Below are 57,671 nucleotides of genomic sequence, written 5' to 3'. Positions count from 1 at the left end.
AGTAATGGCAGGCGGAATGTTCAGCGGTACGGTCACATTTTCGGAGACTGTTAAACTGTGGGTGGTCTGTTTACTTGGAAACTGGGCCGGTTCCATTCTTCTTGCACTTATTTTCTGGGGTGCCGGGCTGGCAAAAGGGCCAGTAGGGGAATTTATGGCAAATGCCGCTGCTGCAAAAATGGCAATCCCCCTCATTCCTCTCTTTTTCAGAGCGGTTCTCTGCAACATCTTAGTTTGCCTTGCTATCTGGTGCAGCTTCCGCTGCAAATCAGAAAGCGGAAAATTAATCATGGTGTTCTGGTGTCTTTTTGCGTTTATAACAAGCGGCTATGAGCACAGCATTGCAAACATGACACTGCTTACGGTGGGAGTCTTAAGTCCTAACGGTGCGGCTGTTTCCCTTTCCGGATATTTTTACAATATTCTGGTTGTAACTCTTGGCAATATGGCAGGCGGAATTTTATTTACTGCTGTTCCCTATTATCTGATTTCCGGAAAAAAGGAGGCTTAGCATGGGATATATCCTTAATACAAAAGAGGTCAACCAAGTATTTCAAAACTGGAAAAAGGATTCCGTCATCTATGCTCCCGTGCTGAAGAAAAATGGTGGTGCTTTTTCCGATACAGACTCTGTTCACTACGGAGAAATCCAGTCCATTGACGAAATCGTATTTGACCAGAAGTCAGACTTTTCTTTTAAAGAAATACTTCTTCCCATCTCAGAGACCTTATTTTATTTTACGGAAGATTCGGTAAAGGAACCGGAAGCCCCTGTGAAGCAGGCAATTATTTTTCTGCGAAGCTGCGATCTTCACGGGGTGAAACGCTTAGATACCATGTATCTCCATAACGGGGCTGAAGACCCTTATTATAAACGTCTTCGGGACCGGGTGAAATTTGTACTTATGGGGTGCAAAGAATCCTTTGAGAGCTGCTTCTGTGTTGATATGGGTACCAATCGTACAGACGACTACCATGCTTCCATGGAACTGTGGGAAGACGGAGTGAGAATTGATAATAAAAATCCGGAATGGGATGAGTTATTTGCTGCCAACTGTTCAAAACAGGCAGATGTAACCCCTTTTTACGTAACCGGGACTGAAACACAGGTCAACATCCCTGATTCTCTTTCCTTAGATGTTATGAAGTCATCCATGTGGAAACAATATGACAGCCGCTGCATTAACTGCGGACGGTGTAATTTTGTATGCCCAACCTGTACCTGTTTTACCATGCAGGATATTTTCTATACCGATAATGGCAAAGCCGGAGAACGCCGCAGAGTATGGGCTTCCTGTATGACAGATGGTTTTCCTGATGTAGCAGGAGGCGGAAGCTATCGCCAGAATAACGGACAGCGCATGCGCTTTAAGGTTCTTCACAAAGTATTTGACTACAAGAAGCGCAATGGTATTCATATGTGCGTAGGCTGCGGCCGGTGCGACGACGTGTGCCCGGAGTACATCTCATTTTCCCACTGCATCAATCAGCTGGAGGATGCCATGAAGGAGGTAAATGGAAATGAATCATAACGAATATCTTCCTTTCCGTTCTGAAATCAAGGAGGTAATCCGCCATACGGACATTGAATACACATTCCGCATGGCTTATCATGGAGACGTAAAACCGGGTCAGTTTTTTGAGGTTTCCATTCCCAAGTTCGGAGAAGCGCCCATTTCTGTCAGCGGCATCCGGGAGGATTCCGTGGATTTAACAATTCGCCGGGTAGGTAAGGTGACAGGAGAAATCTTTGAACGTTATCAGGGAGACAGCCTGTTTTTAAGAGGGCCTTACGGTAATGGATTTGATATAGAGAATTTCCGGGGGAAAGAGCTTCTGGTCATAGCAGGCGGAACCGGACTTTCTCCTGTGAAGGGTGTGGTTGATTATTTTTCCAGTCATATGGAAGAAACAAAGGGCATGACACTCATCGCCGGATTTAAGACGCCCAAAGACATTCTCTTTCTGGAGAACTTCGGCAAATGGAAGCAGGCAATGGAAGTCATTCTGACCGTGGATTGTGCAGATGATGACACAGCCTGCCAGATCGGACTGGTCACCCAGTATATACCAAAATTAAAGCTGAAAAACAAAGAAGAAACCACTGCAATTGTGGTGGGGCCTCCAGCCATGATGCGCTTTACCACTCAGGGACTTCTTGATATTGGACTGTTGGAAGAAAATATCTGGATATCCCATGAACGGAAAATGTGCTGCGGAATCGGCAAATGCGGACACTGTAAAATTGATGACACCTATGTGTGCCTGGACGGACCTGTCTTTCCATTTACCAAAGGCCGCAAACTCTTGGATTAGAAAGGGGAACGTCTAATGGATATTAACACAAAGGAACTGAAAAAAAATGCTTTCCGGGTTACGAAACACAGAGGTCTTACAGCCTCCCGCGTCCGGGTTCCAGGCGGTTATCTGGAAGCCAGATTTTTATCTATGATTCAGAATATTGCTGATACTTACGGCAATGGCACTGTACACATTACCTCCAGACAGGGTTTCGAGATTCCTGGAATCCCATTTGCGGATATTCCAAAGGTCAATGCTCTCCTGCAGCCAATTATTGAAGGACTGGGTATTAACCAGGAAAAATCGGGAGAGGGCTACAGCGCTGCCGGAACAAGAAATATAACCGCATGCATCGGCAACAATGTCTGCCCTTATGCCTGCTATAATACGGCGGATTTTGCAAAGAAAATAGAGAAAGCCATTTTCCCAAACAATCTCCATTTTAAGGTCGCATTAACCGGCTGCCCCAACGACTGTGCCAAGGTGCGGATGCATGATTTCGGCATTATGGGAATGACACTCCCCCACTACGATGCAGACCGCTGTGTCAACTGCGGCGCCTGCGTAAAAGCGTGCAAACGGAAATCTACCGGAGCTCTGGAAACCGTAAACTGTAAGGTATCCCGTAATCATGAAACCTGCATCGGCTGTGGAGAATGTGTACTTGCCTGCCCCACCAGAGCCTGGACCAGAAGTCAGGAGAAATTTTACCGTCTCACTCTGCTTGGACGTACCGGAAAGAAAAATCCCCGTTTGGGCGAGGATTTCATCAAATGGGCCGATGAGGACAGCATTTTAAAAATTATTTTAAACACCTATGATTATGTGACAAAATACATTGATACCACCGCTCCCGGCGGAAAGGAACACATCGGATATATTGTGGACCGGACCGGATTTGAAGAATTCTACCGTTGGGCAATGAAGGATGTGACTTTGCCGGAAGAAGCAAATGTTTATAAGCCGCTTTACTGGAAGGGCGTCAAATATTAGAAAACGATAAAAGCATGACTTAAACCCGTACTGGAGGTTCAGGTCATGCTTTTATTCTGTTAATTAATCTTTATCCTGAAACAGATTATTTAAAATAGTAATTATAAAAGCGGCAATCAGCGAATTAAAAAAGCCGCCCATACTTATATTTTCAACAAGGGAATCGGCAATCATGATCGTCCACGCATTTACAATAAAGCTGAATAAGCCTAACGTCAGCAAATTAGCGGGTAATGTGATCAGCATAAGAAACGGTTTTATGATCAGGTTCACAAGCAAAAGTACCATGCCCATAATAAGCAGTGCGCCTATACTTCCAATATAAACCGAGTTGAATACAAACGACATCAGATATATGGCTAATACAATTGATATATACTTAATAAATAATTTCATCATTTTACCTCCAATAAATACTATTTTGCCTGCATCAGTTCCTGATACTCAATTATATATGATTCCTGACTATAAATGCAAGTTACTTTCTATCTTCCATGACTCCCACTGTATTTCTATAAAATATCTGTTATAATTATAACAGAATTTTAACAGCCAGTATAAGGGGGAAACTTATGTCAAGTGCTATGTTTTTCAGTCTTCTTTTAAATATCGGTCTTCTGGTTCTGATCGCTACCCTTCTTACCAAAATCCCCATTGTAAGGAGCATGCTCCTTTATGATATGCATTCCGCCGGCTGCGGAATCATGCTTGCCATCTTATTTGGTTTAATCAGCATTATATCAACTTACACAGGGGTTCGCACCCAGGGAGCAATTGTCAACACACGGGTAATCGGAGTGCTGGCTGCCGGCCTTTTGGGCGGCCCATATGTGGGAATGGGTGCTGCCTTAATTGGAGGGATCCACCGTTATCTGTTTGACGTTGGTGGATTTACCGCTGCAGCCTGTGCTGTCTCTACTCTGGTTGAGGGGCTTGCAGGCTCTTTGTTCTCCAGCCGGTTTAAGTCCGGAAAAATGGGCAGCTCCAGTGTTTTTATTCTTACAGTTTTTGTAGAATTTCTTCAGATGATGATCATTCTGCTTATTTCACGGCCCTTTTCTGCAGCTGTCCAGCTTGTAAAGCTGATCTCACTCCCCATGATGACCATGAACGCACTTGGAATGTTAGTATTTCTAGGCACTTTTAACATGGTGTTTTTGGAGGAAGACAGTCAGTTTGCTGAACGGATGCGGCTGGCTCTTGGAATCGTGGAGCAGAGTCTTCCCCATCTTCGCAAAGGTTTATACAGTATAAAGGATATGCAGGCTGCTGCTGAAATTATTTTTCAGTCCACCAGCTGCGCCGCCATACTTATAACAGATACCGAAAAAATAATAAGCAGGAAAGCCAATCTGGAACTGAAGGATATGAATGAGGATACGGTTCTTCTCCCAATACTTAAGTCTATACACGACAGGAAACCAACCATTTTTCATTATGCCAGAAAAGGGGAACCACTTTATTCCATTTTAAAAAACCATATTATTGTGGCTGCTCCCATTATAGAAATGAATCAGGTTATGGGAAGTCTGACCATGATAATAAAAAAGCACTGGCAACAGTCCCAGTCCGATTTAAATTTTGCCTCGGAACTTGCAAGGCTTTTTTCCACTCAGTTTGAGCTGTCTGAACTGGAATACCAGAAAAAATTAAGGCGTAAGGCAGAATTAAAAGCGCTGCAGTCTCAGGTCAATCCCCATTTCCTTTATAATTCTCTCAATACCATCTCCTACGTCTGCCGGGACAATCCGGACAGAGCAAGAGAACTGCTTCTTACTTTGTCTTCCTATTACAGGCAGACACTGGAGCACAATTCCTACATGCACACACTAAAAACGGAACTTCAGCATATTACCAGCTATCTGGAGCTGGAAAAAGCCAGATTTGAAGAAAAGCTCCATATAGAAATAATAACAGACGAAAAGACAAACTGCCTGATTCCGGCCTTCATACTTCAGCCCTTAGTGGAAAATGCAATCCGCTATGGTTTTGATAAAAGCGCCAATCGCTATGTATCCATCTGCGCCTGTATGGAGGGAGCATTTATAAAGATCTCCGTTTCCGATAAAGGACCCGGAATTCCAGAAACAGTCATTAAGCATCTGTATGAAGGAGAGCATTACGGGGGAGTGGGACTGGAAAATGTCCATAAACGGCTAAAAAGCATTTATGGACAGGAGCACGGACTTCATATTGAAAGTTCTGATTCCGGATCTCACATCTTTTTTACCATTCCGGTCTCTCCAGAATCAAAATATGAAGGGGGATTCAATTATGAAAATTGCTGTGATTGATGATGAACGTCCTGCGCGTAAAGAACTGATCCACCAGATTTTATCCTTCCTTCCTGACAGCGAGATTATGGAAGGAGACAGTGGTAATGCAGCCCTTGAATTATTTGGCCATCATTATTTTGATATTCTCTTTCTGGATATTAGTTTAAATGATATGGATGGAACCACACTGGCAGCTGCCGCAAGGAGAATGATGCCTCATGCCCAGATCATCTTTGCAACAGCATTTTCCCAATATGCAGTCCAGGCATTTGAGCTGGGTGTAAACAACTATATTTTAAAACCCTTTGATCCGGAACGGTTACGCTGCATTCTGGAAAAATGCAGACAGGATTTGGATCATTCTTTGAAAAACGATTTATGTCTCCCAGCACATAAGTTTCCAATTAATGTCAACAGAACCATTATACTGCTTGATATCAGGCAGATCGTGTACATAGAAACCTGCTGCCGAAGCTGCATTATCCATACCGTTTCCAGGGATTATACGGAGAACCAGCTGTTAGGTGAATATGAGAAACGCCTTTCTTCCTGTGGATTTTACCGGATTCACAAAAGTTATCTGATCAACTTAAATTACATATCCGAAATGTTTCCATGGGCAAATAACAGTATGGCTGTTAAAATGCAGGGGTTCGAAAAAGAGATTCTGCCCGTAGGAAGAGAAAAGATCAAACAGTTTAAGCAGATCATTGGTGTCTAGCTGCTGTTTATGCACAAATACCTCCTTTTCATACATTTTTCATTTATTATTGTGCATATTTCATTATAATTGGTGGTAATGAGATGTTTTAATAATAGGAGGTAGGCAAATGATAAGTTTCTTTTTATGTCTGTTGCTGCTGATTGCAGGTTTCTTCTTCTACAGCAAAATCACAGAAAAAGTTTTTGGACCTGATGACAGAGTAACACCAGCTCTTTCCATGACGGATGGAAATGACTACGTTCCCATGGGGACCCCACGCATCTTTTTAATACAGCTGTTAAATATAGCAGGCCTGGGTCCCATCTTCGGTGCACTTGCAGGAGCCTGCTGGGGACCCAGTGTATTTTTATGGATCACCTTCGGTACTCTTTTAGGGGGCGGTGTACACGATTATATGATAGGTATGATGTCCATGCGGCATAAGGGAGCCAGTGTATCAGAACTGACCGGTTCCTATCTTGGCACTGCCATGAAGCAGATTATGCGGGTATTTTCAGTAATTCTTCTTGTATTGGTGGGTGTAACCTTTTCTACCGGGCCGGCAAATCTCTTAGCGATGCTGACACCACATGTACTGGATTCCAGATTCTGGCTCATTGTTGTACTGGTCTATTATTTTATTGCCACCTTTGTCCCTATTGATAAGGTGATCGGAAAGATTTATCCGTTCTTTGGAATCTGCCTGATAGTAATGGCACTTGGTGTTGGCGGAGCCATTCTTTTTAAAGGATACCACATTCCGGAAATCACCCTGGCCAATCTTCACCCGGCCGGGACACCAATCTGGCCCACCATGTTTATCTCTGTTGCCTGCGGCGCCATATCGGGATTTCATGCCACACAGTCCCCTTTGATGGCCCGCTGTCTTACCAATGAGGCAGATGGACGAAAGGTATTTTATGGAGCCATGGTCGCAGAAGGTGTGATTGCGCTCATCTGGGCTGCAGCTGGAGTTGCTTTTTATGACGGAACCGGCGGTCTTTTAACGGCACTTGGAAATGGGCAGTCCAGCGTTGTTTATGAAATCTGCTTTCAGCTTCTTGGACCCGTAGGTGCTGTTATAGCCATGATTGGAGTTATCGCATGCCCCATCTCTTCTGCAGATACGGCTTACCGGAGTGCACGTCTGACTTTGGCGGACTGGTTTAAGCTTGACCAGAAACCGGCGAAAAACCGCCTGCTCCTTACCATACCGCTTCTGGCAGTTGGCTCTGTTCTGACTCAGTTTGATGTTCAGATCGTATGGAGATACTTCTCCTGGAGCAACCAGACACTGGCAATGATCGCATTATGGACTGCAAGCGTTTATCTCTTCCGTAAAAAACGCTTTTACTGGATTACAGTGCTTCCTGCAACTTTTATGTCCGCAGTCTCCTGTACTTACATACTGATGGCAAAGGAAGGACTTCAGATATCCACCGCCATTGCTTATCCCATTGGAATAATTTTTGCAGCTGCCTGTTTTGGGACCTTTTTCTATACGACTGTTCTTGGAAAGGGCAGGCATGCCACTGCTTCCTCCTGTGAGACAGAGTATGCTGCAGCAAAATCAGACTAAGCATTAAAAATACGGAACTGCCCGGGTGTCCAGCCCTGGCAGTTCCGTATTTCATTCCCTCATTGCTTTATTGCACAGGGAACAGTTTGCGCAGTCAGAAGGGCTGCAGTGCATTCCGGGCCGTACAAAAGGCTCTATGGTAAATCCGCATGATTCCAGATTATATCTGTCTTTTTCAATTAATACTTCCCCTGATTCTGCCAGAAACTCTACTTTTATTCCGGATACAGTAAGTACCTCATCGTAGAGCGGATGAGGCTTTATATGGGGAGAATATTTTCTCATCACTTCATCCTCTGTCTGTACATAGATGGAGTGATCGCAGGTTGTAAGAGCCTTAATTTCTCCATTTTCGGTAAATGACAGAGAATTGCTGTCTGCATTGATTCCGATCTGATCCGGATCGTAAGCGGTAATCCTCCCGATGGGAGTGGATAACAGCACAGGATCTGCCGGTTCTACTGATTTTAGATTCCCCGACTCATATAAGGACAGCCCCACTTTCGTTTCCACCATTCCCATTGGAGTCCGTATGGAAGCCTTTTCTCCCGGAAATAATGTGATGCTTTTAATGTCTCCACTCTTATAAAAACACAGACCATTGATCATTGCCTGAAATTCCGTGAATTCAAGATCAAAGGTCAGGGAAATGTTAAGCTTTCGCTCATCTTCCTCCGTCCAGAAGCCGCTTATCTGCCCATCCAGTATAAATACCCGGTGTATTTCTCCAGTCGGATAGAATTTAATCAGTTCCACTGGGAGCTCCCCAATGGGAGTAAGAACCTCCTGCTGTTCTTCCAGTGCCACACTGACCACCATTCCCTGCCTGTCAAACTCCACTGACGGCTTCTTTTTTCTTCTTCCATTTTCCGTATAAGCTGGAATCAGCTCTCCTGCCTGAGTGATGATCATATTCTTTTCCGACAGGCTCACTCCCAAAAGCTCTCCGTTTGGATGGCAGAGAAAGGAATCCACTCCACCCAGAATTCCGTAAGGAGTCTGAAGTGTCTTCGGGTCTAAAACCATATAATTTTGCATCGCTTTTCCCTCCTGCTAACACTGTTTTCTGGTTACCGTTATATGTAATCCGCCCTCTTCTTTCCGGATCTTTTTTTCATAGGAAGCATCTGTTTCCAGCCATGGTGGTATGTGTGCACAGACAAGCTGCAGCTCTAAAAACGGAGTGTTGGAAAAAAAAGGTAATAGTGCCTTTTTAGAGGAAATCTCCGGGCACTCCTTTTGAAGCTGTGCCAAATCAAGAAAATAGATTCCAGGCGTCTGGGTTTCCACAGGTCCTGCATTCTTAATCATCTCTTCTTTCCTTCTTCGTTTTTCATCGCTGTCTTCCATATCCTTTACCATTCCGTCTAATGTGTCCTGATCAGCCATCTCTGCACAAAAGATGCAATATCCCTTCTGGTTGAATACCGAAAAAGGAATTCCTGAAAGCTCTTTGCACAGAATGGCTTTTGCATCCTCTGTGAGAGTCAGGACTGCTTCCGTTTCTTTTCTCAGTTCCTCCACTGAATTCCCTTTTATGGGAGAAAAGGAAGCAGTCCGAACCGCCTGCCACTGTGTCCCCTCTTTTTCATATATTTCTACCAGGTTGCAATACAAAAAAGGAACCAGTTTTTGATCTTTGCTGATCACCGCTATTTTTTCCATCTGCCCGTTCCTCCTTTACCCATCAATTTCAACTACATTTCCATTGATCAGCTTTGCAAGAAATTCCTCCAGCTCAAGTCTTGCGTCTTCTTCATCGATATTTTTTTCCTCGGACAAAAGTGTGATCAGTTCATCCACTCCTGCCCCCCTTTCCAGGCTGTTCCACAAGAAGATGCAGATCTCATTTACCGACGGCAGGCCGTCTAAGGAACCATTCTGGCTGTCTCTTTCATCAAAAATACAAAATTCCCCTCCCAGTTCCATTAATGCAAATCCAGGCTTCAGCTTCACTTTCCTGATGTTCATATTAGCCCCTTAACCTTTCTATATCCACTCCGCCCTTAATCAGCTCTAAGTCTTCTCTGTCATATCCGGTACTCACCATAACTGCTCCGGTTGTCAGCCACATGACAATCAGTCCGCATATTTTTTGAATCATCAGGATCAGTAAATATGCGCTGATTTCCTCTTTTTTAAAGCTTTGCTTCATGGACTCTGTCAGGAACCGCTCAGCTTCTGATCCCACTGGAACGTTATTTAAAACCTCTTTTTTTAATATTCCATACTGTTTCATGGTCTGATAGTAGGCCACCGCAGATTCGATTCTCCGTTTCTCTTCCTTTGCCTCTGCTGTGGTGTACCCGCCTGCATAGATTACAGGTGCACAGCCTGTTAATCCGGCAATTCTTTCTCTTAGCTTCTGCTTGTCATAATAATTGGTTTTCGGATCCCGAATCCGTTCTTCTATTGCCTCAATTCGTTTGCAAATCCGGCTGTTATCCGTATTTCCTTTTATAATTGTGTAGGAACCAGCCGCTGTCACCGCCTTTGCCCGTCCCAGCATGGCCGGAGATACTTCTTCCATTGTGCATGGGTAAATGCCGTCAAAAACCACCGTATCCGTATATACCGCAGCGTCCTCCAAAAGATCCTCTTTTCTCCTGCCAATTCCCGGTGCCTTCATGGCTCTTACGTGAATGCGGTTCTGCTTTACATTTGTATTCAAAAGAGTCAGAGCCTCCCCCTCTATCCCGTCAGCCAGAATGAATAAATTCTGCTGTTGAGCCTTCTGAAGAAGAGGATAGATGCTTGAAAAGGAAGTGATTGGATTTTTTACAATCAGAACAAGCGGATCGGATACGGTTCCTTCTTCCCCCACTGTCAAACCGCCATCAAGACGCATTCCTCTGGTGATTTCAAGCTTTGTTTTCCCGAACATGGAATCTTTTACAACCACTTCTCCCACGTTGGTGCCATCCACCACCATTTGGGCAGTCTCCCGGTCTTTGGTGATGGCTTCCACCAGATCCCCGCCTGCATCAGACAGGGGAATGGCGTTTTCACGAACAAAGTCTTCCAGGGTTTTCGCTGCTGCTTTCAACTCCCTGGCCAGAAGTACCGGGCTGATTCCAGATGCCGATTTTCTTTCACAATATGCCAAAAGCTCCGCCGTCAGACGGGCTGACTCTCCGGTTCCGCAGCCTGCTGTCTGATTGATCTCACTAATGGCGGCTGCACAAAGGCGGATTCCCTGGTTGAAATATAGATCGCTACCCTCAAGTTTTCCTGCCACCTCCGCAGCAGAAAAGCTGAAAGTTCCATTTACCAGCACCTGTCCTTCCAGGGAAAGAACGCGGCAGAGACTTAAAATTCCTTCTGCCAGTTTTTTTCTGCCATCTTCAAATTTAATCTTCCGAATCATTTCTCTTTCCTCCATTCATTATGGATTTTAAAAGATTTTCCCCTTTTTTTATGTCCTGGCTGCTGACACTTAGATCAAATTTACGGGCTGCACTATGGACAAATTCATACAGGTTGCAATTTCCTGCCCGTTCTCCAATTCCAAGCAGCGTTCCATCTACCATATCTGCTCCTGAAAGTGCCATAACCATGGAATTGGCCACTGCCATTCCAAAGTCATTATGTTCATGAACCTCAATCATAATTCCTGTCTGCTTTATTTCCCGCACCAGCTCCCCTGCCCGCCTGGGAAACAACACACCAACTGTATCTGCAAGTCGAATGGTCTCCACTCCCTGCTGTTTCATCAGACGGATTAAAGAGACTAAAAATGCCACATCTGCTCTTGAGGCATCTTCCAGACCTACAGTAATTGGTATGTTATAATTCCTGGCAACCTCAATACATTCCTGCAGGGAATTTTCTATCCATTTTTTATTTTTTCCTAACTTATTGTAAATCTGCGCGTAGGACACCGGAGTGCCGATATGAATTAAATCCGGTTTCTGCCTGGCTGATTCTTCCACATTTCCAGGGTTTAATTTAGACCAGAGAGAGATGACGGCCTGCTTTTTCTTTTTCATGATTTCGCTGATATAATGAACGCCCTCTGTCCCCACGTCGTAGATCCCCGCTTCAATTTCAGAAACACCAATACGATCCAGAAACAAAGCCAGACGTACCTTGTCAGAAGGAGAGAATACGATACCTGGGCACTGTTCGCCATCCCGAAGAGTGGTATCAACTATTTTGATTCGCCTTTTCATACTTATCACACTCACTCATCATTGTTAAAAACTCTTCATCAGTTACTTCCCCGCCCTTTTTAATACTGAGCCGTTTTACCTTTTCCAGAAGATGCTCCACCGGATAACAATCTTCCATGTGATACTGTTTCAGCTTATACCTTATGGACGTACCACCGGAATGCTTTCCCAGAATCACCTTTCTGGATGCTCCCACAAGTTCCGGAGGAAAGGACTCGTAATTGGATGGTTTTTTCAAAACCCCATCCACATGCAGCCCGGATTCTATATAAAAGATCTTTCTACCGATAACAGGCGTATGACCCGGTATCTGAGTATTTGTTATGGTTTCAAAGAGACTGCGTAAGTCTGCCAGCTTCTCAAAGCTGTTGTTGGGTTTAAATCGCTCCACCACTCTCATGGCCAGAATAACCTGTTCCGTGGCAGCCTTGTTTCCAATCCCGGTAAAAGTGGTCATCACTGTTCCGTTATGATGATTTTGTAAATAATCCGCCGCAATGGCAGAAGCACAATAGCAGGAATTTTCCGGATACAGAATGGGGGAAGCCTGGATTAAAAGTTTCATTCCCCGTTCATAAATATCACGGCTTTCATAGATGAGTAAATCATCCAGCCCAGTAAGCCTTAAGCTGCTGTCTGTTCTGGCACCTTCCAGCCCTTTTAGCTCTGATACATCATTGACCTGTATATTGCGTATGTACTTTCCAGTACCATCGCAAAAAGAGGAGAGAAAATAATGAATTCCCGGATATTTCCCGCTTTCCGATGGACTGGGAAGTTCCATATACCAGGTGAGTCCCTGGGGTAAGTCGCCCTGCATCAGCTGGTAGACTCTTGGGGTCAGCACAGCTCCCCATATGCAAAGACTCTCTAACGTCTTTGCAAACTCGTAAACCAGTTCCTTCTTTAACGGATATTCCTCCAGCATTGTCAGTGTGGCATCAATGATTTTAATCAACAGCATACCCTCCTTTTTCCCGTGCTCCCTTCTGCGTCATTCCAGGTACTAAATCATTAAATCACGTACAGGTTTTCCCCCTTCAAAATGCTCATCAAAAATGCGTTCCACATCGTCTCCGGATACATTGCCGTACCAGACTCCTTCCGGATAAACAACTACAACAGGACCCTTGTCACAGATTCCAAAGCACCCGGTGTTGCTGATCACTACTTCTCCGGACATCTCTCTGTCTTCAATCTCCTGCATAAAGGTCTGGATTAAATCCACCGCTCCTTTTTGAAAACACATCCCTTTTTGTGTTCCGTTAATTCTGCAGCTTGTGCAGATAAATACATGATATTTTGGCTGTACCATCTTTCTCCTCCTCTTACATGGCTTCCGCCGCTTTTTTAACCGCATCTTCAATCATGTCATAGGTGTTTACCGGCTTTATCCCCAGTTTCGCCAGCTTTTTCGTTGGCTCCATGCCGATGCGCATGGCAATGACTCCGTTGCAGCCATTTAACGCAGCTATAATCCGTTCTATTTTATCCTCTTTATCTCCGCATTCCTCTTCCCCCTGACAATACTGCTCTACACTTCGTTTCCCCGCAAACCGGACTTCCCCATTCCGGTAATCATATAAATAAAACTCCTTTGCGTGACCAAAGTGGGTATCGACTACCACCCCGCTCTTGGAAGCGACTGCAAACCGGTAGCTTTGGGATACAGGTACAAAGGTCTGCTTTTCCTCTCCTAAGAATCCCTTTAGCTGTATGGATTTATCATCCGTTAAGGTTCCGACTGCATCAGCCCTGCAATGCTGGCAGTGATACATCTGGGGCATGATCTCTTCACATTGTTTCCGAATCTCATTTAACTGCTTATTTGAAACAGGTTCCACATACTCCAGCGCGCTTCCCTTTACCGGAATCATCTGCATAATATTGGTGATAAAGCATCCCAGGGATTTGACGGTCTTTACTACCTCCGGCACATGACTGTCATTGATTCCCTTCACTGTAACGATATTGACTTTTACCAGAATATCATTGGCAATTAAAAGTCTGATACCTGCAAGCTGGTTTGCTACCATGAGTGCTCCTGCTGCATCACCGGTGTATTCCCTGCCCATAAACCGGATATACTGATACATCTGTCCGCTGATATGGGGATCCACCGCATTCATGGTCACTGTTACATGGGAAACTCCCAGTTCCTTTAGTTCCTGGGCATACATGGGAAGCTTTAACCCATTGGTGGAAAGGCAGAAGGTCACTTCCGGATCCTGCTTCCTTATGAGCTCAAAGACCTTTCTGACATTCTCCCAGTTTTCCAGCGCTTCTCCCGGTCCGGCTATGCCAACTACGGTTAAATTGGGCATTTTTTCCTTTACTGATACATACCTCTCCAGCGCTTCCTCCGGTGATAAAATAGCAGAAGTGACTCCGGGACGGCTTTCGTTTGGACAGTCAAATTTTCTTACGCAGTAGCCGCACTGTACATTACAGGCAGGGGCTACCGGAAGATGAATCCTGGCAAACTGATGAGCCTGACAATTATAGCAGGGGTGCTCTTTTGTCTTGCGCTTCATGATCTCTTGTGGAGTTTCAGAAACCTTTTTATGATCAATGGCTGTGTCTTTATAGTAGGTGTCATATAAGGTCTCACGGAATGTGGTTTCAACGGTATCAATTAACTGATTTGCAATCTCATCCATATATTCCACGGAGCCCTCATATCCCAGCATTTTTAACCGCTGACCGCCTACATGGTCATGAATGGGAAACCCTCTTCGAACCAGGGGAAGATGTAAATCTTCTGCAATGCGTCTTCCATCTGAGCTTCCTGCAAGAATATTGGCTTTATAGGTGAGAATCATATCCTCAATGTCCTTAAAGTCTGCTTTATCTGCAATTTTATACTCATCCACCAGATACAGACCTGCGAGATTTTCAATCTCCGGTCTGATCAGTCCGTCAAGCTCCGGACTTGCCGATCCCGCCGCACAGACAACCGGCATAATTCCGCATTCACACATCATGCGCACGGTGGAATATACCAGATCCGGCTCCCCAAATACAGCGGCTCTCCCTGAAGAATGATATTTATGGGAATCAATCATGGCATCCAAATAGCGTCCTCTTTCTTTTTTCAGCTCTTCTGGAATTTCATTACCGGAAATACGGGAAAGTGCGTCTAAAAATGCATCCGTATCTCTTAAACCTGTTGGCAGGGACAGGCGCTCATAAGGAACTCCATATGTTTCTGACAGATATTCTCCCACGGAATTCTTATGGTGAAATGCAGTTAATTCCAGAGTAAACCTTGCTCCCCCCATCCTTTTTAACAGAGCCAGGTCCGTTCCCTCATGTGGAAGCCGGTTGTAATGCGGATCGTGTGCCCCGTCTAAATTATCGGATAAGTCAGGAAGAAGAATGGCGTCAATCCCAAAAAGGGTGAGCATCCTCTTTAAATATCTGGTATCTGCCGGGCTTATGGGCGCTGTAATTATATTTACCAGATTATTCTTTTCTCTCTCCATTTTAATAGAAGAAACAATGGCGTAAAGAGCTGCGAAATACCCCTCATACTGACTTCCGCCGTATCCGGGAGAGTGGCATGGAATCAGCGTAATATCTGCGTACCCCGGATTTTCTTCCAGAAAGGACTGAAGGATTCCCGGAACATCCTCTCCGATGGTCTCCGCAAGACAGGTGGTCATGACACCAATAATTTCCGGATGGTAAAGCTCTATTAAATTCTTTAATCCCTTTTTTAGATTTTCACTGCCGCCGTAAACCGTTCCCTGTTCCGTCAGGGAGGAGGAAGCGATATCCACCGGTTCGTTGTAGTGAGTTGCCATATGACGACGGATATAGGTCGCACACCCCTGAGAGCCATGAAGGATCGTCATACAGTTCTTCAGACCGTAAAAAGCAGTTGCGCTGCCCATTGGCATACACATTTTACAGGGATTGATATTTAGATTTACCAGAGGTTTTATTTCACTTTTCATCGTCACTCCGCCTTTCTGTCAGCTGATATAGCCCCATACCGGACTGTTTATGCTTTTATTGATTTCCATGGTGAAATTGACCACCCCTTCAAAACCAGCCAACGGGAACTTTCTTTCATGGTTGTGATCGCAAAATGCGATTCCCAGCTTATAGGCAAGAGGCCGTTCTTTCACACCTCCCACCAGAATATCCGCTCCCTTTTCTTTCATAAAAGTTTCCAGCTCCGCCGGATTGGCATCGTCAAGAATGATGGTATCCGATTTCACCAGACTTTCAATTACCTCATAATCTTCCTTTTTCCCCGTCTGGGTTCCAACCACCACAGTCTCCATCCCCATAGCCTGAAACTGCCGAATGAGAGAGATGGCCTTAAATCCCCCGCCTACGTAGATGGCCGCCTTTTTCCCCTCCAGATTTTTTCGGTACCGGCCTAAGAATTTTTCAAGCTCCTCCGCTTTCTTTTTGCAAAATTCCACCGCCTTTTTTCTTGCCAGTTCATTTCCAAGAGCCTCCGCCGTCCGGATTAAGGAAGTGGTGGTATCCTCGATTCCAAAGAAACTGACCTTTATAAATGGAATTCCAAATTCCTCTTCCATACGGTTTGCCAGATAGGTGCTGGAGCCTGCACACTGGACTATATTTAATGAAGCCTTCGGTGCTTCAATCATATCCTCATAGCAGGTATCACCAGTAAAACCGGAGATTACATCAATCCCTATTTCCCTGAAATAATTTTTAATAATCCACATCTCTCCTGCCAGATTAAAATCTCCTAACAGGTTAATGGCATTTCTTTTTTCTTCACTTTTGTGAGGCAGAAGTACGTTCATAATGGCATCACACGCCATCCGGTATCCGGTGGATTTATTGCCGGAGAAGCCTGGAGACTTTACAGGTATCACCGGAATATGATACTGCTCTGATTTCATCTTACATAAGGCCTCCACATCGTCTCCGATTACGCCTACAATGCAGGTGGCATAGATAAAAATCAGCTTTACGTTGTCTTCCTTTTCCATCAGCTCATCCACTGCTGCCTCAAGCTTTCGGATTCCGCCAAATATAATATCCGTTTCCTGTAAATCCGTAGAAAAGCTGTTTCTGTAAATATCCTCCCCGCTTGTTAAGGATCCTCTGATATCCCAGGTATAGCTGGAACATCCGATGGGACCGTGAACAATGTGATAAGCATCGGTAATTGGATTTAAAACAACCCTGGCTCCGCAGTATACACAGGCCCGCTGAGACACAGAACCGGATACACTGTTGCTGTCACATGAAATTTTGCCCCCCTGGCCATTGCACCCGTCTTTTATCACAATGGAACTTTTCCTGGCATCCAATACATTCCTGTTGCTGTTCTCCGTTTCCATGATCATACTCCTTTCAAAGACCCGCCATTTTAAACAGAAATAGGGAGGGGTCGGTTCCCTCCCTGGTTCCATTCACTTACTAATTTACATAACTACATCAAAATCTTCGTCGGCCGCATCCCGGTCCTTCCGGTCCATCATGGCATCTACAATTTTTTCCGTATACCGGATTGCACCTGCATATCCCACCGTAGCCTGTATTGGATTTCCATAGCGGTCCAGTACCGGAAATCCCATACGTACCAGCGGAATATCTTCTGCTTTTGCAATTTGTTTTCCATAGCTGGAACCCAAGAGAAGATCCACGGACTCATTTTTAATCAGCTGATGAAGGTAAAACAAATCCGTGTCTGCCTTCACCACATATTCACTTTCATCCACCCCATACTGATCCATCAGCTCTTTGATTTCTTTCTCCCAGTGAGCTTTTGGGGTACCGGTTATAATATATTTAGGAGTCATTCCCAGTTCCAGACACAAGGCGGTGAAGCCGTATACAATGTCAGGATCTCCGTAGATAGCCGCTTTCTTCTTATATACATACTGATGAGAATCCAGCATTAAATCCACCAGTCTGCCCCGCTCATCTTCCAGCTCTTTTGGAACTTCTTTTTTTGTAAATTTCTGAAGTTCCAGTATATATTGATCTGTCAGCTTGACGCCTACAGGGACTGGAATATTGGAAAAAGGAACTTTGTATTCCTTCTTTAAATGCTCCGACGGTTCCAGGGAACAGTAGATTCCCATAGAAATCAGTTTCTCACAATCTCCCAGCGCCTCAATGTCTTTGGCTTTGGTTCCTGCATGATCATGGAAATACTCATTCTTTCCATCCATCGGGTGATCTAAGGTTCCGTCATGATCAGGAAAATAAATATATTTTGCACCCATCAGTCCTGCAATCCGCTTTAATTCCCTGTCATCACCAGGATTCACCCAGCCGGGGAAAATGGCTACTTTTCCATTGGGTGTTCCGGTTTTCTTCGTCATATACTTCATGAATCCGATCATCATGTTGGAGAATCCCTGGATATGGGAACCTTCATAGGAAGGTGTACTGGCATAAAGAACTGTTTTTCCCTCCGGAATTTCCATATCCATTATATAAGAACCAACGTCATCACCAATGGTCTCAGACAGACAGGTGGTGTGAATTGCCATAATATCCGGTTTATAGATATCAAAGACATTCTTCATTGCAGTTGTAATATTGCTGCGTCCTCCGAATACCGATGCGCCCTCTGTAAAGGAACTTGACGAAGCGATGGCTGGTTCCTTGAAGTGCCGGCTTAACACCGTTCTGTGATAGGAGCAGCACCCTTGTGATCCATGGGAGTGAGGCATGCACTTTTCGGCGCCCAGAGCGCAGAACATTGCGCCTACCGGCTCACAGGTTTTGCAGGGATTGATGGTCATATGACGATTTTCCATAATTTCTTTTGGTGTTAATTCAAGCATCAGCCAGCACCTCCTAACGTTCCTTCTAACATTGGCATGGTTTTCCACGGCGGTTTCACCAGCGACCAGGCGTTGGTATAAAGGCTCATGGTCACATCTCTTCCAAAGTTTACTGCTCCCCGAAAGCCTGCATACGGTCCGGAGTAATCATAGGAATGCATCTGGCGGGATACCACTCCGCCATGCTGTATGGCATATTTATCCTTAATTCCGGAAAAGAAAATGTCTGGTTTATACTGTTCAATCAGCTGGTCCGTTTCGAACATATTATAGTCATCAACTACCATATAGCCTTTCTTCATATCTTTCATCATTCCGTCGTAAGTATCAAGCTCAACACCCTGGCTTCGCAGACTTACCAATTCGTCCATGGAATACCGGTCATCATATCCCACTGCTCTCTCCACCGAGATCTCCTCGATGTTTTTTGAATCTGCATCTGCCTTAATCTGGGGAATAATTTCCCGCCCTTCATAATCATCCCGGTGGGCAAATTCATACCCTGCAATGGTGGTTTCCATACCAAAATCCCTTAAAAGCATCTGATAATGATGGGAACGTGAGCCTCCAACAAAGATTCCGGCTGTTTTCCCCTTTAATTTGGATTTGTAAAACTCCATATCCTCATTGATTTCCGCCAGTTCCTCAGCAATCACTTCCTCCGTGCGTTTCGTAAGCTCCGGATCATTGAAATACTTTGCCATCATACGCAGTGATTTGGATGTTGCCCCTACACCGATGAAATTTACTTTCAGCCAGTCAACCCCATATTTTGTCTTCATCATCTCCGCTATGTAATTAATAGAACGATGGCACATAACAAGATTTAAATCTGCCAGGTGGGAATTTTTTAAGGTTTCGTAGGAACCGTCGCCGGTAAACACAGAAACCACTTCATAACCAATCTTTTTTAAGATCCGTTCCTGTTCCCAGCCGTCGCCTCCGATGTTGTATTCGCCTAAGATATTTACACTGTATTTTCCTTTGGGGGCTTCTTCCCCTTTTCCGATTACATATCGCATCAGTCCGTTGTTTGCAATGTGATGACCGGCTGACTGGGAAACTCCCTTATAGCCTTCGCAGGAATACCCGATTGCAGTAATACCGTATTTTTCTTCCACTCTTTTTGCCACGGCCTGCACATCGTCACCAATCAGACCAATGGGGCAGGTGGAGCAGATGAAAATACACTTGGGATGGAAAAGCTGCATGATTTCATCAATTCCCTCTTCCAGTTTCTTCTCTCCTCCAAATACAATGTCCGATGCCCTCATATCGGTACAAAAGGAATATGGAACAAAATTGGGCTCGCCTTCATAGGAAGACCTGGCTTTGTTCCTTCTGGTTCCCCAGGAATAGAAGGCGCAGCCAATGGGACCGTGTGTAATAACCACAGAATCCTTAACCGGTCCTACCACAACGCCCTTACAGCCTGCATAGCAGCATCCTCGTGCAGTGATAATTCCCGGTATTGCCCTGGTATTTGCTGTAATCTCATCCGGATTTTCTCCAAATTCCAGCTGAGTGATATGACTTTTTCTATTTTTAAAGATTCTGGAAGAATATTTATCCAGCAATAAATCTCGTTCCTTTGACATTTCCCTCACCTCCTGTCAATATGCCTCTTTTGTGCACTCACCGCTTCTGACGGTGTAAGCCTCATAGATTGGCAGCACAAATATTTTTCCGTCTCCGGGATTTCCTGTCTGGTTGGTTTTGATCAGGATATCCACCACATCCTTCACCTGCTGGTCTTCTACAATCAGGGTGACCAGTCGTTTTGGAATCCAGCGGAAGGACTCTGTTAAATACTCCCCTTTGGGAGACATGGGAAGCTCTCCTGTTTCCAGAACAAGGGATAAAAGCTCGGGATCAATCCGTTTCTTTCCTCTTCCTAATACCGGTCTGCAGGTCAGTGCAGGAAATCCGCCTTCTGCCAGAGCTTTTTTCGTGGGGTTTATCTTATTCACCCGGATAAATGCCATTACTTCTTTCATAGCAATCGTTCCTCCTAAAGTCCCTGCTTTCCTGTACTGATGGTGTAGGCATCTTCTACCGGAGATACAAAGATACGTCCGTCTCCGTAATTGCCCTCCCCTGTTCTTGCAGTTCTCATAATCACCCTGACTAAATCATCCTTGTCTTCATCGCTGCAGAAAAATAACAGCATTTCTTTTGGAATCTCATCGTAGTGAACATCTCCTACTGTAATTCCTTTTTGTTTGCCACGTCCATATACATCCATCTTTGTCACAGCCTGAAATCCTGCTTCTGAGGCTTCCTTCATAACATAATCCGCTTTTTCCGGCCTGATAATCGCTCTCACCAGTAACATAATATTTTCTCCTCTCCTGACCCCTTAGTCCATAACTCCGTACTGCATTAAAATTTCTTCCAGTTCATCGATTTTCATTGGATTTGGAATGACAAACATTTCATTGGCATCCACCTTTCTTGCCAGCGTACGGTATTCATCTGCCTGAGGTTCTTCAGGAGAAAAATCTATAACCGTTCTTTTTCTGATTTCTGCCCTCTGCACCGCATTGTCACGAGGTACAAAATGAATCATCTGAGTGCCGATCTTGGCTGCCACAGCCTCCACAAGATCCTGCTCCTTATCTACCTTTCTGGAGTTACAGATGAGACCTCCAAGCCTGACCCCGCCGGTCTTTGCATACTTGGTAATTCCTTTGGAAATGTTATTTGCTGCATAAAGAGCCATCATCTCGCCGGAACATACAATATAAATTTCCTGTGCCTTTCCTTCCCGGATCGGCATTGCAAAGCCTCCGCACACGACATCACCAAGAACATCATAGAATACATAGTCCAGATCGTCGGTATAGGCACCCAGCTGCTCTAACAGATTAATGGAAGTGATAATGCCCCGTCCTGCACAGCCAACTCCTGGCTCCGGTCCGCCGGACTCCACGCCTTTGATTTTGCCGTAGCCTTCTTTTAAAACCGCATCCAGTTCAATGTCGTCGCCTTCGTCACGAAGGGTATCAAGTACTGTCTTCTGCGCCAGACCGCCTAAAACCAGTCTGGTGGAGTCTGCTTTGGGATCACAGCCCACGATCATAATGTGCTTTCCCATCTCTGCCAGACCTGCTGTTAAGTTCTGGGTTGTTGTTGATTTACCGATACCGCCTTTTCCATAGATAGCAACCTGTCTCATAACCAATTCCTCCTTACATAAAAGAAGAGGCGGAAGGCAGATCTCGCACAGATCCTGCCATTCCACCTCTTTGTGAATAGAAAATGAAAAAGTAACCTTAAAGTTTTGTCGACGACTTAGGTTGCTATCACTATATATGTTTTCATCATTGAATTCAATACAACACAATGCACAAATATAAATCTTTTAATCCGTTATTTACAGTATTTTATACAAACTAATGCTTGTTATCTAAAAATTATTCCATCTAAAAAAATAACAGCATGCCAGTGCGCGCTGTAATTTTGAAAAGGAGCCGTAACCGGCCCCCTCCTCTATGCTGTCCTATGAATCAATCCCTACCATAACAGAAGTGGCCTTGATGATGGCGTATGCATCTGACCCAACTTCCAGTTTTAAATCATTCACTGATGCCATAGAGATCGTGGCGGATATAAAATTACCCCCTCCGATGTCTATGGTCACAATTGCATTCACTGCACCGGACTGAATTTCTACGACCTTTCCCTTTAACTGATTTCTGGCACTTATTTTCATGTGACCAGCCCCCTCTCAATGGTATTATTTTCTTCATAATAATTATCTTTCTCACATTTGTCAATCTATTTCAAAAATACCTAATAAAATTAAGACAAAAGCAAAAGATCTTCCTTGGGGAATTTTAAATATAATGGGATTGTCTCCGTTTCTTCCGTTTCGTATTCTTTCTTTTCTCTAATCCACCAGATTTTTGAAGATGACAGCCGGGATGCATTCTGAACTAAGTATTGCTGTTGAAAGGTGGTATGGGCACTTCCTGCCAGAGAAATTTTCATTGTATTCTCTTCCTTAGGATCACTGGCCGGAACCAGATTATGGCCTCTGATCCCGATATAGCGTATGGAGTCTCCAATTGGTTCGATCGTCCTCAGTCTGATATCCCAATCCTGGGCGTAAAGTTCATATTCACTGATTCGTTCTATTGGCGAGATATTTTTACAGCCAGTCAGTCTGGCTGCCTCCACTTTTAATGGTTTTCGAAAGATATCCTTTGTAAGTCCTTTTACTACAGGTTTGCCATTGGACAACAGAATCATATGATCACAGAACCGGTAAATCTCATCTCTGGAATGGGAAACAAATAAAACATCTCCATGAAACTCCTTTAACAGTTCCAGCATTTCCAGCTGAAGAGTATCTTTTAAAAATCCATCCAGAGCGGAAAATGGCTCATCCAGCAAAATCATCTCCGGCTTACATAAAAGCATCCGTGCCAGCGCCACACGCTGCTGCTGACCGCCTGACAACTGGGAGGGTAGCCGTTTTTCCAGACCTTTTAACTGAAAACGTTCTATCTGTTCCAAAACCTGAATCTCTTTTTCCTTTCCCCTGCCTGTCAGAGAAATTTTTAAATTTTCCTCTACTGTCATGGTGGGAAACAGTGCATAGTTCTGAAACAGATAACCCACATGGCGTTCTCTTGCCGGCAGATTAATGCCTTTTTCAGAATCATAAAGCACCCTGCCATTGTGAACAATCCTGCCGCTGTCTGGTTTTTCAATACCTGCCACACATTTTAGAGTCATGCTTTTTCCACATCCGGAAGCCCCTAATATTCCCATGCAGCTGCCGTCTGTTTCAAATTCCACTTCCAGATTGAAACCATGGAATTTTTTTACGATCTTTGCTTTCAATGACATATCAGGCCCACCCGCTTCCATTGTTAAAATTTTTCCCTGATATTATGTTCATAGCCGCTACAATGACGAAGGATAAAAGAACAATGACCAGGACCCAGAATCCTGCCGTATCCCAGTTACCCGCAGTCACTTCCGTAGCAATGGCTACTGACACAGTTCTCGTCTTGCCCAGAATATTTCCTGCCAGCATGGTAGTGGCTCCGTACTCTCCTATGGCTCTTGCGAAGGATAACACTGTGCCCGATGCAAGCCCGGGGGCGGCGATTGGAACTACGATCTTCCAGAAAATTTTTCGTTCTGACAAACCAAGGGTTCTACCTGCCTGAATCATGGTTACATCCACCTGTTCAAAAGCCGCTCTGGCATTGCGGTACATAAGGGGGAAGGCTATGACAAATGCCGCCATAACACATCCCGGCCAGGTCTGCACCAGCTTTAAATCAAAGTTTTCAAGAAGATATCTTCCAAATGGCCGGCGCAGACTGAAGATTAAAAGAAGAAAAAAGCCTGCTACCGTTGGAGGCAGCACCAGGGGAAGTGTAAGGATTCCGTCCGCAATGGCTTTTGCAGTGTTATTTAATTTCATGATCTGCCTGGCTGCTCCGATTCCTAAAAAGAAGGTCAGTACAGTCGCTACAATTCCTGTTTTCAACGACAGGTAAAGAGGACTCCAGTCGATGGTCTTTAATAATTCCCCCAATGCATTTCACCTCCTTCTCACTGCTGGTTTATTTTGTATATTTGGTAAATCCGGCATCCGTAAAGAGTTTCATCACACTTTCATCACTGGTTAAGTAATCCTTAAACTCTGCTGCTGCTTTTTTCTGATCCTCACTGGCTTCTTTGTCTTTGATTAATCCTACCGGATAGACAGCCGGATCAATTTTTGTTTTATCTGCTTCCGCTATGATCTCCACTTTGTCCGGCATGGACGCTGCATCTGTGGCATAAACCACACCTACCTCGTTGCTGCCTTCTGCAACTGCGGTTAAAACTGCGGTAACATTGGCGCCTTCATTGATCTCCATCTTCATAACCTGATCCAGTATTCCCATATTGGTGAAAAGTTTTCTGGCATACTGTCCTACCGGAACATCTTCTCCTGCAAGTGCAAGACTGGAAGCCGCTGTGATATTCTCAAATCCGGTTACTGACGTCTTTTCACCCTTCGGCTTAATAAGCACAACCTTGTTTACAAGAAGATTTGTATCGGAACCCTCCTCTACCAATCCCCCATCCTTTAATGCATTCATCTGCTTGGGTGCTGCTGAAAAGAAAATATCACACTGGGCGCCCTCCTCAATCTGTTTTTGAAGAGTACCTGAACTGTCCGCATTGTAAACAATTGCTACACCAGGGTGGGTACTTTCATAATTCTCCTTAATCTTTTCCATGGTGTTTTTCAGGCTTGCTGCAATAAACACATATACATCAACCGGCTTTGCTTCCTCTGCCTTTGTTTCCTCTGCCTTTGCAGTCGTAACAGCGGTTGTTGTCTCCTGGGCAGGTTTTGATGTCTCAGTTTGTGATGATGCCGCCTGGGTGGCAGGAACCGCTTTTACCCCCGCCAGACCACAGCCTGAAAGCAATCCGCCAATGAGTGATACCGCCATCATAATTTGCAGTAATCTGTTTCTTTTTTTCATCTTTTTTCCTCCTCTTTTTTTATTCATGATCTGTTTTGTTCTGTTTTGTTACGTTTTGTAAGTATTTGTTTATTTTAAATGATACATAATTAAAAGTCAATATTCCTATATCTTCAGATTATTTCTTATTTTTCTGGATTAATTAATCAATTTATTTCAACATATCAGTTCTCACCTTTGATTGACAAAAAATAAACCTTGTTATACCATAAATAATTATGAGACAGGGGAAAGAGGATATCACATGGAAAAAATTTACAGACCCCAGGAAGTGGCGGATCAGCTAAAAATCAAAAAAGCGACCGTATATGAATTAATTAAACGGGGAGAATTAAAATCCGCAAAGGTAGGGAAGCAGATCCGCATCAGCCAGGATCAGCTTGATGAGTATCTGACAAGAACAAATCAGAAGAAAGAAGCTGCTGTTACTGCCAATGCACTGCCTCCTGTTATGGATATTCCCCGTTTTTCGGCTGATCAGGCAAGCAGGCAGATGGATTATCTTCTTCATACAAGCGGCCTTATTATTAACAGCCAGGAATCCAGAACAGTAGAACTGCTTCGCAGTCTGTTAAGTCAGAGAGATAACAGCCTGCCACTCCTTCATTCTTATATGAACGATTACAACAGCCTTTATTCGCTTTATTATGAGAAAACCCATATGGCACTGACCTGTTTTTGCTTTGAACAGTTTGAAGAACGGATCAGCCAGATCAGCCATTTTCTTCCGGGGCTAGAAGCCGCGGTCATCCATATCTGCACATTAAAAACTGGCTTTTATGTAAAAGAAGGAAATCCAGATCATATAAGCAGCCCAAAGGATTTATGCCGACCTGAAATTAAATTTTTAAACCGGGAAAAGGGAAATGGCCTGCGGATTTATTTAGACCGGATACTGACAGAGAAAAAAATAGACAGGTCCCTTATTAAGGGTTACGCAGATGAAAGCCTGTCTCACATGTCATCTGCTAACGGGGTTGCTTCCGGGCTTTCAGATGTCAGCATGGGGGATCTCTCCCATCTGACTGCATATCCCCATATGGATTTTATCCCCTTAAAAGAAGCATCCATGGATCTGGTCATACTTAAATCTGCCATGGAACAGCCAGCCTTTACGGCTCTCCTTGAAACAATCCGTTCCAGGGAATTTAAAGACAGTCTCCTGCATTTTAACGGCTATGAAACCACAAACACAGGAGACGTCAGCTTTACCACGCCTTAGTTATTTTATTCATTTTTAATTGTGAAATCACAAAAAGTACGCCGCCCACAGTACACAACAGGCTGCCCCAGAGCATGGCATAGGTAAGGTCAGCGGCGGCAGCCTTCCCAAATATGAGATTGGTTCCCGTCCCGCATGCCTCCCCGACCACTGCATAGATACTAAGTACGGTAGCCCGGTCTGTAGAAGTAACACGGCAGTTTTGCAGCCTGGCCTTTAACGGTCCAAACAAAGAGGACGCAAGCCTTAAAAAAATAATGCCAAGAACGGAAAGCAGTCCACTTTTCGTCTGGAAAAGAACCAGGCAGGAGATACTCCCGCATAAAAACAGGACAATGGTAAATGGAAGAATTCCCATTTTTTTATTCAGGCGGTAAGACCACATACCACCTGCAATTCCTGACAATGTGACTATAATAAAAACATAGCCCATTGTCTTTGGCTCCATTCCGCATTTCACATACTGCAGCTGGTTTAAAAACACAGTAATCGTCTGATTTGTCTCCTCAAGCAGTGTAATTCCCACCATGCCAAGAAGAAAATACCGGTCTTTTACCACGTCTAAAAAGGTGTGGAAAAAATGTATCATGCTTTTTTTCTCTTTCTCCGGCTCTTTTACTTCTTTTAAACCAAAGACAAGAACGGCTGCCACTCCATAGGTAATCATGGTTAAAAAACCTGCCAGTCTGTAATTTTCCCCAATAAAAACAGAATAGAAAAGAGAGGCAAAAAGCAAACCCGCCATTCCTAAAGACTGGTAAATACCAAATACCTGCTGGCTTTCTTCCTCCCTGCAGGAAAGATAGAGAATGCTTAAATCACAGCCTGACATTCCTGCCATCACCACACTGAGCAGTATCCGTTCCAGTAAAAATCCATCAAACCCGTCCGCTCTCCAGAAAACCACCTTGGAAATAAAATAGATTCCGCAGGTGATAATCATGGTCTTTCTATATCCGATCCGGTCTGCAACCAGTCCCCATGGCATCTCAAGAGCGATGCAAAGAGCCAGACAAATGCTTTCGATTACAGTGATTTGAAATACGCTGACACCTGCTGCCTGTCTGTAGAGAGTGGCCACAGGTCCATAAAATACCAGTCCCTGTAGAAAGGAAATGGCATAAAGCAAATATATATTTTTTTTATCTTTCATATTTTCTCCAATGATCCGTATTTTTCAAAATAACAGGTACCAAAAATAAGCTCTGTTTTCACAGTGCTTTTTTTAATGCCATCTTTATGATTTTTTTCTACGTGGGATCATATGATGAGAAAATAGATAATGGCATAAATCTGCCCTCCGGATTTCGTAGTGAATTACTTTGTCACTATATCATGAAAACGGTTGTATGTAAAGAAGAGACAAACTATTAGTAACAATTGACAGTAAGTTCCAATAGGAGTAAGATAAATTTTGTTGATCTTATATAATTAAAAGGAGGGGTTTGTATGGATTACAGCTTTTTGTTAAATCTCACAATTATTCTTTTAAGCACTAAGGTTTTAGGTCTTGTAACGCGTAAATTTCACATGCCGCAGGTAGTAGGAGCACTGTTAGCGGGGGTGATTCTTGGCCCTGCCATGCTAGGCACACTCCATGAAACCGAATTCCTTGACAAACTGGCAGAAATCGGTGTGATTGTCCTCATGTTTTGCGCCGGTCTGGAGACAGATACCGCAGAATTAAAAAAGAGTGGTAAATCAGCGTTTATCATTGCACTGATCGGTGTCATCGTGCCTTTATTCGGCGGCTTCGCTGTTGCTTCTTTCTTTAACCGCCCTGGTGTGATTTCTTCCGATGCCACCTGCTCTTTATTTCTTCAGAATATGTTTATCGGAGTCATTCTGACAGCTACTTCTGTAAGCATTACAGCTGAAACTTTAAAAGAAATCGGTAAGATAAAGACCCATTCCGGCAACGCTATCCTGGGAGCCGCCATTATTGATGATGTGTTGGGTATCATTGCACTTACCATCATTACCAGCACCACCGATCCCAATGTCAATCTGTTTGCTGTCTTATTAAAAATTGCCGCGTTCTTTGTCTTTTCTGGTATTGGCGGCGTTCTGATCTATAAAGCATATTCCCGTTGGAGCAACGACGCGGAACGTGGCTTACAACGCCATGCAATCGCTGCTTTTTGTCTTTGTCTTCTCATGTCTTACATCGCAGAACACTTTTTCGGCGTGGCCGATATTACAGGAGCCTACATAGCCGGAGTTATCATATCCAACACCCAGAAATCCCAGTTCCTGACTTCTAAATTTGACACCCTGTCCTATCTTCTGCTTTCACCGGTATTTTTTGCAAGCATAGGACTTAAGGTGGAACTCCCGTCCATGACACCAGCAATTATTCTTTTTGCATTTCTTTTAACCCTTACTGCCATACTAACAAAAGTAATTGGCTGTGGAATCGGAGCTAAACTCTGCGGTTATAAAAATTACCAGAGCATTCGGATCGGGGTTGGTATGATTTCCAGAGGCGAGGTCGCTCTGATTGTTGCAGGAAAAGGACAACAGCTTGGACTTCTCAGCGGTGATTTTCTGGGGCCGGTGGTTCTTGTTGTCATTATTACCACAATAATCACACCAATCGTGTTAAAACCGGTCTTTCGCATTGGTCCTTCTGTGCCCTTTACAGAAACCAGACTGGGTGAAAATTATGAAGAAGTTTCCAAATACAGGTAAATGTTAACAAAGCTCTAACAAAATTATAGTTGCAATCGCAACTATTTTTGTGTTACACTTAATATAATCGAATCGAGTCAGAGTTGCATAGGCATGATTTATACTTGTTCTCAGCCTTTGCACCACTGACTCAAAAAAAACGGACAACAGGAGGTATTCGCTTGAATCAAAAACTAAAGGAAAAAATTATTGAATCCCTTTCATCTGTACTGCCCGTTACATGCATTGTGCTGATTTTGTGTATAACCATTACACCCATGCCGCTTGATCCGCTGATGCTGTTTCTGGTAGGTGCAACCTTACTTATTGTGGGAATGGGATTTTTTACACTGGGTGTAGACATGTCCATGATGATCATCGGGGAAAAAGTTGGTAACCATCTGGCAAAATCTAAAAAATTACCTATAATTATTTTTGCCTGCTTTATCATTGGTTTTATCATTACCATTGCTGAGCCAGATCTTCAGGTTCTGGCTGGTCAGACCCCTGCAGTACCTGATATGGTGCTGATTCTTTCAGTGGCAGCCGGTGTGGGAATCTTTCTCGCCCTGGCATTTTTAAGAACTCTGCTGGGTTGGAATTTATCAAAGCTTCTTCTGATCTTCTATGGAGTACTCTTTGTTACCACAATTTTTGTTCCAAAAGATTTTCTGGCTGTGGCTTTTGACTCCGGAGGTGTAACAACCGGTCCCATTACCGTTCCATTCATCATGGCTCTGGGCGTCGGTCTTTCCTCTGTTGGAAGAAGTAAAAATTCAGGCAGTGACAGCTTTGGTCTAGTGGCCCTCTGCTCTGTAGGACCGATTCTCTCAGTCATGATTCTGGGGTTACTCTATGGCTCCTCTTCCAGCAGCTATGAACCCACGGTAATTCCTGCCTTCACCAATTCACAGGATCTGTGGCTGGCTTTTCAACATGAATTTCCGGTTTATGCAAAGGAAGTTTTTCTGGCTTTGTTTCCTATTCTTTTATTTTTTGTAGTTTTCCAGATATTTTTCTTAAAACTAAGACAAAGACAGATCATTAAAATACTGATGGGAATACTGTACTCCTACATTGGACTCACACTGTTTTTAACCGGTGTCAATGTTGGATTTATGCCTGCCGGCAATTATCTTGGAAAACAGCTGGCCTCTCTTTCCTATAACTGGATTATGATTCCCATTGCCATGCTCATCGGTTATTATATTGTAAAAGCAGAACCTGCTGTTTTAGTATTAAATAAACAGGTGGAGGATATAACTGGAGGTTCCATATCAGAAAAAACCATGATGACAGGATTATCGGTAGGTATGTCAGTATCTTTGGGATTATCTGTCATAAGGATTTTAACGGGCCTTCCCCTTCTTGCACTTTTAATCCCCGGATATGCGCTGGCACTGGGTCTTTCCTTTGTTGTACCGCCCATCTTTACATCAATCGCATTTGACTCCGGCGGTGTGGCTTCCGGTCCCATGACTGCTACTTTCCTGCTTCCGTTTGCAATGGGCGCATGTGAAGCAGTGGGCGGTAACATTGTGACTGATGCCTTTGGAATTGTAGCCATGGTGGCCATGACACCTTTAATCACCATTCAGCTGATCGGTGTGATTTACCATTTTAAAACAAAAAAATCCAGTTCTTTTGCAGGGGCTGCCTCAATTGATATGGAACTGGAATTTATTGAATTAGGAAAGGATGAAGCAGATGACTTCCAATCATAAAGTTTACTGGATTACAGTTATTGTAGACCGTGGAAAAGGCGAAAAAGCTGCTTCCGTTTTCAAAGAATACAATCAGGAACTGCTGCTTAATGTCAGAGGACACGGAACAGCCAGTTCTGCAATTAAAGATTGCCTTGGACTTGATGAGCCGGAAAAGGACCTGGTAATCGGAGTGGTTGATCAGTCAGCCTCCCAAAACCTCCTATCCGCGCTTCATAAAAAACTGGAGCTTGATAACCCCGGATACGGTATCGTATTCACTATTTCTCTGTCAGGAATCAGTGCCGCGGCTTCGAACCTTCTAAACTCCGGCATTACAGGCAATGAGAACCATATATCTACAGATTATCACAAGGAGGATCATCCTATGTCAGATACAAACGCGTATGAATTAATTGCATCCGTCATAAATACAGACCTTTCAAACCCAATTATGGAGTCCGCGCGAAATGCAGGCTGTAAAGGCGGCACACTAATAAAAGCAAGAGAACTGGGCGGAGATTCTACCAGTAAGCTGTTTGGGATGACCGTCTCAAATGAAAAAGAAATTCTTCTGATGCTGGTTCCTAAAGCAGATAAACAGGCAATATTAAAATCCATTTGTGAAACCGTATTAAAAGAAACAGGAGAACATGCCATTGCATTCTCTCTTCCAGTGAATGATGTGGCTGGTTTAAGCACACTTATGAAATAATCGGCCTCTGCTTTCTTGACACTGTGGCTCTAAACTCTTATAATATATGTATTACAGTTGTAAGAACAGGAGAATGAGTATGAGCCACCTTCCGCAAATTTCTGAGGCAGAATATGAAGTGATGAAGGTACTTTGGAGGTATGCTCCAATTAACACCAACGAGGTAACTGAAAAACTGATCCAGACAACCGACTGGAATCCCAAGACGATTCACACCCTGTTAAAGAGACTGGTTCAAAAGGGGGCTGCTACCTATACGAAGGAAAGCCGTGTATTTATTTATACTCCTCTTATTAATGAGGACGACTATCTGAAGAAGGAAAACAGCCACTTTTTAAACCGGTTTTATAATGGCAGCATATCCGGTATGGTAACAAACTACATGAACAGCAATCATATATCCAACGAGGACTTAGACGAGTTGAAAAAGCTTCTTTTTAAGGAACATGAGGAGGAAACATAATATGCTTCTTTCCCTTGTGATCCGTCTTATGTTAAACAGCGTTGTGATAATTCCGTCTTTCGGAATAATCCTGCTGATAAAAGAACGATTTAAAAATCATCTTACCTGGAAAGCCCAATACAGAATCTGGTATTACCTGTTGCTTGTACTGATCTTTCCTTTTCTCCCTTCCTCCATGATCCATGCAGGGCTTCGTTTATTAAGCCTTTCTGGAGGCAGTGTCTCACCTGTCAAAGGAATGACTCCCACTTTTTCTAATGATGCCGGTATTTCCAGCGTTATACAGGATTTCTCCATATCCGTCAGCCGAAGCCGTATCTTTCATCTACCTGCTTTTCTGCCTTATATATGGGGACTGGGAATTGGTATTGTATCAATCCTTAATCTTATTTCAGACATTAAAATCAGACGAATCAGACAGGCCAGCCTTCCTCTCCAAAACAGGCAGATCAGAGAACTGTATGACTGCTGCCTCAGTGAAATGAATATAAAAAAGAAAATTCCCCTTTATAGCAGCGCATATTTAAGTTCTCCCGTGGCTGCCGGTTTAGTTAAACCGGTAATTATACTGCCCATCCATATGCTTTCAGAATTTACAGAAAAAGAAATTCGCTTTATTCTTCTTCACGAACTGACCCATATTAAGCACAGAGACCTTTTTCTTAACCGTTTTCTGGCTCTTATGCAGGCACTGTACTGGTATCATCCAGTCGTCTGGATCGGGCTAAGAGAGATGAGAAAGGACCAGGAAGTTTATTGTGATCTGTCCGTTTTGTCCATGTTAGAAGAAAACAGCTATCTGGATTATGGAAAAACACTGATTCGTTTTGCAGAAAATATAGGGAGACGACTTTCTTTTGCCTCCCAAATCGCAGGCTCTGAAAAAGAGATCAGGAGGAGAATCCGCTGCATTGCTTCTTACCGCAAAGAATCCAGATGGAAACAATTAAAAAGCCGGTTTTTACTCACCTTAACCAGCCTGGTGCTGCTGGCCTTTATACCGGTCATGTCTGTACATGCATCCAGCGGTTCTTATTACCCTTTTTATCCTGAGCATATGAAACAGCTGGATTTAGACTCCTGTTTTTACGGTTATGAAGGGAGTTTTGTACTTTACGGAGTCAATTCCCATCAATATTATATTTATAATCAGAAAGCAGGCACAACCAGGATTTCCCCAGACTCCACCTACAAGATATACAGCGCGCTGTGTGCGCTGGAACAGGGCGTGATTACGCCTGACTCCTCTTATATCAAATGGGACGGATCAGTCTTCCCATTTGAAGCGTGGAATCAGGATCAGAACCTGAATACTGCCATGAACCGTTCTGTTAACTGGTATTTTAAAGCTCTGGATGAGAAAAGCGGCATATCCGCTTTAAAAAACTGCATTGGGCAACTGGAATATGGAAATCAGGATTTATCTGGAGGAATCGGCAGCTACTGGCTGGAGTCTTCCTTGAAAATTTCTCCTGTGGAACAGGTGGAGCTCTTAAGCAGGCTTTGCCAGGAAACTCTCCCGTTTCAACCGGATCATATCAAAGCCGTAAAAGATTCCCTTTATATTTCTGCCAGCCAGGGTGTTTCATTATACGGAAAAACCGGAACCGGCAACATAAACGGCAAAGATGTCAACGGCTGGTTTATCGGTTTTGCGCAGTCTCAGGATGAGACTTATGTATTCTCCACCAACATACAAAGTGATCAATGTGCCAACGGACGCATCGCCGCAGCAATTACACTGGACATCTTAAAGAACCAGAATATCTACAGACAGTAAAACAGAGCCTGAGACGGGAGAATCTCTCCAGCCCCAGGCTCTGTCTTTTTCATTTATTGTACCGGAATATAGGAATCTAGAATCAGTTTATCTTTCCTCACAACATACCCGCTCCCGCCCCGGTTCTTCACATCTTCCACCATGCTGACAAGAAGCAGTGGTGTCTTTGTATCAGGATCTGCAGTAAATACTGAAAACCAGCCAAGCTCCGTTCCGGTAGTATCCCCTTTGGAAGCTTTGATCTCAGCAGTTCCTGTCTTTCCTCCAAGGGTCAGATCAGATCTCATAATGGCATGGCCGGTTCCATGTTCTGAGCTGACAACCTTAATTAAATCCTCACGGACCAGATTGGCATTGTCTGCAGAGCAGGCTCCCTGAAGCCATACTTTGGGTGCTGCATTTGGCTCTGCTTTTAAAACAGGCTGTATCACATTGCCCCCGTTGGTAAACATGGTGTAAAGAGCTGCCAGATGGATGGGATTAACAAGCATCTGCCCCTGTCCATAGCCGCTGTCAGCCAGCTGTACTTCCTTTTCGATCCGGTCTGAATTGGAATACTGGGACTTGGCAACGGAAATCTCAAAAGGAAGGTCCTGGTTAAATCCCAGCTTGTTAAGCCCTGACATAAAATCATCATAGCCAATCTTTAATGCAGCTTTAGCAAAATAAATATTGTTTGAATATATAAAAGCATTTTCTAAATTAAGGGGATTGCTGTCATGAAGGGTGGTTATGTAATAGTTTCCCCAGCTCTCATCTTTTCTCCAGCTTAACCCGGTACTTCCATAATCCTCATTGGGATCGATGGCACCGTTTTCAAGTCCAACCACAGCCGTAATGGGCTTAAAGGAAGATCCTGGAGCAAACTTCTGACGGAAGCGGTTATAAAGAGGCTTCCGCTCATCATTATTTAAGGAATCCCATTTTTCTGACGGCATTCCCAGAATGAAATCATTGTCATCATAGGAAGGCGTACTCACAAGAGCCAGGATCTCTCCTGTTTGGGGATTCATGGCTACGCTGCAGCTTTTGTCTTCTGAAAATGCATCATAGATCGCACTCTGAAGCGTACTGTCAATGGTAAGTGTGATATCAGCACCATCCGTTCTGGGCCTTACCGCCAGCTTTTTCTTGCTGTTTCCCGTTGCATCTGTAATGGAAATAGTATGGCCGTTTGTCCCCTTCAATTCCTTTTCATACAACCCTTCCATACCACTTTTACCAATTACGCTGTCTGTTAAATAATCTTCTCCCTTATGTTTTTCCAAGTCCTCACTGGTCACATTCTGGACGTATCCAATGAGATGGGCGCCCTTTACCCCAAGGGGATAGGAACGCACGGAAGTGTCTGTAATTAACACTCCGGGAATTGTAAGAAGCTGATCCTGAAGCTCTTTGTTTTTCTGATCTTCTTCACTGACCTGATCTGAGTGTAGCTGAAAATCATCTACCTTTTTCACGGTTTTTAAGGGAACAAAGGAATCTTCCTTTACCCAGCCTGCAGACAGCTTTTTTTGTATACTCTCCGGAGACATGGATAGAAGTTCTCCCAGTTTTTCCACATCCGGACCGGAATTCTCACTCATTTTCCCCGGAACAAGACCGACAGAGGAAGCAGTTCCCTTTCCTGCCAGCACAAGACCGTTCCTGTCAAAAATAGACCCTCTTTGTGCCTCATCTGTTGAAACTCTGACTTTATCAGTTTTATCAAGCTCTGGAAAAATCATGGTGTCATTCCATTCCAGTTTATAGCCGGTTTTCTTTTCTTTTTTAAATACTGCCTGATTGGAAAAACTGATCTCTCCTGCCAGACTGGTTAAACTCATCTGATAAGTGACTACTGCTTCCTCATCTTTTAAGTCAACGCCGGTGATATCCGCTTTTATATTTTCCGCTTCAATTCCCTCATAAATATTCTTATTTCTGGCAATAAAATCTTCCTGGCTGATATTTAACTGGCTCTGCCCATCAAGCATGCCATACATGGATTCATAATCCGCCTTTTGTAAGTTTGACACATAGTCAGAAAAAAGCACATCCGGCTTTTTTAACTGGTTCTTCTTACTTTCAAGCCGGAGAAATAAAATTCCTCCGGCCACACCAATCATCAGTATTAATAACGTGCAAACAACAGAAAACACAAATCGTCTCAATCCCCGTTTCATTCCCCGTCTCATTCCATTTCTCCTTTAATCCGTACGAAGGTTATTGGATACACCGGAAGCGGTACCAGTTAAAATCTTTTCGGTATCTTCCAGATGGAAATAATAATTAAATATATTTTTTCCTACGCCTACCACATTACCGGAGCTGTATCCGTTTGCGATCCTGACTGTTATGGCGATCTGCGGATTCACAAGGGGTGCATATCCAATAAAGAGACCATGGTTTGGTTTTGTTTTAGATTCCTCGGCTGTACCGGTTTTTCCAGCAGCATCAATTTTTAAATCTTTTAAGTTTGCATTGGATTTTACCAGTTCGTTCATACCTTTTGCCACATCATTCCATACAAATTCCGGTAAGCTGACTGTACTGTTTAAGGCAGGAGTAAAGGATTTTACCACTGCGCCGTCTCCATCAGTAATCTTGCCAATCATAGACAGCTGATAACTTTGACCATGGTTCGCCAGAGTCGCTGTATAACGGGCTATCTGGGATGTGGTGTAGTTATGAGTTCCCTGACCGATGGAGGATGGAATGGCATACTGATCTGTTACATGAGGTTTTGCCTCTCCGATCTCAATTCCTGTATTCTTATCCAGATCCAGAAGCTGGGCATATTTAACTAAGGTGCCAAGTCCCTTATCCTCTGAAAAGCTTCCATCTGCTCCTGTTCCCAGCCTGTAAGTGATTTCTGACAGATATACGTTACAGGAGTTTTTAAGTGCATCGGCACTGGAAGAGATTACACCGTGACCGGAACGTTTCCAGCATCGCAGAGGCGGTTCCACCTTGTCAAATGCACCAGTACACAAAACACTGGTATCCGTCTGAATCACGCCTTCCGTTAATCCGGCAATAACCGTAACCGGTTTAAAGGTAGATCCGGGTGCCGTTAACTGACTGGTGGCACGGTTGAACAGAGGCAGGGATAAATCCTGTTCCAGCTGCTGGTAATAGGAGGTGTCCATCTGGTTCGCCAGCCGGTTATTGTCATAACCCGGATAGCTGACACAGGCTATTACCTCACCGTTCTGGGGATTGACCACAACAGCAGATCCGGAACATGGATTTAACGCCAGCTGAGCCGGTGTAATCTCCAGATTGGTGATTTTCTTACGGATAAACTGATAAGGACTTAACTGACCATTCATAAGAAGAGGATAGTCCGGATCATCCTTTGACAAAACTCCCTGTTCATACAGAAGCTGCTCTGTCTCTCTGCCGCTAAGGGACCCTTCCCCGATCATGGCCTGATAAATCTTCTGCTCAAAATCACGGTTATCGGTGATATCCTGTAACATCTTTTCTTCCGCCAGGCGCTCTGCATCCTGGATCTCCGTATACTTTTCATTGTTTTCCAGGTGGCTTAAGTCCATATGACCTGCAGCAATGGATTCAGTCAGATATTGCCTTAAGCTTTTTTCTTTCCAGTCCCATGTGCCGCTTCCATTTAGCAGGAACTGATCTTTACGGGCCTGGCTGACCAGAAAATCCAAGTATCCCTGCATCTGGGGACCAAGTGCCTGGTAAGAGGCTCCTGATGCGTCGAAGGCAGCTGAAAGCTGGCCAATCACCGCTTCTTTTTTCTGTTTAAAATCTCCATAGACCTTTTTTTCCAGATCCGATGCATTCTCATCCTTTAACCGCTCCGTATCGATGACATGATTCTGGATCAACGCATAGTAGACTTCGTCAGAAGCAATCCGGATCTGGGAAGCATCGGCTGCTTTTGGCATTTCTGCCCTTCTGGTTTCCACCATATTGGCCAGAAGAATTCCGGCTATCTGCTGTTTCAGCATCTGATATACCGCATCCTGCAGACCTTTATCCACCGTTAAGTAAACATCTTTGCCAGTTCCGGGGCTGTTGGTAATAACTGGTTCTGTCTTTGGATTTCCCACCACGTCGGTATAAAATTCCTGAGTTCCATCCTGTCCTCTCAGCCATTCTTCCATGGATTTTTCAATTCCACTTTTGCCGATTACGGACTGATTGGAATAAATACTGTTATTGTCCCCAACTGCAGCCAGCTCATCGGCTGATATGCCACCAGTATATCCTAAAATAGAGGACATGCTTTCTCCGCCATAGTACACCCGGATGCTGCTGTTTTCCACATCAGCTCCCTGAAGATCGTGCTTTTGTTCCATTACACCCACCATGGCTTTGTCAGATACATCGGAGGCCACCAGATACGGCAGGTATTTCCGGTATGAATTTAAGGACAGACCATAACGAATGTTGGCGATCTGTAAGATCTCTTTGGGCGTTAAGGACGCAGGAAGCCTGTACAATTTCTGCTCCTCTTCCGGATAGGAAGAATCAATCATAAACTTCTTCTTGCCGCAAAGATCCTGCATCAGTTCATCGGCGGTCTTTTGTGACTGCTCTTCCGTCAGATCCGTGACCTGACTCTTACCATAAAAGTCAGCCTTAAAGCGGCTCAGCTTCCAGCCGTCCACCGAATATTGATAATTTCCTTCTTCGTTTACCACAATGGGAAGACTGACATTTAACTTATCTTCATCTCCCACAAGACCAATCAGCTGATAGGCGATTCCGTTTAATGTTTTCTGTTTCTCCTTCTGATTCTTATAATTTCCCGAATCTTCCAGAGTGATATTATAGGATAGACGGTTTGATGCCAGAAGCGTTCCGTTCCTGTCATAGATGTTCCCTCTGTTCCCGGGAAGCCTCTGGGTTTTCATAATGGAGCTGATGAACTCCTCCTGGCTGGCAGCCCCCTCCATAATCTGCAGGTGATATAACCTTACCAGCAGTGATGATAATAAAAATCCAAAAAATAATCCCAATATCAGCAATCTGGGAATCTGAAATGAAATATCAGGTAAGCTTTTATTCTTAAATAGATGATTGCGGCGCATAATTCTCCTTATTCTTACGCTTGTAATATTTATAATATGAAAGGAACAGGGACACTTTATACCCTCCCTGTATACAGATAAATTACTACGTATGTAAGATTTGATTATACACCGGATCGATTCAGATGTAAACCGTTTTTTCATCGCAATGCCATCTGAAGCCGCTCCATTTCATAGAATTCCCCTTTTAAATCCATTAACGTCTGGTAGCTTCCTTCTTCCCTTATTTTCCCCTGGTCTAAAACCACGATCCGGTCTGCTCCTCTTACTGTGGAAAGCCTGTGTGCAACAATAAATGTGGTTCTTCCTTTAATCAGCTCGTTAAGCGCATCCTGAATCTCCTTTTCTGATATGGTATCAAGAGCCGAGGTCGCTTCATCCAGTATAATTACCCGTGGATCTCTGATAATCGCCCTGGCTATGGAAATTCTCTGTCTCTGACCTCCGCTTAAATTGGCTCCATGTTCTCCAATCATGGTATTAAGACCATTGGGCAGCCTGGCAATCACTGATTTTAGATTTGCCGCTTCCACTGCATGATTCACCTCTTCGTCCGATACATTGGTAAGACCATAAGTGATATTTTCCCTTACCGTACCTGTAAAGAGAATGGGGGTCTGGGGTACCACTGAGATAAATCTCCGGTAGCTTCTTAAATTAATTTCACTGATATCTGTTCCGTCAATGGATAGCCTGCCACCGCCTGGTGTTATAAAACCAATTAGCAGATTTAGTATGGTGGTTTTTCCTGAACCGGACTCTCCCACCAAAGCGATGGTCTCCCCTTCCTTCACATCTAAATCAATTCCCGACAAAACCGGTTGATTGGAGTCTTTGTAGGAAAATGCAACATTCTGAAAGGTAAATCTGCCCTTTAACTGGTTTAGTTCCCTCTTTCCTTCATTATGCTCCACATCGTCGGAAATTAATACCTCGCCGATGGAAGAAACAGATTCCAGTCCCTTTGTCAGTATGGGAAGCAGATTAATAAGCCCGGTAAACTGGTTGACTACTGTGGTAAAGCTTGCCTGGTAAAAGGTTACATCGCCGATCTTTATGGAGCCTTTCCATGCCATATATCCGGAGAACCCCAGACACAATGCCTGAAATACCTGGAATACACACCAGCTTACAGCCCCAAAATGTGCCTGCACCATATCCAGCCGGTATCCCTTGTCTGCCGTTTCTTCCAGCTGTTCCTTGATCTTATCCACCTCTTGTTTTTCAAGGGCATGGGCTCTTGTAACAGGAACCAGCTCCACCATCTCCATCACACGGGCGCTGGTTTCCTCCATCTCACGTCGAAAAGCCCGGTTCTCACTGTGAATCCGTTTGCGAAACGCGACAACTGTTACAGCAGTCACTGGAGCCACCAGAAGAAAAAACAGGAGCACTGATCTGTTTTTCACGGCTGTAATTCCCAGAGTGATGACCAGATTCATCAGAATATTCATGAGATTAACAAAAAGCTGGGAGGACAATGTCTCCACTGCCTCCACATCACGTATGATCTTGGACTGAAGCCTGCCTGATTGTATCTGCGTGTGGTATGGAATGGACAATTCCTGGAGTTTCCGGACCAGTGCGCCTCTTAAACCAGCCTCAGTTTTTCGTATAACCTGATTTTTGTACTTGTTGTGAAGCCAGTTTGCAGGAAGATGCACTGCTAAAAGTCCAATCCAGACTGCGACATTTAAGATGATCTGACGCTTTCCCTCTTCTCCTCCTGCTATGGCTCCGTTAATTACATTGGCAGTCAGAAGGGCAGCAAAGAGACTGGGCGCATGTTTGATTACAAAAAAGAAAGTGGACAGAAGAAACTTATGGTACTGCCCTTTATAAAATCCAAGCAGCACCATAACCGAATGATTCCTGTACGTCCTATAGCAGTCGATAAACCGGTGTTCCATTTTCTCATATTGATCCATCGTCTTCTCCCTAGGAGACATCAAGCCCCTGATTCTCTATTACCACATGTTTGCTGTCTAACAGATCTGCATAAGGTGATCCAAGCTTACTCAATTCTTCGGAAATAAACCCTGCCATGATGACAGCCCCCTCTGGTTTTAAATGGGTATTATCCCCAGGCCACATAAAATATGCTTTAGAGGCTAAATCTCCCACTGCGTTAAGATAGGCCTCTGTGATAGCGGTTAAGTCAATAACCGGAACGCAGGCTTCTTTTCCGGTCTGCCTCACCGCCTCCGGATAGGCTCCGTGGCTGCCAGGAAGAAATTTACCCTGGTCATTAAAATGCCTTCTGGCGATGGGGGTAATGAGTACTGGGTAAGCTCCATTTTCTCTGGCTGCCTGAATAAATATCATGAGATTCTCTTTAAATGTGGTATCCGGGTCAGTATGGCGGCCAGGATCATCCTTTTCATCGTTGTGACCAAACTGTATAAAGAGAAAGTCTCCCTCTTTCATTTCTTTTTCCATCAAGGCCAGCAGGCCTTCTTCCAGAAATGATTTGGTACTTCTCCCATTCTGTGCATAGCTTTTCATCTCCACACCATCTGCCAGATAAAGAAGCATTGCCTGGGATATCCCCGTCTGGGGATATGTGGAAGCTTTATTAAATTTCACTGTGCTGTCTCCAGCATAAAAGATTGCTGCCATTTACGTACACTCCATAAGCTGCTCCTGTAAAACGTTTTCCTTTTGTCAGACCTTCCGAACAGATAGAAGTCACATCAGTCCACCGCCACAGAATTTTATTATTTAATAGAAACGTTCTGTTAAGACCATCTGTCTCAACCCGGAATAAAACACGCCCTTCAAAAGAATAATCGTTCTTTTCTGTCCTTACATAAGCGTTGTCCACATATTCCGTTACAAATATCTGATTCTTTGTTACACCAAATTTTATGTAGGTGTTTTCATCATAGTACAAGGTCACACCTGCATCAGAGGTAAATTCCTCCTGCTCTTCCTCTGGTATCCACATCTCAAACTCTGCTGCGAAGCTAAAATCCGGCTGGAATTTAAGTAGCATGCTGTTGCATATTCTGCTGCATAAATCAAATCCGTCTCCTCTGATCCACAGCGTTCCGTCTTCCCCAGTCCAGACACGTTTTCTGTCTCTTGTCCTTGGGGACAGCCAGGCCTCCTTTGTATTGACTGGCGCTGACTTTTCATATGTCTTGGGAAACGGAACTCGATCCAGATAAGAAGGACCTTTTCTTTTATTTATTACAGGCCACCCATCAGCCGTCCAGATGATTTCGTCAAGGCAGGTTTCTCTGCCCAGCATCCCCCATGTCCCATTGATAAAACGGGAAGATAAATATACCATAAACCATCTGCCGTCTGGTGTCTCAACCGGTTTTCCATGACCACAGCACTGAATGGCACCCATTTCATCCCATTGATGCATGATTGGATTGTAAGGACAGTTTTCATAGGGCCCATATAATCGTGTTGATCTTGCAACGGTAATCATATGTCCTTTTCCAGTTCCGCCTTCTGCCAGAAAACAATAATAATACCCATCCTTTTTTATGAGATGAGGTCCCTCCGGCGCATGACCGGAATGCCCGTACCAGATCAGTTCCGGTTGGGACAGCAGTTGTTTTCCATCCTGGGAAATCTCCATGATTCTTGCTCCCCGGTTAATCAGCATATACCGTTTTCCATCCTCATCAGTGAAAAGGGAGGGATCAATCCCTAAGAGATTATGAATGACCGGAGTCTCATAAGGACCTTCGGGATGAATGGAACTGGTGATCATCTGTGTCTGAATATAAGGCGCATCGTCATTATTACGCAGAGTTGCGCAGATATAAAATCTTCCATTGGAAAAGCTGATATCAGGCGCCCAGAATCCCCTTCCTCCTTCCAGATCTCCCAGATATTCTTTTGCCCATATTTCATCTGTAACCGCATAACCGATTGTTTTCCAGTGAATTAAATCCCTGGAATGAGAGATTGGAATGCATGGGAAAAACAGGAAACTGGAATGTACCATATAATAATTTTCACCCACACGTACAATACTGGGATCCGGGTGCATACCCCTTAAAACAGGATTGCGGTAAGATTCCTCCAGGGAAAAACCGCATTTACTTTTAAAATACTCTTCCAGGGGTGACCCTGCCGCCAGATCATAAGGCGTACACATGGACTGATTTGCCCATGTGGGATCCATGTTGCAGCGCTCCACCAGATACTCCACCAGTTTTTGGTTTTTCCCTTTCACTGCATAGTGGAGAAGGCTGTTCCCATTCTCATCACAGTCCTCTATATTAAAACTGTGATCAATCAGGTGGACAACCGCCTCATACGCTCCACGTTCTGCTGCCTCAAAAGCTCTCTTTGCTGCCCTTTCCGTCTTTGATGTGTATAAATTCATATTCCCCATACCCTTCTGATTTTACATTGTTTTTGTTAGCACTCCACAGACAAAGCTTTGCACCTGTCCAAGTCGCCCGGCATAGGGGCTGCGGATTGCCGATGGAGGTATAGCTGGCTCCATCCGGTGACCAGGAAAAACGGTATGTTTTATCAGCAAGTAACTCCATACGCAGATACACCGTATCATTCTCATAAGGACAGGAAGTTTCAAGAATTTCCCGGGCTTCTCCAAGCAGTTCCTTTTTTGTTACGGTTCCTTTGTACAGCATAAGGCTGTTGCCATCAATGGTCCGCTCCAGAGCCAGATAGGCATAGGAATGTCCAATCATTCCAATGGAGGACATATCTCCCTCTTCTTCCCAGTTAAGGCGTACCTTTGTGACAGCGGTGAAAGTCCTTTGCTGGGGGATCTGAGTCATGGCATTGGGTGCATACCAAAGTAAATTTTCTCTGGTATTGTTTTTCATACAAAACAGACGGATACCATTATGCCCTGCCAGAGAATAATAGGACTTTTGGGGATTTGCCTGCCACTGCCACTGAAGGCCAATGCTTTTCCCATTAAACTCATCTGACTGGGCGATCCTGTATTCTGGCTGCCCTTCTGTGGGAACCTTCCACTCCTTAACCGGTTCTCCAATTCCGTCTCCATTTTGATCTGTTCCGATAAAAGGCCAGCCATTATGAAAGCACATGGGTTGCAGATGCACAATTCTTCCAAGCTCATTGACATCCTGGAAATGAATAAACCAGTGCCTGCCGTCAGGTGCTATGACCCAGCCGCCCTGATGAGGCCCGTTTACGGATGTATTTCCCTGATGCATCACAATCTTGTATTCATATGGCCCCTTTGCAGATCTCGCTCTCAATACAGACTGCCAGCCTGTTGAAACTCCTCCTGACGGCATTAGAATATAATAATATCCCTGGTCATAATACATCTTGGGTCCTTCTGTAGTGGGAGCAATCTGTTCCCCGTCAAATATGGTAACCGGCTCTCCAATAATATTTCTGCATAGAGGGTCGATTTCTACCAGATCCAGTCTGTGCTTGATCCCGCACCGGCTGTTGGCATAGGCAAATACCATATACGCTTTTCCATCCATATCCCAAAAAGGACAAGGATCAATCCAACCTTTCGCTTCATGGAGGCAGTGAAGTTTAAATTTTCCATATGGATCCTTTGATGTGGCTACAAAAATCCCTTCATCAGGAAGGGGAATGAATACATAAAAGGTATCCTCATGAAAACGGATGGAAGGCGCCCAGGTTCCTGATCCGTGAGAAGGAAAATCGTATTTTTCAAAGGGCAGTGAATCCACACAGTGATTGATGATTTCCCAGTGAACCAGATCTCTGGAATGGAGAAGAGGTACACCTGGAAGATATGTAAAAGAAGAAGCCACCATATAATAGTCTTCCCCCACCCGAATTACATCGGGATCTGAATAATCGGCATACAAAACCGGATTCTGATACATGGACATCGTAATTGCCTCCCATAATATAGTTCATGTGAAAAAAGGAGCAGAAATTCTGCCCCTCTTTCTGCCTGATCGTTACTCCTTTACGGCACCAATATTAACACCCTGAATAAAATACTTCTGGCAGAATGGATATATGATCATGAAGGGGAGGATTGCTACAATAACTGCTGCGTTTTTTACTGTGTTTTCAGTAGCACCGCCGATTGCCTGGGGCAAATCACTTCCCATTATAACAGATCTTAGCTTCATTTGAAAATTATATAAATTATCATTTGTGATATAAAGCTTATAGTGTGTATAGTCATTCCAGTAAGAAACTGCGTACATCAGACCAATGGCTGTCAGCGCCGCCTTTGATAACGGGAGAACGATTTTAAGAAATACTCCCATTGGAGAGCAGCCGTCAATTTCTGCTGATTCAAATAAGCTGGTAGGAATTCCTTCAAAAAAGTTTCTCATTAATACGATATTATAAACATTAATAGCCGGCATAAGAATAACCACCAGCAATGTATTGGTGATATGAATTGCTTTCATAACCAGATACGTGGGAATCATACCACCGCTGAAAATCATGGTAAACAGCAGCATATTTGCAAAAAATGTCCGTCCCGGCATTTTCCATTGAATCAGTACATATGCCCCAAGTGTTGCAATTGTAAGACCTGTAAAAGTTCCTACGATTGTAGTAAAGCAGGACACCAGAAACGGTCTGTACAGAGTCGGATTGGTAAATACGGATATATATCCTGCAAAACCGAACTGTTCCGGAAATAATTTCATACCATACGCTGTTTTTAAATCAAGCGAATCGATTAATACTTTATAAATAGGGATAATCATGATCAGGCTTATTAGCACAAATATTATCATTAGCCCATAATCAAATGCTGTTGCTTTCTTTTTCATGTTGTCCCTCCTACACAATTCCTCTTCCTCTTACTTTGTGGCTGGCCTTGTTGCAGACCAGCACAAATAAGCAACCTACAAGTGAAGCAGTCAGCCCTACTGCGGTGGTATATCCATAATCAGGAAGTGCACCGGAATTGAATGTCTGCGTATAAATGTATGTATGAAGTACATCTGATACCTGGATTACGGCATCGTTTTGCATAACGAATACAGACTCAAATAAGTTCATGACCTTTGCCAGATTTAAAATCAACACTGTGATAATGGTATTGTTAAGAGCCGGCATTGTAATAAAACGCAATTTATTCCACCGGCCTGCCCCATCCATGGCTGCCGCTTCATAAAGTTCCGGATTAATTCCGGACAGGGTTGCTATAAAAATAATCGTTCCCCAGCCTGTATCCTTCCAGACGTTAATGCCATAAAACATGGTACGCCACCATGATTTATCTGCCAGGAAATAAATTCCCTCTTTTAAAATCCCCAGTTTTATCAGTATGGAGTTTACCAGACCTGCACTGGTAGGAGAAAGTATTAATGTAAAGACGGAAGCTGTAACCACCCATGACATAAAATGGGGAAGATACACAATCGTCTGAGTGATCTTCTTAAAAGTTGCGCTTTTCATCTCATTGAGCATAAGAGAAAGTGCAACTGCCGTAAATGTATTTAAAAGAAGCTTAACAACACTTAATGTTATGGTATTGCCAAAGGCATTCCAGAACCCTGACATTTTCATCATCTTCTCAAAATGGGCAAGTCCTACGAATACAGGCTCCTTGATTCCCTTATAAGAATAAAAGGCATATCTGATACCAAACATAGGAAGATAGTTAAACACGATTGCAAAAGCCAGTACTGGCAGAAACATCAGATAAAAGCCTTTGTAATACCGAAGCGAAACCAGCAGCGGCCGCTTGTTGCTGCCTGCAGCTTTCGCTGCAGGCCCTTTCTTTTTTGTATTCATACGTTAACCTTCCTAAACCTATTTTGAAGATCCCAATTCATTTAAAGAATCTACGATCAATTTAGACCACTCAGCTCCACCCTCTTTTTCAAATCTTTCATATGCAGCATCAATAGAAAGTCCCTGTACTACGACATCTGCAACGATAGAGTTTTTTAATGTAGTCAAATCACCATTATAAGTTGCCATTACTTCGGTCGAAGGAATAATGTTTGCCTGATGGCAATTTTCATTAAATATCTTCTGAGATACTTTTGCTTCTTCTTTAACGGTATCTTTTCCAGGATCATTTTCCCATGTAGCAATGGCTAATGTGGGATCCAGATGCTGCTTTGTATACTGTGTTCCCGGCTGTTCCAGGCTTTCCCGTGTATGGAATTCTCCAGCTGCATAGGTCTTATCAAGAACTGTTTCAGCTTTTGTAGACCAGTGAACGTCTTCTACGCCGTAGCTCCAAAGCATCTGCATATCACCGCCATCAAGCATAGACTCTATAAAATACTTAAAGACCCCTTCTGGATTTTCACAGGCAGAAGTAATTGCCCATACAGGAGCTGTTCCTTCTTCGTAAGTACCAACCTCTTTAATTGGTTTTAAAGGAATCAACTCTCCGTCTTTTCCATTTGCTTCCAGATTGTTCTTTAAGTTGGAAGCCCAGGTACCTGCCCAATACGTAAATACACCAAACTTATCTTCGTAGAATTTATTGCGGCAGTCTTTTGTACCATTGGTCAAAGTTTCCTTATCAATATATCCTTTTGAATAGGCATCTCTCAGACGCTCCAAAGCACCCCTGAAGTTTTCTTTTGTAAAGCCATCATACCAGACACCATCCTCACCTTTTACAAAGTTTGGCTGCGCATCCTGATAAAACTCAGGAAGATAATTGGAAGAGGGATCTCCTCCTTTAGCCCCCATCAGTCCTGCTGCTGAAACGCCATATGTATCCCCATTGATTCCATTCCCATCCGGGTCACCTTCCGTAAATGCTTTTAACATATTTAAATATTCTTCATAAGTAGTGGGCGCCTCTAATCCACAGTTATCAAGCCATTTTTTCTTTACGTAAGTAAGGCAGCCACCTCTTCTTGCATCAGGAAATCCATAAAGTTTACCATCAATCTTGGTTGCTTCAATAACATCTTCCCCTGTTACGCGTCCCGAAGCCTTCAGCTCTGAATTCTCCCATGCTTCTGTCATATCCCACAGAGCACCTTCCTCTGCATAACCGGTGTAATAACTTCCATTTAGAATAATCACGTCAGGCCAGTTTTCCGGTCCGGAAGCAAAACTTTGTCCTAAAACATCAAAATAAGCATCATGATCAGGCTGAATAATTTCCAGATCAATACCGGTAAGCTCTTCCCACCTTTTTTCAAAAGCATCTCTGTTATTTGCCTTTGTTGTTACAGTTGAATTTACCATAATCGTGATTTTATCTGGCTTCTTGATCTCATTCCCAGCTTTGCTCTCCCCTGTTGAAGAGCCACTTTCCGTATTTGCACCTGCACTTGTTGCATCCACACCAGTTTTGGCAGAAGAAGAACAACCACTTAAAGCCACAGACGCAGCCATGGTAACCGCCATACCAGCTGCAAGCATTTTTTTAACTCTCATTAAGAACCTCCCAATATTATTGATTTTGTCATTGGTGGTGCGCACCTTTTTTGCATTGCCATCATAGCATCCCGTACACACAATATCAACGCGCATTATTTACTATCGTTGTTCATTTTTAGCTAAATGCCCCGATTTCCCAATCATTTATTATGCATATTTTATATTTACTGGATCCTCTGATTTCAATTCCACATCATTATATAGGAAGAGACAGGAATGGATATTGAGTACATATTTTACGTTCTATGTACAGATCTTAATGTAAGGGAGGGATCTGATTGATTTTAGTACCGTTTCATACTATAATTTCCATATGAAAAAAGGAACGGTGCATATGAAAAATCGCAAACTTACATTAAAACAAAATAAAAATATGTCCTATAAAAATCAGCTGATGCTTTCCTATACTTTGATTCTGGCAATCATTCTAATGATTGGAGTGATTCTTTATTCCCTTTCCTATCGCCAGGTTAAGAACGGCATTTACCAGCAAAACCGGCTTAGTCTGACCGCATCCGTTAACCAGCTTGACAATACATTGGAGCTGATGAATGCATCGGTGAAACAAATTACTGCCAACAGCCTTTTTAATAATCTTATCAACCAGAAAGACAGAGAGGACTCATCTTTTTATTATCTTGGTTATAAGACCCAGCAAAGCCTTAAATCAATTACACCTGTGGAGCTGCTGCTGCCAATCAGCAACTCTTTTATTTATATCGAGAAATCCAGCTATGCAATCTCTCCAATCCTGTTTTCGGATTTTGATTTTTTTATCTGGCATAATACAAAGTACCCAATTGATCCGGCACTTTTTTCAAAAGTACTTGTGAATCCTGTTTACTGGAACAAATTTATTCCTTTTGAACAGCTTGGCACCTCGTCAGAAAACTTTTTATATCTTTATCCTCTGACCTCTGCCTCTCAGATCGCCAATCACAGCAGTTCCGTGATCTGCTACCAGTTTGACCACGAAAAGATCATCAAATATTTTTCGAGTATTAATTTTTATAATAACGGATACCTGGTTGCATACGATAAAAACGGCAATCAGACGTTTCTTCTTTCCGATGGAGGCCCTGTTATTGAATACGAAACCTTGAAAAATATGGACTTTGAACATAATATCGCACATTTTACCCAGGGCAGTAACAGGGAGGAAATGCTGATCACCACTATATCTTCTTCCTATAATAGCTGGAATTACTACCTGATTCAGCCGGAAGAGAAAGCTTACTACTCCATCACCCCCTATCAGCGTTTTTTTACAACTGTAACTCTGGCAGCAATCATTCTTGGCGGAATCCTTGCGGTGATCTTTTCATCCTTTGGAAATCAAAAGATTTTAAAGCTGTCCAATGAACTGAATATAAAGGAATCACTGGCAAGCTCCTTAAACCTCCTTGTGGAAAAGCAAAAACCGGTTGTGGCGGAGTCCTATATGCGACGAATCATGGAAGGCAGCATTACCAATAACGTAGAGATGCAGTATATCATAGATGAACTTGGTCTGGAACGCCCTGACACTAAATTCCACGTTTTGTATACAGAAGTATCCCCATCAGAGGAATCCGATATCTGTACCAAGGATTTGGAATTGTGCTTTGAAAATTACGATATGCTGGTGAGAGAAGCCCTCCGGCGCTATTACCCGGATACGGGATATGTATACAAACCGTCAGACCGGGCCTTTGCCATACTGATTGCCTCTGATAGATCCATACCTCTTGAGCAGGTGTTAAGCAGTGACAGAGACATCTTCCTTACCATGCACAGGGAACTTTTAGAAAAGTATGGAATCTGGATCCGGGGCGGATTAGGAGGCAGAAACGGACTGATCTCCTATACGTGGAAATCCTATCAGCAGGCAAAAGATGCGAAATCAATTACCACTAACGAAAAATATATTTTAAGCTGCAATGATTTTGCCAAATCAAATGATGTATATTATTTCCCGGAAAGTTTATCCATACAGTTAAGCGGCTTTATCTCTACCGGCAATAAAGACCAGGTAAGGGAACTTTTTAAGCTGATCCGGAAAGAAAATACTGACATGCGCAGTCTTTCCTTTACCCAGCAAAAATGGCTTTTGTCCGATATCCGGGCGACTGTCTTTAAGAAAAGGCACACCATCTCAGAAGACGGCCTGGATGGAGAAAAACTAAGGCTTTTGGATATGATTGATAAGCAGTTTGAAGGAGAGATGAGCTTAGACAGCTTAAAGACCATCGCCTTTGAGCTTTGTGATATCTGCGGAACAGATACGGAAAGTAATGAACTGATTATAAAAATACAGGATTACATCATCAATAACTATCATGATTCCGATCTATGTCTGACTAAAATATCAGATGAGTTCGGCATCTCGGAAAATTATTTCAGCTATCTCTTTAAAAAAGAAGTATCTGAAAACTTTTCTACCTATTTAGAGCGGCTTCGAATGGCAAAAGCCAAGGAAATTATACTGGAAACTGATACAAGTCTATCCACGCTGTATCAATATCTGGGTTATAACAACGCAGCTTCTTTTCGAAGAGCATTTAAAAAGAACTATGGAGTATCTCCAAAAGAAATGAGGGACAAGGTAAATGCATAACAACATACCATCAAAAGAACACATGGAACAGCTTTGGCTCACACTGAAAGAAAGCGGGCTTCCCATTCATAGTTTTCTGGCTGAACAGGGCGGAACTCTTCTTACGGAAAACTATCAGGCACCTTATACGAAACAGGACCTTCACCGCATGTTCTCCATCACAAAGAGCTTCTGCGCCCTGGCAGTGGGATATCTCCTTGAGGACGGTCTGATTTCCCTTTCAGATCCCATAACCGGCTATTTCCCGGAATACTCAGATACTGAAACGAAAAGTCCCTGGCTTATGAATATGACCATACAGCAAATGCTGATGATGCAGACCTGCCACTCCTCAACCACCTATAAGATTGACAGGCAGAAAAACTGGGTGGAAAGCTTCTTTTTGGTTCCGCCTACCCATAAAAGCGGGGAAACCTTTCTCTATGATACTTCCGCTGCCCATACGCTGGCAGCACTTATAAAAAAGCTGACTGGAAAAGGAGTTCTTGATTATTTAAGAGAGAAATGTCTGGATGAACTTGATTTTTCCAAAGATGCGTATATCATAAAAGATCCCTTTGGAAGTGAAATGGGCGGCTCCGGCCTGATGGCCTATTCCCTTGATTTATTAAAGACTGGCAGATTCTGTATGAATACAGTAAAACATGGGACGGGGGTTTTTGCAGATTATTTAAGAGATGCCGTTTCCTTTCAGGTTCCCACCATTCATTTCGGACAGACATTAGATGAGAAGCAGGGATACGGCTATCAGATCTGGCAGATCCGCAATGGCTTTGCCATGTATGGTATGGGAAGTCAGTATGTGCTTTTTTATCCGGAACTGGATCTGGTTATAGTCATTACGGCAAATACTCAGAATATCAGAGGGGGACAACAAAAAATACTGGATCTGGTTCGGGATGGACTAAAGGAATTTTTAAATCCGGTTCCCAGCCTTCCTGTCTTTTCCGGTCCCTCTCATTTAAACGCCGTTTACCGCCTTCTGCCCGGCCGGCAGAGATTTACAAGGCTTGCCCTTTCCCTTGACTCCAAAGAAGGCAGCCTTACCCTTTCCGGACCGGATAAGACATACACATTCTCTTTTTCCTTTACAGAACCTGCTGTCAGCATCTTAAATGGCTACAAACAGAGAATTGCAGTCAAAGCTTTGTGGGCAGATTCCAGAACACTTTATCTCCCTGTTTCCGTTGTGGGCGAATACGTGGGTTCCATCCATATCCTTTTAACTCTGTCAGAAGACGGTATTACCGTATGGATGAAAAAGATAGAAGAAACTCTTTTCCATGAATTCAGCGGATTTTTAACCGGCTTCAAAGAGTAGATTATTTCATGATATCTTCTCCCCTGGCAGCTCTGGCTACGATACCAGAGGAAGCCAGAAGAGCAATCAGGTTTGGAAATACCATAAGTGCGTTAAATAAATCGGATAAATTCCAGACCAGCTGAACCTTTAAAAATGATCCAAGCACCAGGAACAGTACAACGATCAATGCATATACCTTGGTTGCTTTGGGTCCAAAAAGTGCTTTTACATTTACCTCACCGAAAAAGTACCATCCGATGATTGTTGAAAATGCGAAAAACAGAAGACAGATTGCTACAAACGTATTTCCAAAAGAGCCGAATGCCTCACTGAATGCTGCCTGGGCAAGAGCTGTTCCCTGAGGAGCTCCTTCCACACCTGGAGCCAGTCTTCCTGAGGTGAGGATCACCAAAGCAGTTAGATTAAGAACCACAAAGGTATCAATAAATACAGCCATAATCGCCATAACGCCCTGATCCTGGGGTTTTTCTACCTTAGCAATGGCATGGGCGTGAGGAGTAGATCCCATACCTGCCTCATTGGAAAATAATCCTCTGGCAACACCATAACGCATGGCTTTCTGAACTCCGATTCCAGCAGCGCCGCCTAGCAGTGCCTGGGGACGGAATGCACCAATTACAATGGACCTAAGTGCAGGCAAAAGAGCGCTGTGATTGATAACCAGAACGATGAGACATCCGATTATATAAAATCCGGCCATCACCGGTACAAGTTTTTCTGTAAGGGAAGCAATTCGCTTCACACCTCCCATAAAGGTAAATGCAGCAACTGCCGCAATCACAATTCCAACAATCAGGGGATCCACACCAAAGGCAGTGTGAAAAGCCAGACCGATGGAATTAGCCTGAACCATATTTCCGGTAAATCCTAAAGCAAAAATTATTGCCATTGAGAAGAATACTGCCATAACCTTACCTGCAGTTCCTTTAAAACGGGCTTTAATATAATATATGGGACCGCCTGTTACTTCTCCCTGTGAATTAACCGTTTTATATTTTTGGGCAAGAACAGCTTCTCCATAGTTGGTAGCCATTCCAAAAAAGGCACTGAGCCACATCCAGAATATTGCTCCAGGTCCTCCGGAATAAAGTGCTGTCGCACAGCCTGCAATATTACCCGTACCTACCTGGGCTGCAATTGCCGTAGTTAATGCCTGAAAGGAGGACATTCCGTCTTTGCCGGCGTTTTCGCCATTCAGCTTAAAACTGCCGAACATACGCTTAAATCCTTCTCCAAATTTTCTGACCTGTACAAAACGGGTGCGGACAGTAAATAAAATTCCTGTTCCAACCAGCAGATACAGTAAAATGCTGTTCCAGACAATGCCGCTGACCTGATCAACCAGCTGTGTAAATTGTTCCATGTGATAGACCCTCTCTTTTTGTTTACTAAAAAAAGCCAAACCATACGGGATGATTTGGCTCTGAAAGCAAACAAATAAGGGCATCACTGCCGCTAAACGTTTGAACTTAAACTCTGTCCTTTTGCCTGAGAGATTAACGCGGTTTCCCGCGCCTTGCACCTTCGGCACTCATTCATGAGATTCTCCAGAGCCACATCCATTCATAGTCCTTATCCGGTACTCCGGATGCCTGAGAGTGTTACTCCTTCGGCAGACAAATCGTCATTTTCCTACGAACTTCGCTTGTTGGTTTATTACTTTTTCACTTTATCACATTAACATAGGCTCTTAAGAATGTCAAGTCTATGCTTAACTTTCTTTCTTCTATATACTTCACTTTCTTTTCTTTCTGTAAGCAAAAATGCCACCAAAGCCAATAATGGCACAAACCGATGCAACTACTGCCAGAATACCAGCCGGACTATTTTGAGACGTTTCTTCCTGGTCCCCTGCCTGGCTTTCCACTTCAGACTGGCTTTCCGCTGATGTCTCAGCTTTCCCATCCTCTGCTGCACTATTCTCCCCAAATGTAGTGGAGATTCCATAATACTTGTCAAATTCAGATCTGTCTGTATAGGAAGTACTTAAAGCATTGCTGGTGTCTGTTGTTATTGTCTCTGTATAAGTTCCAGTAACAGTCAGAGTCCGGGAACCTGTACCGGTTACCACTGTCTTTCCATTTGCTACAATGGTTACTGTCTTTCCATCTTCATCTACAATAGAAGCGCCTTTTTCGGCGTTCAGATTACTGATTTCACAGTCCTTTACAACCACCCACTTGGAGGTACTGTCCAGATTGACGGTAACAGGTGACTCTGTTGTTTTCGTATTCACAGAATTGGTCTGAATTACGATTGAACCGGTGTAGGTTGTATTTTTAAGAAGATACAGTTCCAGGCTGCTGATGGTATCAACTGAAATTGTCCCGTTTAATGTCTGGTTTAATCCGGTAAATTTCACTTTTGAACCATTGCTTCCGGCAGTTCCCCAGTTATTGGAATCATTGCCTTCCACAGTAAGCAGACCTGCATTATTGCTGTCAAAATCCAGCTGTGTATTACTCAGAACAATATTGGCTTCTGTATTGGTACTATAAAACATGGAACCACTTTTTACTGCGCTTTTTAATGTGGAATCTGCTGCCTCAAAGGTCGCTGCTTCACCAGTGGAGGCTTCCGCATCTCCTGATGTTGACTGATAGATAATGATTCCGTTTGCAACCGGATCACTGGCTGTTTTACCTGTAATGGCACTGGTAAGACTGGAATGATAAATACGAATTGTATTAAGCCCTTCCATTCCTGCAATCTGGCTGCCTGTTGACGAACCAGTAACGTTATCTACCTCAATATTACCTGTGGAATAAAGAAGAGGAGAACCCGATCCTTCCGTAGATAATGTACTGTTGGTAACGGATATGGTTCCGCCTCCCCGGTCTGTAGCGATAGCTGCACTATGATCTCCCTTGGTGGAAATATCCATTAAATTTGCTATGATCGTACCTCCATAGGTAGCGTCCAAACCTCTGGAATTGCCGGCAGAGGTAGAAATCTGATTGTCATTGGCATAAATCACCGCATTATCGGTAGAAAAGATACCGTTACTCCCTTCACTGTCAGCCTTTAAGGAACTTCCAGATATATATGCCTTTGAATCACTGTTTACCCCGAGAAGAATGGAATTCAGACCGTAAAAATTACAATTGTCTCCATTGGTATCATCACCTGATTTCTGTAATGTACCCTCTGTAATGGTTAAAGTTCCTCCGTTTTGAACCAGTGCAGCGTTCTGGTCTGCATCTGAAGCAGTGATGGATTCTTTACCAGAGGAAACCTCTTTCCCATCAGCAACCAGCGCAGCCGTATAACTGCCCTTATAGTCAAAAGTCATGGTATCTGCACCTCCAACTCCTCCAGGAGGCGCCTGATTCATGTCAGAGGGCTGCTGGCCCTGAGTTTTTTCTTCCCCCTGTTGTGTCTGACCGGCAGGTGCTCCGTCAGGCGGCTGCTGGCCATTCTCAGGAGGCTGACCGGTTGGAGCTCCTTCCGGTGACTGTTGTCCATTTTCAGGGGGTTGACCAGTTGGAGCCCCTTCGGGCGGCTGCTGGCCACCGGGTCCGCCTGCGGGCGGTTCTGAGGACTGAGTTGTTTCCTGTGTTGTATTTGCAGCATGAATCGTTACTGTCTGTGACGCCATGGAAACCACCATGGTCATGACTAAAATTCCAGCCATTGTTTTATTAAATCTGTTAAAATGCATATTTACTGCCTCCTCTAACTTATTGACTTTTCATTTTGAAAACATTGTATATTACAAACCTGAAATACAGCTTAAATAATTATTTTCATTCTGTGAAAGATTTGTGATAATTCAGTGTTCTGGTTTAAAACCTGGTGATTATCAATGGAATCTGATACAATGAATACATTAATATCTTTAAGAAAGGAGCTGACATCTTGATTATTCAAACACACAAACTGAATGAAACTGCTGGATTTTTCACCGCATACCTGATCGAGGATTCCAAAGAACTTTTACCCGGTAAAAAACGTCCAGTAATCGTAATTGCGCCTGGGGGAGGCTATCTGTTCACCTCTGACCGGGAAGCAGAACCCATTGCATTCAAATTTTTATCCATGGGATATCATGTCGTTGTATTAAGATATACAACCGGTAATCCGGCGGAAAACAGAATCGGAGTGGCTGACACTGCGTTAAAAGAACTGGCTCAGACGGTCCGGTACTTAAGGCAGAATTGCGAACACCTGCTCATTGACCCGGATAAGATTGGGATCTGTGGTTTTTCCGCAGGCGCGCACCTTGCTGCCAGCCTTGGCGTACACTGGCACGAAAAAGAGCTGGGAGAATCTCTTTCGCCTGAAGCGGCCAGCCCGGAAGAAATCCGGCCAAGCGCACTGATTCTCGGATATGGTCTGCTGGATTATCAGGTGATGAAGGAAAAATCGGTCGAATTGGCACAAGATGAGTCAAAAAAACAGATGTTTGATTTTATGGACCAGGCAAATGTGGCTCTGACCGGAGAGAAAGAGATTACAGAGAGTGTGATCCAGACCTTCAGTCCCTCCCGTTTTGTCTCTTCCAATACTCCGCCCGCTTTTTTGTGGCATACCTCAGAGGATGGGCTGGTTTACTCCGAGAACTCTCTGGTATTTGCCCTTGAGATGGCCAGACACCATGTCCCTTACGAACTCCATATCTTCCAGGAAGGAGAGCATGGACTGGCTCTGGCAAATCAGGTAACAGCCAACACTCCAGACCAGATATCTCCAGAAGTTGAGACCTGGTTCCAACTTGCTGGTGCATGGCTGAAAAAACAGCTCCCATTCTGACAAACTGTGGGGAGCTGTTAAATTTGCAAGTCAGAAAGCATGGAAACTGGATGCCTAGCAGGTTGCCCCACCCACCAGATGCAGCTTTGCATCCAGTATTTCCTGCTTTCTGCTTAAAATATCATCAGTAAGAAGTTGTGCCTCAACGTTTTCAAACCCAATCCGTTCAATGGTATCCGCAAAGCGTTCTCCAGTCTGCCCCTGCTCCCGGAACAGGAGAATGGTTTTTTCAACGACTGACAGAACTTCCTCTTCGCTCTTAAAAATCCTGCCAAGAGCTTTTCCATGGGTGATTTTCTTTCCCCATCTGCCACCAATGTACACAAGAAATCCGGGGGTACCCTCTTCGATGACATCAAATGTACATTTTCCTATACACCGTCCGCAGTTGTTGCAGATTTCCTTATCAATCTCTATCAGGCCGTCGGAAAGCTTTGCTGCTTTCATGGGACAGGCTGTCTCAACCTGACATTTCCTGCAGCCGTTACACATATCTTCGTCAACGCAGGGTATCATCTGACCTACAATGCCCAGATCATTTAAATTAGGCTTTACGCAGTTATTGGGGCATCCACCTGTGGCAATCTTAAATTTGTGAGGCAGTTTAACCGTGTGATAGCCCTTGTAGAACCGCTCATGAATCTTTTCTGATAGATCAAAGGTATCGTAAAGCCCATACTGGCAGGTGGTTCCTTTACAGGATACAACCGGCCGCACCAGTGAGCCCGTTCCTCCGGTCTC

Annotated in this window: 48 protein-coding genes and 1 riboswitch (2 of these 49 running past the window's edge); of the genes, 16 read left to right on the top strand and 32 right to left on the bottom strand. The window is 43.8% G+C overall.

The window, feature by feature from the left end:
• The 4 genes in view from ACOAOT_RS01600 to asrC are tightly spaced (at most 15 nt apart) and all read left to right on the top strand, a layout consistent with a single transcriptional unit that may run on beyond the window.
• Positions 1–511, top strand: partial view of a formate/nitrite transporter family protein gene (locus ACOAOT_RS01600; protein ID WP_420215346.1) — the 3' portion only. The gene continues 257 nt to the left of window position 1, outside the view; the window shows 511 of its 768 coding nt (coding positions 258–768); its start codon lies off the left edge, out of view; its stop codon occupies positions 509–511.
• A gap of 1 nt (position 512) precedes the next feature.
• Positions 513–1,532: an anaerobic sulfite reductase subunit AsrA gene (gene asrA / locus ACOAOT_RS01595; protein ID WP_420215345.1), complete on the top strand. Its 1,020-nt coding sequence runs from the start codon at positions 513–515 to the stop codon at positions 1,530–1,532.
• Positions 1,522–2,316, top strand: coding sequence for an anaerobic sulfite reductase subunit AsrB (gene asrB, locus ACOAOT_RS01590; protein WP_420215344.1), 795 nt, complete (start codon positions 1,522–1,524; stop codon positions 2,314–2,316). The genes asrA and asrB overlap by 11 nt, the downstream gene beginning before the upstream one ends.
• 15 nt (positions 2,317–2,331) lie before the next feature.
• Positions 2,332–3,294 (top strand): sulfite reductase subunit C, encoded by a 963-nt coding sequence (asrC, locus tag ACOAOT_RS01585; protein WP_420215343.1) that lies wholly within the window; start codon positions 2,332–2,334, stop codon positions 3,292–3,294.
• A 63-nt stretch (positions 3,295–3,357) separates the two neighbouring features.
• On the opposite strand, the gene ACOAOT_RS01580 is transcribed toward asrC, so the two are convergent.
• Entirely contained in the window at positions 3,358–3,693 is a 336-nt protein-coding gene (locus tag ACOAOT_RS01580) for a phage holin family protein (protein WP_420215342.1), read from the bottom strand.
• A 173-nt stretch (positions 3,694–3,866) separates the two neighbouring features.
• Between ACOAOT_RS01580 and ACOAOT_RS01575 the strand changes: the two genes are divergently transcribed.
• The 3 genes from ACOAOT_RS01575 to ACOAOT_RS01565 all read left to right on the top strand — a co-directional run bounded on the left by ACOAOT_RS01575 (position 3,867) and on the right by ACOAOT_RS01565 (position 7,852).
• Positions 3,867–5,588: a LytS/YhcK type 5TM receptor domain-containing protein gene (locus ACOAOT_RS01575; RefSeq protein WP_420215341.1), complete on the top strand. Its 1,722-nt coding sequence runs from the start codon at positions 3,867–3,869 to the stop codon at positions 5,586–5,588.
• A complete protein-coding gene (locus ACOAOT_RS01570) occupies positions 5,569–6,291 on the top strand; it encodes a LytR/AlgR family response regulator transcription factor (RefSeq protein WP_420215340.1) in 723 nt (240 codons plus the stop codon). Before ACOAOT_RS01575 ends, ACOAOT_RS01570 begins: the two co-directional genes overlap by 20 nt.
• A gap of 109 nt (positions 6,292–6,400) precedes the next feature.
• On the top strand, positions 6,401–7,852 hold the full coding sequence (locus tag ACOAOT_RS01565) for a carbon starvation CstA family protein (protein ID WP_420215339.1): 1,452 nt from the start codon (positions 6,401–6,403) through the stop codon (positions 7,850–7,852).
• Between the two features lie 51 nt (positions 7,853–7,903).
• Here the strand turns inward: ACOAOT_RS01565 and ACOAOT_RS01560 are convergent, their stop codons facing one another.
• The 18 genes from ACOAOT_RS01560 to modA form a co-directional block, all read right to left on the bottom strand.
• On the bottom strand, positions 7,904–8,890 hold the full coding sequence (locus tag ACOAOT_RS01560) for a hypothetical protein (protein WP_420215338.1): 987 nt from the start codon (positions 8,888–8,890) through the stop codon (positions 7,904–7,906).
• Positions 8,891–8,905: 15 nt separating this feature from the next.
• A complete protein-coding gene (locus ACOAOT_RS01555) occupies positions 8,906–9,517 on the bottom strand; it encodes a Fe-only nitrogenase accessory AnfO family protein (RefSeq protein WP_420215337.1) in 612 nt (203 codons plus the stop codon).
• Positions 9,518–9,532: 15 nt separating this feature from the next.
• Positions 9,533–9,823 (bottom strand): PqqD family protein, encoded by a 291-nt coding sequence (locus ACOAOT_RS01550; RefSeq protein ID WP_349667787.1) that lies wholly within the window; start codon positions 9,821–9,823, stop codon positions 9,533–9,535.
• 1 nt (position 9,824) lies between these two features.
• Positions 9,825–11,219, bottom strand: a complete 1,395-nt coding sequence (locus tag ACOAOT_RS01545) for a TCP-1/cpn60 chaperonin family protein (protein WP_420215335.1) — start codon at positions 11,217–11,219, stop codon at positions 9,825–9,827.
• The gene (locus ACOAOT_RS01540) at positions 11,203–12,024 is read right to left on the bottom strand and encodes a hydroxymethylglutaryl-CoA lyase-like TIM-barrel protein (RefSeq protein ID WP_420215334.1); all 822 of its coding nucleotides are present in this window, start codon (positions 12,022–12,024) and stop codon (positions 11,203–11,205) included. Before ACOAOT_RS01540 ends, ACOAOT_RS01545 begins: the two co-directional genes overlap by 17 nt.
• Complete coding sequence (locus ACOAOT_RS01535; RefSeq protein WP_420215333.1) at positions 11,999–12,982, bottom strand: homocitrate synthase/isopropylmalate synthase family protein; 984 nt, start codon at positions 12,980–12,982, stop codon at positions 11,999–12,001. The genes ACOAOT_RS01540 and ACOAOT_RS01535 overlap by 26 nt, the downstream gene beginning before the upstream one ends.
• A gap of 48 nt (positions 12,983–13,030) precedes the next feature.
• On the bottom strand, positions 13,031–13,339 hold the full coding sequence (locus ACOAOT_RS01530; RefSeq protein ID WP_349667783.1) for a 2Fe-2S ferredoxin: 309 nt from the start codon (positions 13,337–13,339) through the stop codon (positions 13,031–13,033).
• Between the two features lie 13 nt (positions 13,340–13,352).
• On the bottom strand, positions 13,353–15,983 hold the full coding sequence (locus ACOAOT_RS01525) for a nitrogenase component 1 (protein ID WP_420215332.1): 2,631 nt from the start codon (positions 15,981–15,983) through the stop codon (positions 13,353–13,355).
• An 18-nt stretch (positions 15,984–16,001) separates the two neighbouring features.
• The gene (gene nifE / locus ACOAOT_RS01520; RefSeq protein WP_420215331.1) at positions 16,002–17,357 is read right to left on the bottom strand and encodes a nitrogenase iron-molybdenum cofactor biosynthesis protein NifE; all 1,356 of its coding nucleotides are present in this window, start codon (positions 17,355–17,357) and stop codon (positions 16,002–16,004) included.
• Positions 17,358–17,441: 84 nt separating this feature from the next.
• A complete protein-coding gene (locus ACOAOT_RS01515; protein WP_420215330.1) occupies positions 17,442–18,815 on the bottom strand; it encodes a nitrogenase component 1 in 1,374 nt (457 codons plus the stop codon).
• Complete coding sequence (locus ACOAOT_RS01510) at positions 18,815–20,413, bottom strand: nitrogenase component I subunit alpha (RefSeq protein WP_420215329.1); 1,599 nt, start codon at positions 20,411–20,413, stop codon at positions 18,815–18,817. The genes ACOAOT_RS01515 and ACOAOT_RS01510 overlap by 1 nt, the downstream gene beginning before the upstream one ends.
• Before the next feature lie 15 nt (positions 20,414–20,428).
• A complete protein-coding gene (locus ACOAOT_RS01505) occupies positions 20,429–20,812 on the bottom strand; it encodes a P-II family nitrogen regulator (RefSeq protein WP_420215328.1) in 384 nt (127 codons plus the stop codon).
• A 14-nt stretch (positions 20,813–20,826) separates the two neighbouring features.
• Positions 20,827–21,150 carry a P-II family nitrogen regulator gene (locus ACOAOT_RS01500; RefSeq protein ID WP_349667777.1) on the bottom strand — a complete coding sequence of 108 codons (324 nt, stop codon included), beginning with the start codon at positions 21,148–21,150 and terminating at the stop codon, positions 20,827–20,829.
• A gap of 24 nt (positions 21,151–21,174) precedes the next feature.
• The gene (gene nifH, locus ACOAOT_RS01495) at positions 21,175–21,993 is read right to left on the bottom strand and encodes a nitrogenase iron protein (protein ID WP_491711663.1); all 819 of its coding nucleotides are present in this window, start codon (positions 21,991–21,993) and stop codon (positions 21,175–21,177) included.
• Positions 21,994–22,317: 324 nt separating this feature from the next.
• On the bottom strand, positions 22,318–22,530 hold the full coding sequence (locus ACOAOT_RS01490) for a TOBE domain-containing protein (RefSeq protein WP_349667775.1): 213 nt from the start codon (positions 22,528–22,530) through the stop codon (positions 22,318–22,320).
• Between the two features lie 89 nt (positions 22,531–22,619).
• Positions 22,620–23,672, bottom strand: a complete 1,053-nt coding sequence (locus ACOAOT_RS01485) for a sulfate/molybdate ABC transporter ATP-binding protein (RefSeq protein WP_420215327.1) — start codon at positions 23,670–23,672, stop codon at positions 22,620–22,622.
• Position 23,673: 1 nt separating this feature from the next.
• Entirely contained in the window at positions 23,674–24,372 is a 699-nt protein-coding gene (gene modB / locus ACOAOT_RS01480; protein ID WP_420215326.1) for a molybdate ABC transporter permease subunit, read from the bottom strand.
• Positions 24,373–24,400: 28 nt separating this feature from the next.
• A complete protein-coding gene (gene modA, locus ACOAOT_RS01475; RefSeq protein ID WP_420215325.1) occupies positions 24,401–25,318 on the bottom strand; it encodes a molybdate ABC transporter substrate-binding protein in 918 nt (305 codons plus the stop codon).
• A gap of 244 nt (positions 25,319–25,562) precedes the next feature.
• Between modA and ACOAOT_RS01470 the strand changes: the two genes are divergently transcribed.
• Positions 25,563–26,540, top strand: coding sequence for a substrate-binding domain-containing protein (locus tag ACOAOT_RS01470; protein ID WP_420215324.1), 978 nt, complete (start codon positions 25,563–25,565; stop codon positions 26,538–26,540).
• Here the strand turns inward: ACOAOT_RS01470 and ACOAOT_RS01465 are convergent.
• Positions 26,527–27,693, bottom strand: coding sequence for an MFS transporter (locus tag ACOAOT_RS01465; RefSeq protein ID WP_420215323.1), 1,167 nt, complete (start codon positions 27,691–27,693; stop codon positions 26,527–26,529). The genes ACOAOT_RS01470 and ACOAOT_RS01465 overlap by 14 nt on opposite strands.
• 296 nt (positions 27,694–27,989) lie before the next feature.
• On the opposite strand from ACOAOT_RS01465, the gene ACOAOT_RS01460 reads away from it, so the two are divergent.
• From ACOAOT_RS01460 to ACOAOT_RS01440, 5 genes are all read left to right on the top strand, one after another.
• Positions 27,990–29,231, top strand: coding sequence for a cation:proton antiporter (locus tag ACOAOT_RS01460; RefSeq protein ID WP_420215322.1), 1,242 nt, complete (start codon positions 27,990–27,992; stop codon positions 29,229–29,231).
• A 161-nt stretch (positions 29,232–29,392) separates the two neighbouring features.
• A complete protein-coding gene (locus tag ACOAOT_RS01455) occupies positions 29,393–30,934 on the top strand; it encodes a DUF1538 domain-containing protein (protein WP_420215321.1) in 1,542 nt (513 codons plus the stop codon).
• Positions 30,918–31,628 carry a hypothetical protein gene (locus tag ACOAOT_RS01450; protein ID WP_420215320.1) on the top strand — a complete coding sequence of 237 codons (711 nt, stop codon included), beginning with the start codon at positions 30,918–30,920 and terminating at the stop codon, positions 31,626–31,628. Before ACOAOT_RS01455 ends, ACOAOT_RS01450 begins: the two co-directional genes overlap by 17 nt.
• Positions 31,629–31,707: 79 nt before the next feature.
• Positions 31,708–32,091, top strand: coding sequence for a BlaI/MecI/CopY family transcriptional regulator (locus ACOAOT_RS01445; RefSeq protein ID WP_420215319.1), 384 nt, complete (start codon positions 31,708–31,710; stop codon positions 32,089–32,091).
• A 1-nt stretch (position 32,092) separates the two neighbouring features.
• Positions 32,093–33,871 carry a BlaR1 family beta-lactam sensor/signal transducer gene (locus ACOAOT_RS01440; RefSeq protein ID WP_420215318.1) on the top strand — a complete coding sequence of 593 codons (1,779 nt, stop codon included), beginning with the start codon at positions 32,093–32,095 and terminating at the stop codon, positions 33,869–33,871.
• A gap of 53 nt (positions 33,872–33,924) precedes the next feature.
• Here the strand turns inward: ACOAOT_RS01440 and ACOAOT_RS01435 are convergent, their stop codons facing one another.
• From ACOAOT_RS01435 to ACOAOT_RS01395, 9 genes are all read right to left on the bottom strand, one after another.
• The gene (locus ACOAOT_RS01435; RefSeq protein ID WP_420215317.1) at positions 33,925–36,048 is read right to left on the bottom strand and encodes a penicillin-binding transpeptidase domain-containing protein; all 2,124 of its coding nucleotides are present in this window, start codon (positions 36,046–36,048) and stop codon (positions 33,925–33,927) included.
• 12 nt (positions 36,049–36,060) lie between these two features.
• On the bottom strand, positions 36,061–38,919 hold the full coding sequence (locus ACOAOT_RS01430; protein WP_420215316.1) for a penicillin-binding transpeptidase domain-containing protein: 2,859 nt from the start codon (positions 38,917–38,919) through the stop codon (positions 36,061–36,063).
• Positions 38,920–39,059: 140 nt separating this feature from the next.
• A complete protein-coding gene (locus ACOAOT_RS01425) occupies positions 39,060–40,847 on the bottom strand; it encodes an ABC transporter ATP-binding protein (protein WP_420215315.1) in 1,788 nt (595 codons plus the stop codon).
• 10 nt (positions 40,848–40,857) lie between these two features.
• Entirely contained in the window at positions 40,858–41,505 is a 648-nt protein-coding gene (locus tag ACOAOT_RS01420) for a rhamnogalacturonan acetylesterase (protein ID WP_420215314.1), read from the bottom strand.
• Entirely contained in the window at positions 41,495–43,270 is a 1,776-nt protein-coding gene (locus ACOAOT_RS01415) for a family 43 glycosylhydrolase (RefSeq protein WP_420215313.1), read from the bottom strand. The genes ACOAOT_RS01420 and ACOAOT_RS01415 overlap by 11 nt, the downstream gene beginning before the upstream one ends.
• Complete coding sequence (locus ACOAOT_RS01410) at positions 43,221–44,759, bottom strand: glycoside hydrolase family 43 protein (RefSeq protein WP_420215312.1); 1,539 nt, start codon at positions 44,757–44,759, stop codon at positions 43,221–43,223. The genes ACOAOT_RS01415 and ACOAOT_RS01410 overlap by 50 nt, the downstream gene beginning before the upstream one ends.
• 72 nt (positions 44,760–44,831) lie before the next feature.
• The gene (locus ACOAOT_RS01405) at positions 44,832–45,668 is read right to left on the bottom strand and encodes a carbohydrate ABC transporter permease (RefSeq protein WP_420215311.1); all 837 of its coding nucleotides are present in this window, start codon (positions 45,666–45,668) and stop codon (positions 44,832–44,834) included.
• Positions 45,669–45,678: 10 nt separating this feature from the next.
• Positions 45,679–46,638 (bottom strand): ABC transporter permease, encoded by a 960-nt coding sequence (locus ACOAOT_RS01400; protein ID WP_420215309.1) that lies wholly within the window; start codon positions 46,636–46,638, stop codon positions 45,679–45,681.
• Between the two features lie 18 nt (positions 46,639–46,656).
• Positions 46,657–48,255, bottom strand: coding sequence for an extracellular solute-binding protein (locus ACOAOT_RS01395; RefSeq protein ID WP_420215308.1), 1,599 nt, complete (start codon positions 48,253–48,255; stop codon positions 46,657–46,659).
• Between the two features lie 337 nt (positions 48,256–48,592).
• Here ACOAOT_RS01395 and ACOAOT_RS01390 point away from each other — a divergent pair, with 337 nt between their 5' ends.
• Positions 48,593–50,854: a helix-turn-helix domain-containing protein gene (locus ACOAOT_RS01390; RefSeq protein ID WP_420215307.1), complete on the top strand. Its 2,262-nt coding sequence runs from the start codon at positions 48,593–48,595 to the stop codon at positions 50,852–50,854.
• Positions 50,847–52,175 carry a serine hydrolase domain-containing protein gene (locus tag ACOAOT_RS01385; RefSeq protein ID WP_420215306.1) on the top strand — a complete coding sequence of 443 codons (1,329 nt, stop codon included), beginning with the start codon at positions 50,847–50,849 and terminating at the stop codon, positions 52,173–52,175. Before ACOAOT_RS01390 ends, ACOAOT_RS01385 begins: the two co-directional genes overlap by 8 nt.
• Position 52,176: 1 nt before the next feature.
• Here the strand turns inward: ACOAOT_RS01385 and ACOAOT_RS01380 are convergent, their stop codons facing one another.
• Positions 52,177–53,541: an alanine/glycine:cation symporter family protein gene (locus ACOAOT_RS01380; protein ID WP_420215304.1), complete on the bottom strand. Its 1,365-nt coding sequence runs from the start codon at positions 53,539–53,541 to the stop codon at positions 52,177–52,179.
• A gap of 103 nt (positions 53,542–53,644) precedes the next feature.
• Positions 53,645–53,739, bottom strand: a riboswitch (glycine riboswitch).
• A gap of 174 nt (positions 53,740–53,913) precedes the next feature.
• Positions 53,914–55,839 carry a hypothetical protein gene (locus ACOAOT_RS01375; RefSeq protein WP_420215303.1) on the bottom strand — a complete coding sequence of 642 codons (1,926 nt, stop codon included), beginning with the start codon at positions 55,837–55,839 and terminating at the stop codon, positions 53,914–53,916.
• Positions 55,840–56,036: 197 nt separating this feature from the next.
• Between ACOAOT_RS01375 and ACOAOT_RS01370 the strand changes: the two genes are divergently transcribed.
• The gene (locus tag ACOAOT_RS01370; protein ID WP_420215302.1) at positions 56,037–56,930 is read left to right on the top strand and encodes an alpha/beta hydrolase; all 894 of its coding nucleotides are present in this window, start codon (positions 56,037–56,039) and stop codon (positions 56,928–56,930) included.
• A gap of 54 nt (positions 56,931–56,984) precedes the next feature.
• Here ACOAOT_RS01370 and ACOAOT_RS01365 read toward each other — a convergent pair whose 3' ends face one another.
• A protein-coding gene (locus ACOAOT_RS01365; protein WP_420215301.1) for a ferredoxin-like domain-containing protein crosses the window boundary here: on the bottom strand, positions 56,985–57,671 show its 3' portion. 264 nt of this gene lie beyond the right edge of the window; the window shows 687 of its 951 coding nt (coding positions 265–951); the start codon falls outside the window, past its right edge; its stop codon occupies positions 56,985–56,987.

It is taken from the genome of Lacrimispora struthionigena (assembly GCF_048627165.1).
In the GTDB taxonomy this organism is placed as follows: domain Bacteria; phylum Bacillota; class Clostridia; order Lachnospirales; family Lachnospiraceae; genus Lacrimispora.
The sequence above is the reverse complement of the archived record's forward strand: the minus strand, read 5'-3'. Positions and strand labels throughout refer to the sequence as shown.

What these genes read in the sequence shown, in the direction of transcription:
- asrA (WP_420215345.1), top strand. Translation starts at nt 513, where the DNA reads ATGGGATATATCCTTAATACAAAAGAGGTCAACCAAGTATTTCAAAAC.
- asrB (WP_420215344.1), top strand. Translation starts at nt 1,522, where the DNA reads ATGAATCATAACGAATATCTTCCTTTCCGTTCTGAAATCAAGGAGGTA.
- asrC (WP_420215343.1), top strand. Translation starts at nt 2,332, where the DNA reads ATGGATATTAACACAAAGGAACTGAAAAAAAATGCTTTCCGGGTTACG.
- ACOAOT_RS01580 (WP_420215342.1), bottom strand. Translation starts at nt 3,693, where the DNA reads ATGATGAAATTATTTATTAAGTATATATCAATTGTATTAGCCATATAT.
- ACOAOT_RS01575 (WP_420215341.1), top strand. Translation starts at nt 3,867, where the DNA reads ATGTCAAGTGCTATGTTTTTCAGTCTTCTTTTAAATATCGGTCTTCTG.
- ACOAOT_RS01570 (WP_420215340.1), top strand. Translation starts at nt 5,569, where the DNA reads ATGAAAATTGCTGTGATTGATGATGAACGTCCTGCGCGTAAAGAACTG.
- ACOAOT_RS01565 (WP_420215339.1), top strand. Translation starts at nt 6,401, where the DNA reads ATGATAAGTTTCTTTTTATGTCTGTTGCTGCTGATTGCAGGTTTCTTC.
- ACOAOT_RS01560 (WP_420215338.1), bottom strand. Translation starts at nt 8,890, where the DNA reads ATGCAAAATTATATGGTTTTAGACCCGAAGACACTTCAGACTCCTTAC.
- ACOAOT_RS01555 (WP_420215337.1), bottom strand. Translation starts at nt 9,517, where the DNA reads ATGGAAAAAATAGCGGTGATCAGCAAAGATCAAAAACTGGTTCCTTTT.
- ACOAOT_RS01550 (WP_349667787.1), bottom strand. Translation starts at nt 9,823, where the DNA reads ATGAACATCAGGAAAGTGAAGCTGAAGCCTGGATTTGCATTAATGGAA.
- ACOAOT_RS01545 (WP_420215335.1), bottom strand. Translation starts at nt 11,219, where the DNA reads ATGATTCGGAAGATTAAATTTGAAGATGGCAGAAAAAAACTGGCAGAA.
- ACOAOT_RS01540 (WP_420215334.1), bottom strand. Translation starts at nt 12,024, where the DNA reads ATGAAAAGGCGAATCAAAATAGTTGATACCACTCTTCGGGATGGCGAA.
- ACOAOT_RS01530 (WP_349667783.1), bottom strand. Translation starts at nt 13,339, where the DNA reads ATGGTACAGCCAAAATATCATGTATTTATCTGCACAAGCTGCAGAATT.
- ACOAOT_RS01525 (WP_420215332.1), bottom strand. Translation starts at nt 15,983, where the DNA reads ATGAAAAGTGAAATAAAACCTCTGGTAAATCTAAATATCAATCCCTGT.
- nifE (WP_420215331.1), bottom strand. Translation starts at nt 17,357, where the DNA reads ATGGAAACGGAGAACAGCAACAGGAATGTATTGGATGCCAGGAAAAGT.
- ACOAOT_RS01515 (WP_420215330.1), bottom strand. Translation starts at nt 18,815, where the DNA reads ATGCTTGAATTAACACCAAAAGAAATTATGGAAAATCGTCATATGACC.
- ACOAOT_RS01510 (WP_420215329.1), bottom strand. Translation starts at nt 20,413, where the DNA reads ATGTCAAAGGAACGAGATTTATTGCTGGATAAATATTCTTCCAGAATC.
- ACOAOT_RS01505 (WP_420215328.1), bottom strand. Translation starts at nt 20,812, where the DNA reads ATGAAAGAAGTAATGGCATTTATCCGGGTGAATAAGATAAACCCCACG.
- ACOAOT_RS01500 (WP_349667777.1), bottom strand. Translation starts at nt 21,150, where the DNA reads ATGTTACTGGTGAGAGCGATTATCAGGCCGGAAAAAGCGGATTATGTT.
- nifH (WP_491711663.1), bottom strand. Translation starts at nt 21,993, where the DNA reads ATGAGACAGGTTGCTATCTATGGAAAAGGCGGTATCGGTAAATCAACA.
- ACOAOT_RS01490 (WP_349667775.1), bottom strand. Translation starts at nt 22,530, where the DNA reads ATGAAAATAAGTGCCAGAAATCAGTTAAAGGGAAAGGTCGTAGAAATT.
- ACOAOT_RS01485 (WP_420215327.1), bottom strand. Translation starts at nt 23,672, where the DNA reads ATGTCATTGAAAGCAAAGATCGTAAAAAAATTCCATGGTTTCAATCTG.
- modA (WP_420215325.1), bottom strand. Translation starts at nt 25,318, where the DNA reads ATGAAAAAAAGAAACAGATTACTGCAAATTATGATGGCGGTATCACTC.
- ACOAOT_RS01470 (WP_420215324.1), top strand. Translation starts at nt 25,563, where the DNA reads ATGGAAAAAATTTACAGACCCCAGGAAGTGGCGGATCAGCTAAAAATC.
- ACOAOT_RS01465 (WP_420215323.1), bottom strand. Translation starts at nt 27,693, where the DNA reads ATGAAAGATAAAAAAAATATATATTTGCTTTATGCCATTTCCTTTCTA.
- ACOAOT_RS01460 (WP_420215322.1), top strand. Translation starts at nt 27,990, where the DNA reads ATGGATTACAGCTTTTTGTTAAATCTCACAATTATTCTTTTAAGCACT.
- ACOAOT_RS01450 (WP_420215320.1), top strand. Translation starts at nt 30,918, where the DNA reads ATGACTTCCAATCATAAAGTTTACTGGATTACAGTTATTGTAGACCGT.
- ACOAOT_RS01445 (WP_420215319.1), top strand. Translation starts at nt 31,708, where the DNA reads ATGAGCCACCTTCCGCAAATTTCTGAGGCAGAATATGAAGTGATGAAG.
- ACOAOT_RS01440 (WP_420215318.1), top strand. Translation starts at nt 32,093, where the DNA reads ATGCTTCTTTCCCTTGTGATCCGTCTTATGTTAAACAGCGTTGTGATA.
- ACOAOT_RS01435 (WP_420215317.1), bottom strand. Translation starts at nt 36,048, where the DNA reads ATGAGACGGGGAATGAAACGGGGATTGAGACGATTTGTGTTTTCTGTT.
- ACOAOT_RS01430 (WP_420215316.1), bottom strand. Translation starts at nt 38,919, where the DNA reads ATGCGCCGCAATCATCTATTTAAGAATAAAAGCTTACCTGATATTTCA.
- ACOAOT_RS01425 (WP_420215315.1), bottom strand. Translation starts at nt 40,847, where the DNA reads ATGGATCAATATGAGAAAATGGAACACCGGTTTATCGACTGCTATAGG.
- ACOAOT_RS01415 (WP_420215313.1), bottom strand. Translation starts at nt 43,270, where the DNA reads ATGAATTTATACACATCAAAGACGGAAAGGGCAGCAAAGAGAGCTTTT.
- ACOAOT_RS01410 (WP_420215312.1), bottom strand. Translation starts at nt 44,759, where the DNA reads ATGTCCATGTATCAGAATCCGGTTTTGTATGCCGATTATTCAGATCCC.
- ACOAOT_RS01405 (WP_420215311.1), bottom strand. Translation starts at nt 45,668, where the DNA reads ATGAAAAAGAAAGCAACAGCATTTGATTATGGGCTAATGATAATATTT.
- ACOAOT_RS01400 (WP_420215309.1), bottom strand. Translation starts at nt 46,638, where the DNA reads ATGAATACAAAAAAGAAAGGGCCTGCAGCGAAAGCTGCAGGCAGCAAC.
- ACOAOT_RS01395 (WP_420215308.1), bottom strand. Translation starts at nt 48,255, where the DNA reads ATGAGAGTTAAAAAAATGCTTGCAGCTGGTATGGCGGTTACCATGGCT.
- ACOAOT_RS01390 (WP_420215307.1), top strand. Translation starts at nt 48,593, where the DNA reads ATGAAAAATCGCAAACTTACATTAAAACAAAATAAAAATATGTCCTAT.
- ACOAOT_RS01385 (WP_420215306.1), top strand. Translation starts at nt 50,847, where the DNA reads ATGCATAACAACATACCATCAAAAGAACACATGGAACAGCTTTGGCTC.
- ACOAOT_RS01380 (WP_420215304.1), bottom strand. Translation starts at nt 53,541, where the DNA reads ATGGAACAATTTACACAGCTGGTTGATCAGGTCAGCGGCATTGTCTGG.
- ACOAOT_RS01375 (WP_420215303.1), bottom strand. Translation starts at nt 55,839, where the DNA reads ATGCATTTTAACAGATTTAATAAAACAATGGCTGGAATTTTAGTCATG.